We start from the raw sequence: 56,828 nt of genomic DNA on the forward strand, positions 1-56,828 counted from the left end.
TCGGCCGCGATCGCCTCCTCCAGGGTGACCAGGGAGGGCCGCTCGTCGAGTTCCACCTCGACGGCCGCGGCGCCGAGCCGGGCGGCCTCCAGGGTCTCGCCGAGCACCCAGGCCACGGCGTGGCCGTGGAACATGACCTCGTCGGGGAAGAGCGGCTCGTCGTGCTTCATGCCGGCGTCGTTGACGCCGGGCACGTCGGCGCCGGTCAGGACGCGGACCACACCGGGTACGGCGAGCGCGGGCTCGGTGCGCAGCGCGGTGATCCGGCCGTGGGCCTTCATGACCTGTACGGGGTGGGCGTGGAGCACGTCCTTGGTGCGGTGCACCAGGTCGTCGGTGTAGAGCGCCGCGCCGGTGACGTGCAGGTGGGCGCTTTCGTGCGGCATCGAGACGCCGACGAGGGCCTTCTCGGGACGCTCGGAGAGATGACTCATGACGACACCGCCTCGGTGGTGGTCTGGGCGTACAGCTTCGGCAGGCTCTGGCCGAGCATCGCGGAGCGGTAGAGGGCGCTGGCGCGGTGGTCGTCCATCGGCGTGCCTTCACCGCGCAGTGCGCGCGCGGCGGCCTCGACGGTCTCCGCCGTCCACGGCCTGCCCTCCAGGGCGGCCTCGGTGGCGAGGGCGCGGATCGGGGTGGCGGCGACGCCGCCGAGCCCGATCCGGGCCTTCCGGACGACGCCTTCCCCGGCGTCGATGTCGAGCGCGAAGGCGACGGCGACGCTGGAGATGTCGTCGAAGCGGCGCTTGGCGATCTTGTGGAAGGCGGTGACGGGCGCCTGCGGCAGCGGGACGCGTACCGCGCGGATCAGCTCGTCGGGGCGGCGCACGCTCTGCCGGTAGCCGGTGAAGTACTCCGCGAGGGGAACCACGCGCTCCCCGTCGGCGTCGGCGAGCACCAGGGACGCCTCCAGCGCGAGCAGTACCGGCGGGCTGTCGCCGATGGGGGATCCGGTGCCGAGGTTGCCGCCGAGGGTGGCGCTGTTGCGGATCAGGCGGGAGGCGAACTGCGGGAACAGTGCGGCCAGCAGCGGTACTTCACCGTCCAGTCGCCGCTCGATCTCGGTGAGGGTCAGGGCCGCGCCGATCTCGATGTGGTCGGACTCGCGGCGCAGCTCGCGCAGTTCGGGCAGCCGGTCGACGGCGACGACATAACGCTCGCGCCGGGAGCGGATGTTCACCTCGACGCCGTAGTCGGTGCCGCCCGAGACGACCACCGCCTCGGGCCTCTCGCGCAGGACGCGGAGCGCCTCGGGGAGGCTGCCCGGCCGCAGGAACGTACCGCCGTCCCGGGTGTAGTGGGTCGCGGCCGGCTCCGGCGCCGCCTGGTCGCGGCGCCGCGCCAGCGGGTCGTCCGCGGCGGGCTCGCCGACGGCGAACGCGGCGTCCCGGATCGGCCGGTAGCCGGTACAGCGACAGAGGTTGCCGCTCAGCGCGTGCAGGTCGAAGCCGTTGGGGCCGTGCTCGGCGTCGTGCCCGTCGGCGGCGGTGTGCGCGCAGCGGTCGGGCCGGTAGTACTCCGACGCCATGCTGCAGATGAATCCCGGGGTGCAGTAGCCGCACTGCGAGCCGCCGCGCACGGCCATCTCCTCCTGCACGGGGTGCAGGGTGGGGGGCGTGCCGGGCGCGTCGGGGGTGGCGAGCGCGGCGAGTCCTTCGGCGGTGACGACCTCCTGGCCGTCGAGCGCCGCCACCGGCACGAGGCAGGCGTTGACCGCGACCCAGTCGGTGGGCCTGTGCACGCCGGGCCGGGCCACCAGCACCGAGCAGGCACCGCACTCGCCCTCGGCGCAGCCTTCCTTGGTACCGGTGAGGCCGCGCTCGCGCAGGAAGTCCAGCACCGTGGTGTGGGCCGCGGCGGGGGCGATCGGGGCCTCCTGCCCGTTCACGGTGATCCGCGCCTCGGTGGGAGTCGGAACGGGAACTGCAACGGAGCCGGGGCTGGGACTGGGAATGTTCACCATGTCAGGCCTTCTGTGTCGGTGCGTGGTGGGAGCACCGGCCCGGGGCGCGCGCGTCGGACGTCCACACGACGGCGCACGGCAGGGCCGGCACGTACGAGCAAGGAACGAGACCGGCGGCGCCATGACGGGGCCCGCCGGAACAGCGGCCGCTTCAGCAGCCGTGCGCTACACGACCCGGGACCCAGGCAGCACGGTGAGCGAGGCGATTCAGGTCGGAGAAGATCGACATCCGCCCTCGCCCCCTTTCCGTACTCACGAGTCGGTGCGCACGAAACTAGGGCCCTGCGGGTTCATCGGTCAAGAACCGTCCGGGGTGCCCTGCGCGGATCCCGTCGCCCGCATCGACGGCGCATGCCATGCCGTCCCGGCGGTCCGTGGGGCAGGAGCAACGGCCGGGCGGCCGAGGGCATCGCAGACGGGGTTCAGAGGGTGAGCACGGGGCGCGTGGAGAAGTCCTCGTAGAGCCCCTCCCCCTCGGCGCCGTACACGAACTCGGCCGTATACGGATTGCGGTGGGCCGTGGCCAGGGGCAGCCATCCCAGGAGGTGGCCGTAGCCGCCGCAGACCGACTCGCCGGCGTCGCCGCCGTGCACCGCGGTGACGTCGCAGGTCAGTTCCGCACGGTAGGTGTCGTAGGCGATGCGCAGGCCGAAGGCGTTCGGCTGCTGTTGCGGGCCGTCCGCGTCGTCGTCGGGGACGCGGTCGAGCGGGCATTCGTCGCCCCACCGGAAGAGGGTCGTGGCACCGGCCCCGCAGGCGTGCTCCCATTCGTCCGGACTCGGCATGCGCAGGCCGCGCGCGGCGAGCGCGGCAGGCATGTCGGCGGGCGGCTCGGTCAGGGCCTCGTCCTCGACGGCCATGAGCACGGTGGCCAGGACGGCGCTCCGCCGCGGGCTGAGGACCCGTGCGAGATGGGCCCGCAGGTCGGGGCCGTCCCCGAGGCCCTGCTCCAGGCTCTGCGCGTAGTCGGCCTCCTGCCCGGGTGCCGGCCGCCAGGCGTCGAGGTCGAAGCCGAGCGTCACCCGGCCACCGGGTATGAGCGCGAACGCCTGCGCGTCGCGCTCGATCCGGACCCGGTGCAAGGGGGCGCCGAGGTGCTCGACGGTCTCGACGCCGGTCACGCGACCGCCCACCAGCTCCGCGGCTTCGCGGGCGAGGTGACGGGCCGTGGGCAGGTCGAGGGACCGCCACTGGGCGAGGCTGAGCTGGGCGAGTGACATGACGCGCAGTGTGGCACGCGCCTCTGACAGGAGCGGTTCGCCGGCTCAGGCCCTCTCTCGCGCGGACTCCCCGGGCCCCACGACCGAAAGAAGGTCCACGACGAAGACGAGGGTCGAGCCTGCGGGGATCGACGGCGAGGGCGACTGCTTGCCGTAGCCGAGCCGCGGCGGGACGACGATCTCGCGCCGGCCACCCACCTTCATGCCCCTCACACCCCTGTCCCAGCCCTTGATGACCCGGCCGCCGCCCAGAGCGAACTTGAACGGCTCGCCCCGGTCCCAGGAGGCGTCGAACTCCTTCCCGGTCTCGAACGTCACCCCGACGTAGTGGACCCGGACGACCGTGCCCGGCTTGGCCTCCGCGCCGTCTCCGACGACGAGGTCGCGAACGGTCAGCTCCGCGGGAGCGTCACCGTCCGGAACCTGGACCGCGGGCTTCGCCGGTTCACTCATCTCAGCCTCATCCTCGTCACGCGCCGCGAGCGGCCCTTACCGGGCCCGACCGGGTTCAGTCCCTGCCGTACTTGCGGTGGTAGTCGTCGTCGTTGTCGTAGTTGCCGTCGTAGTACTCGTCCGGGTCACCGTACTCGCGGTGCCAGTCGTCGTCGTTGTCGTAGTCGCCGTCGTAGTAGTCGTCGTTCGCGCGTCCGTCGCGCTGCCGGCCACCCGTGGCGTTGGTGCCCCGCTCGGGCACGGGGGCTGGGAGGGTGACGGGCGGTTCGGTGACGGCGGAAGGGGCAGCGGTGGGGGCGGCGGGGGTGGGGGTGGGGACGGCAGGGGCGACGGTGGGGGTGGGGACGGCGGTGCCGGACTCGGCCGGTACGGAGGCGGACTCGGCCGGTACGGAGGCGGACACCCCCGAGGGAGCGCGATCGGACGCCTCTGTCGCGGGGAGGAAACCCAGCGCCACGGCGGCACCCAGACCGACGGTGAGGTAGACGGCGGTGCCGATGAGGAACCGGGTGTTGCTCCCGCCGGTCTTCGTCACGGTTCTCCTTCGGTCGGTCGAGCGCGCACCGGAGCGGGACAAGTATGGCCCCCTCGGAGCCACGCCCCGGCCGTATCCGACGACAAAACCGGAGGGGGTGGCCTCCGGAGCACCGGTACCGTCTTCGTTCATGAGTGCGATCGAATCGACGGAAGCCTTCATCGAGGACGCGGGCAACCTCCTGGTGGCCCCTCGCCCGCTGCACGGGGACGACGCGGTCAGAGGCTTCTTCGGGGCCGTCGTCACGCCGGAGGAGTTCGCCTCCGGTTCGCCCGATCTCGCCGGGAAGACCGTCTACCTCTGTGGGGACGTGTCGGGTCTCCCGGACGACCGGCTGCGCTCGGCCGCACGGGTCTTCGTCGTCCGAGAGCTGTCGCGGGGACACCGCGAGGGCGACGGTCGGCCGTGGAGCGTCGTCGACCGGGGCCGGGTCCCCCTGCGCGTCCACGGCATGGGCGTCTACTACCGGCGTTTCTTCGGGCTCGACGCCGATCACTTCCGACGGATCCGTGCCGAGCACGCGTTCCAGTCGCTGACGGAGTCCACCAAGCCGGGGACGGCCCATCGCAGCGGGATCTACCTGACCCCCGTCACGCGGCGGGGTGACGGGCTGCACTTCCGTCTGCTGCGGTGCTCGACGAACCTCTCGGGGCCGACCGAAGGGTTCCGTCCGACCGACCGGCTCATCGTCGACGCCCTGAATCACGAGGCCGCCACCGTGTTCCGGGACCACGCGCCGCTCAATCACGTCCTCGCGCAGATCTACCACAACACGGCTGCCACGGCCGAGCGCAAGCAGTCCAAGGCCAGGATCTCGTCCCACGCCGACAAGACCAAGGACATGCCGGCCAACGGCATCATGGCCTTCTGCACCTTCTACGAGGAATCTCAGGAACTGCAGCCCCTGGACGGGGACCCGTTCGACCGTGGCGTGAAGGGCGTCAGCGGGCTGACCAGGCTGCATTTCCGCCTCAAGGAGCCGGCCGCCCGACACGAAGGGGCGGAGCCGCCCTCGCAGTTCACCATCACCCTCCATCCGGGCTCGGTGTTCTTCATGCCGCTGTCCACCAACCGCCTGTACACCCACGAGATCCGGCCCTCGGGGCTGGACGCGGCGCTGCTTCCGACCCGGCTGGGATACGTGGTGCGTTGCTCCGGCACCGAAGCCGTACACAGGGACGGCCGGACCTATCTCGAAGTGGCCGGGGATCTCGTGCCGTTGGAGCCGCCGACAGAGGCCGGCATGGACAAGCTCCGCAAGCTGTACGCCGAGGAGAACCGGACCTCCTCGTTCGTCGACTACGGACACGATTTTCTGTTCAGCATGAACACGGGAGACTACGTTGCCCCCCGAGCCTAGGATCTGGGACGAGATCACCTTCCGCACCCTTCCGGTCGAGGAGAACCTCTTCGCGGAGCTGTCCGTCTCCACCTCCTTCGAAGACCTGGGAAAGGGCCGGCGCGGCGCCACGCTCACCAGGGTCGACGCGTCGGGCGGTGTACCTCTGGTACGCACCACCACGCGCTACGACAGGCCTACGCAGCGGTTCCGACCGGTGCACGAGCGGCTTGCGGAGCGGGTTCGGGCGTGCGCGGGGATTCCCGTCGGTTTCAACAACGCGCTCATCGAGACCTATACGGACGCGTACAGAAAGATGGGAAGCCACTCCGACCAGGCCCTGGATCTCGCGGACGGGTCCTCCATCGCCGTCTTCTCCTGCTACCGAAGCCCGGAGGCGAGCCCGCCGAGAAAACTGGTCTTCGAGTCGAAGGCGAAGGAACACACCGGCGAGACGTACGAGATCGCCCTCACCCACAACAGCGTCGTCTCCTTCTCCGTCGCGTCGAATCGCCGCTTCAGGCACAGAATCGTCCTCGACACGCCCTCCGCGACCCGGACCGATGACAACCCGTGGCTGGGTGTCACGTTCCGCACGTCCAAGACGATCCTCCACTTCCGCGACGGCGATCCGTATCTCCCCCAGGGCGCCCGCCTCACCTCCGCCGACGAAGAACAGCGGCGCGAGTTCTACACCCTGCGGCGCCGCGAGAACGAGGAGACCGCTTTCACCTATCCCGGCCTGACGTACACCGTCAGCGAGAGCGACCTGAGGCCGCCCGCGCCCCTGTGAGAGCCGCGGCCACGGTAATTCGTTGGCGTGTGTGAAGCGTTGTGACCACCCTGGCCGAGTGACAGAGCCCCGGCATCGGATCCGAGCCGTCCATACGGACTCCACGATCACCGTCTACCAGGCGTACGCGCCGGAGATCGGTCTCGCGACGGCCCGGGACGGCCGGTTCCCGGCCGCCTGGAGCCGGGACCGCATGACGTGGATCAAACCGTCGTTCCTGTGGATGATGTACCGCTGCGGGTGGGGCGCCAAGGAGGGGCAGGAGACCGTCCTCGCCGTCGAGATCACCCGGGAAGGCTTCGCGTGGGCGCTGCGGCACGCCTGCCTGTCGCACTACGAGCCGGGGCTCCACACGGACCACGGCGCCTGGAGACGCCGGCTGAAGGAGGCCCCTGCCCGCGTGCAGTGGGACCCGGAGCGCGACCTGCGTCTGCGGCCCCTTCCCCACCGATCGCTGCAACTCGGCCTCACCGGTGAAGCAGCACACCTCTACGCCGACGCGTGGATCGTCTCCGTCACCGATGTCACCCCGCTGGCCCACGCTATCCACTCCCGGGTACGGGACGGAGACCTGGACGCCGCCCGGCGACTCCTGCCGCACGAACGCCCCTATCCGGTGAGCACCGAGGCGTTGTCCCACCTCCACCGGTAGACAGGACGACCCGACGCCCCGACGGCTCACGGAGACGGCGACGCGCCACCCGCCCGCCCGCTCACCGCGCGGCGGTCTCGCCCTCCGCCGCTCCGTCCCGTACGCGCTCCTCCGCGGCGGCCAGCCGGAAGAAGACCGGAGGGAGGGCGGGTTCGACGACCGTCAGGGCGATCCGGAAGCCGTGGGGCCGGCCGTGCACGGCGACCGGGAGCAGGCGGCCGACGCCTCCGAGGAGGAAGACCACGGCCAGGAGGCGCACGGCTTGGGCGGGGACGGGGCGCCGGCGGGCGGTCCGGAGCCAGGCGAGGCCGTCGCCGGCGAAGGCGGGTCTGCATCGGCGCGGCGGTCGGCGCCCTCCGGCCGCTCCTCACGGAGGATCCCGCGCCCGGCTGGCCGTCCGGGCAGCCTGGAGGGGGCGCGTGGATCACGGCGGCATGGGGTCCGCACCACCGTGAGCTGGGCAAACGATTCCGCAACACCCGACCGGGTGACATCGGGAGTGGCTCGCCGTCACGAGGGGCAGCGCTCGCAGTGCTACGTCCGCTCATCCGCGAACAAGGAATCCCATGCGCCTTCGCTCCGCCCTGGCCTCCGCCGCCGGTGCCGCCCTTCTCCTGATCACCGCCCCCGGTTCGGCCTCCGCCGCCGAGGGGCAGTTCCGCTACACGTACCGGACGGCCGACGGGTACGAGGCGGTCGGCTTCCTGAACAACCCCGAGAGCGGGACCTGTATCGACATCCAGGGGCCGGGCTCGGAGCCCGGCTCGGCCGCGTACTCGCCGAAGAACCGCACCGACGCGACGGCGGTGGTCTTCCTGGAGGCGAACTGCGAGGGCGACGCGTTCTACAGCCTGCGGCCGGGCGGCGGCGCCTCGGAGCGCCTGCTCGTGCGGTCGGTCGTCTTCTCCTGACCCACGGCGCCGAAGGACCCGGTTCGGTCGCCGCGCGTGCGGCGACCGAGCCGGGTCCTCGGCCGTCCGGGCTCAGGACAGGGCGGCGACGAGCAGGGCGAAGGCGGCGATGATGACCGCGACGCGTACGTAGTGGTACCGGTCCCAGCGGTTCGCCTGCTCCTTCCAGTCGGCGGGCCGCTTCTCGGGGGTCCACGTCTTGCCCCGGTTGTTGATCGGGACGAGCAGGGCGACCGACATGAGGACGCTGACGATCAGCAGCGCGCCGGCGGTGACGACGAGACCCGCGCCGGGGTGCTGCCACCCGGCGACGGCCCAGACCGCGACGAGGGCGAGTGAGCCGAGGTACCAGACCGGCATGACGGCGCCGAGCATCCGGCCCCCGTGGGCCCGGGCGAGGAGAGTGCTGTCCTCGGGGAGCCCGTTGAAGATCGGGTTCATGACGAAGGCGACGGAGAACTCCACCCCCACCATCACGCCGACCACCACCGTGGTGAAGACCTCAAGCGCGTCGAGCATGGCCACCCCTCCAGATTTCTAGCAGTGCTAGCTGATGAGTCAACGCTAGACCTACTGCCGCTTGATTGTCTAGCAGTGCTAGGGTCACATCATGTCGGTACAGGAACGCAAGCAGCGCGAGCGGGCGGACCGCGAGCGCCTCATCGTGGCCACGGCACGCGAACTCGCCGAGCAGCAGGGCTGGGACGCGGTCACCACGCGCCGGCTCGCCGAGCGCATCGAGTACAGCCAGCCCGTCCTCTACAGCCACTTCCGCGGCAAGCGCGAGATCATCGGTGCCGTCGCACTCCAAGGCGCCGCCGAGATGGCCGTGTCGCTGCGGGCGGCGGCCTCCGCCGCGGACGGGCCGCGCGACCGGGCCGCCGCCCTGGCCCGCGCGTATCTCGACTTCGCCACGCGCAACCCGGCGGTCTACGAGGCCATGTTCCACCTCGACGGCGGCCTGGCCTTCGCGCAGGAGTCCACCCCGCAGCCCTTGAAGGACGCCTTCGCCGCCTTGCTGGAGAACCTCGAAGAGGTCGCCGGGGAAGGCGTCCACCCGGGCCTGTTCACCGAGGTGTTCTGGGCGTCCCTGCACGGCCTCGCCACCCTCACCAAGGCGCGGCGCCTGCCGCCGGAGGACGCCGAACGCAGGACGGACCTCCTGGTGGACCGGCTCGTCTCCCTCTGACGCTACGTCGCGGGGTGGAGGACCTGCTTCAGGAGGGACCGCCACAGGCGGGTGCGGCCGCGGCGGTCGAGGGCTTCGTGGGCGGCCAGGAGCCCGCCGGTGGCCGCGCCGAGGAAGCCTCCGGCCAGGACGTCCTGGCCGGAGAGGTACAAGCCCTCGAACTCGGTGCGCGGGCGCAGGCCGTCCGCGAGGCCGGGGCGGGTGCCGTCGCCGAAGGCGGAGACGTCCTTGGCGAGGCCGTAGAGGCTGCCCCCGGGCCAGCGGGTGAAGTGCTCGGCCGTGAGCGGGGTGCCGAGTTCGTGGTACGCCACCCGCCCCCTGGTACGGGGAAGGTGGAGGTACAGCTGGTCGAGGAGCCGTTCGGTGAGTTCGGCCTTCAGGGCGAGGTAGGCGGGGTCGCGGTCGCGCCACTGCGAGCCGTGGAACGGGGCGAACAGGGCCGGGTCGACGTACGCGAGGACCTCGCCCGTGGACCGGCCGGGGTACCGCGCGGCCCAGGTGGGGTCCTTGGCGGAGGAGAAGGAGAGGAACAGGCCGCTGGTGCGCACGCCGGCGCCGTCGAAGAAGGCGTCGCAGTCGCCGTCGGTGACCATCAGGTTGTGCCGGGGCAGGCCCAGTTCCCGCGGGTCGCCGTCGAAGCCGAGGAAGAGGAGCACGAAGGGGAATCCCTCGCGCATGCCCCGCACGGGGTCGGCCGCCCTCACAGCGCGGACCTGCGGGCGCGGCAGCAGGGTGCGGTAGGTGTGGTGGGCACCCGCCGCGCTCACCACGACCGGGGCGCGTACGCGGGTGCCGTCCGCCAGCACCACACCCGTCGCCCTGGTCCCGTCCAGCTCGATCCGGTCGACCGGCGTGCGGACGAAGACCTCTCCCCCGGCCTCGCGGACCGGGTCGACCATCGCCCGGGCGATGGCGGCGCTGCCGCCCACCGGGTACCAGGCACCGGTCCTGAAGTGCTCGAACAGCACGGCGACGAGGAAGAACGGCAGCTTGGAGGAGGAGTCGGCGAGGAGCAGGACGGCGGGCGTGAGCACCGCCTGCCGGAGCCGCTCGTCGCGGACGAGGCCCGCGACCACCTCCCGGGCGGGCCGCAGCGCCTCGGGAGGGACGGCCGCCGGCCGCAGCACGCCGGCCAGGCGCCGGGCCACCGGGCCCGAGAGGCGGCCGAGCGCCAGTGCGGGAAGCGTCGCCCGGCAGCGGGCGACCAGCCGGAACAGCTCCTCGATCCCGGACCGTTCGGCCGGGAAACGCTCGATCAGGCGGGCCCGGTAGGCGGCGAATCCGACGGGCGCCCGGTACACCTCGCCGGCCAGCCGGTACTCGTCGTACGGGTCGCCCAGCGGCGCCCACCGCAGCGCGCCGCCCGTCAGGTAGTCGGACAGCACCCGGACCGGCTCGCGCGGCGCCAGCTGCCCGACGTAGTGGATGCCGACGTCCCACTCCCAGCCGCGCCGCCGGTAGGCGTGGGTGTAGCCGCCGGCGGTGTAGTGCTGCTCGAAGACCGCGACCCTTCGCCCCTGCCGGGCGAGGCAGACGGCGGTCGTCAGCCCGCCGACCCCGGAGCCGACGACGACCGCGTCGTACGCGTCCCCCACCTCGCCCGGCGCGGGCGCCCGCCCCACCAGCACACCGCGCGTCACCTCCGCTTCTCCGCTCCTCCGGGTCGCCGGTTCCGGTCGCGGGGTGGCCAGGGGACACCGGGGTTCGGCATCGGGAGGGCTCCAGGTGGTGGGGAGGGGAGACGCGGGATCACCCGGTGGAACGTTCCGGCAGGGGCGGGGTGACGGTGGAAGGCGCGAACTCACCTGGACGGATGGTGTCGGAAGAAGGAGGGACGGAGCACCCTCGGAACACGCGTGGCCGGAACCCGCGGCCGGTCCGCGTGCCACCGCCGGGGGCCCCGGCGTGCGCGGTCAGTTCAGTCGGGGCGGGGTCCAGGCGTGGTGGCGCAGGATCATGCGCGTCGCGGTGCGGGAGGGGGTGAGGCGCATCGCCGTGTTGCGCAGGGAGACGGCCAGGGGATGGGAGAGCTGCTGGCCCATGCGGCCGGCCTGGCGGGCGGCCCGCGCGACCGCCTGGCTGCGGGGACGCCGTTCGGCGTCGTAGCGGGCGAGCGCGGCCTCCGTGGTGGGCGCGGTGGCGAGCGCCGCGGCCAGGGTGACCGCGTCCTCCAGTGCCTGGCAGGCGCCTTGCCCGAGGTTGGGGGTCATCGCGTGCGCCGCGTCGCCGAGCAGGGCGACGCGGCCGACCGCGTACGAGGGCAGCGGCGTGCGGAGTTCGCCGACGTCGTGGTGGAGCACGGCGTCGGGGCGGGTCGCGTCGAGCAGCGCGGGGATCGGGTCGTGCCAGTCGTGGAACCGTCGGCGCAGTTCGGCCAGGGGGTCGGGGAACCGCGTACCGGCGGGAAGGCTGAGGACGGCGTGCCATTCGGCCCGTCCGTCGTGGAGGGCGATGTGGCCGAACTCGGCTCCGCGCCCCCAGGTCAGTTCGAAGTCGGTGCGGAGGTCGACCGGTTGCGCGGTGAGGGCGCGGAGCACGGTCGAACCGCTGTGGACCGGGCCCGGGTGGGCCGGGAAGAGCCCGCTGCGGATCGTGCTGCCGATGCCGTCGGCGGCCACCACCAGGTCCGCGTCCAGGACCTCGCCCGAACCGCCTTCGACGCGCACCGTGACGGGGCCGGTCTGCCGGACCGCGGCGGCGTCGAAGCCGATCAGCAGGGATTCCGGGGGCAGGGCCTCGCGCAGCAGCCGGTGGAGGGTGGCGCGCGGGATGCCCATGATCGGCGTACCGACCGCCTTCTCCAGGAGCGTGCCGTCCATCCGGGTCAGCCAGCCGCCCGCCGGTGTACGGGTGCCGCCGCTGTACTGACCCCGCGAGGCGCTCCGGACGGCCTCGCCGACGCCGAGTTCGTCCAGCGCCCGGAGGCCGTTGGCGGCCAGGGAGATGCCCGCGCCCGCGTCCTGGAGCACGGGCGCGCGCTCGACGACCCGCGCTTCCCATCCGATGCGGCGCAGGCCGATCGCGGCGGCGAGCCCGCCGATGCCGCCTCCGACCACCACTGCCGTGCCGACCATGCCGCCTCCCCTGGTTTCTACATCTGTAGAAACCGACTCTACCGACTCTCGCTCCGGGCTTCTACGGGTGTAGAAAGGCGGCATGACTCCGGACCGGCGCACCCTCCTCGCGGACGCGGCACTCGACGTACTCGCCGAGGAGGGGATCCGCGGCCTCACCCACCGGGCGGTCGACCGGCGGGCCGCGCTGCCCCCCGGCACCACGTCGGCGTACTTCCGTACCCGCGCGGCCCTGTTCACCGCCCTCGTCACCCGCCTGGTCCGGCTCGACCAGGAGGAGCTCCGGACGACGGCCGAACGACTGCCGCCCCTGCGCACCCCCGAGGAGCTCGTGGACGGCATGGTGGCGCTCACCCGGCAGCGGCTCGGCGGCGAGGGCCGCCGCCGGTCGCTCGCCCGCTACGCCTGCGCCGTCGAGAGCGTGCGCGACCCGGAGCTGCGGGCGATCCTCGTCCCCCGGGAGAACGCCGGCCGCCAGGCCGTCCGGCTGTTCCTCGCCGACCAGGGCGTGAAGGACGTCGAGACCCGTACGCACACTCTGCTGACCTGCGTCGACGGCCTGGTCTTCGACCGCCTGGTGAACGGCGGCGAGGTACCCCGCGAAGCCCTCGAAGGCCTCGTCGCCGCCGCGCTCCGCTAGCCGGCCGCGTTCGGGTCCGGCCCACGTCAGGTGGGGCGCGAGGGTGCCGCTAGGCTGCAGCGGCCGGCCTGTCGAGCCGGTTTCCAGCCCTTCTCGGCTTCCTGGAGGACACCCATGTTCAAGGTCAACGAGTACTTCGACGGGACGGTCAAGTCCATCGCCTTCACGGGCGCCGAGGGGCCCGCGACGGTCGGCGTCATGGCCCCGGGCGACTACGAGTTCGGGACCGGCAAGCGGGAGATCATGCACGTCGTCAGCGGCGCCCTGACGGTGAAACTGCCCGGCTCCGACGACTGGCGGACCTTCGGCGCCGGCGAGAAGTTCGACGTCCCCGCCGACAGCACGTTCCAGCTCAAGGTCGCCGAGGAGACCGCCTACCTCTGCGAGTACCGCGACTAGGCACGCCCGGCGGGGACGCCGGGAGCGGGGACGTAGGCTCCCCTGCATGCACAGCACGCTGACGGGGCACGCGCGGTGCCTGTACGGGGACGAGTACGCCCCCTCTCCGGAGTGCGACCGCGACCACCGGGAGTTCCTCTTCGTCGAACGGCTGACCTTCGCGGACGCGGACGAGATCCACGCCATGATGCGTGAGCTCTGTCCCCACGGCGTCGACGGCCACCTGCCGGTCTGGATCCGGAACCTCGCCTATCGGCTGCTGCTCCTGCAGTGGCCGGACGAGCCGGCGCTGCTGCGGGAGGCCGCCGAGAGCCTGTGGCTGCACGGCCCGGACTGGGACGACATCGCGGCGGACCTCACGGCGCGGGCGGACGCCCTCGAAGCGCAGCGCTCGCGCCCGGCGCCGTAGGCGGGGGCGCCGTCGACACGGCGGCGCGTGGCACGGCGGCGCGTGGCACGGGTGCGGGTGTCGGCGCCCGTGATGGCGCCGGTGCCGTGGAATGCTTCCTTCCCGGGCGGTGCACCGGTTCCAGGAAGGGAAGCGCGGGGATGACCGAGGTCGACGACTACTTCGACGGTCTGGACGCGGCCTCGCGGGACGCCTTCCGGCGGATCCGGGCGATCGCGCTGCGGATCGCGCCGGAGGCGGAGGACGGACGGAGCTACGGCATGGCGGCTCTGCGGCACGGCGGCAAGCCGCTCCTCGGGTTCCGGGCCGCCAAGGAGCACTTGAGCGTCTTCCCGTTCAGCCCGGAGGCGGTCGACGCCGTACGGGAGCGGCTGGACGGCTTCGACCTGTCGAAGGGCACCGTGCGCTTCACGGCCGATCGTCCGCTCCCCGACGACGTCGTCGCCGACCTCGTCCGTCACCGCCTGGCCGAGATCACCGGCTGAGCCGGCGGCCCGCGGGCACGGGTCGAGGCCGGCGGGTCGCCGGCCTCGACGGCTTCGCGTCGCACGTGCGTCGCACGTGCGTCGGGCCCGTGCGCCTCGGGCCCGTGCGCCTCGGGCCGTGTGCCTCAGGCCGTGTGCAGGCGCAGTCCGTAGCGGGCCAGGATCTCGTTGACCGGCTGGAACCACGTCTCGCCGCCGGAGGAGCAGTTGCCCCAGCCGCCGGAGGTGACGCCCTGGGCCTGGTCGCCGCTCAGGAACGAGCCGCCGGAGTCGCCGCCCTCGGCGCAGACGCTGGTCTTCGTCATCTGGTACACCGCGCCCTGGCTGTAGTTGACCGTCTGGTTCTTGGCCAGGACGGTGCCGCAGTGCCAGCGCGTGGTCGACCCCGAGCGGCAGATCGACGCGCCGACCGGCGCCTCGGCGGAGCCGCGTACGAGCTGGTCGGGGACGGTGCCCCAGCCGAGGACGACGGGTACGGTCCACCAGCCGCTGTGGATGGAGACGTACGCGTAGTCGTCGCCGGGGAACGACGAGCCCTGGAACGTGCCCATGGCGGAGCCGTCCCAGCCGCGCACGGCCGCGCCGGCCTGCCCGCAGTGACCGGCCGTCACGAAGCCGCCGTGCACGGAGAAGCCGATCGAGCACCGGACGTTGCCGGTGTAGTACGGGTCGCCGCCCACCGTGCCCGCCGCGTAGGTGCGGGGCGCCTCGGCCGTCTCGGCGACGGTCACGAGGCCGTCGGCGCGGGCCCGGTCGAGGAACGCCCGCACGGCGGGGGTCTCCCGCTCGGCGCGTACGACGTCGACCACGACGCTGTTGGCCTTCGGGTCGACGTGCCAGCCGGCCACTCCGGCGGGGGCGCGGAGGCCGTCGAGGCGCGCCTTGGCGCGGTCGAGGGCGGCGGCGCTGTGGCGGACCAGGCGGGTGTCGGCGCCCAGTGCCCGTACGCCGGGTTCCTTCGCGCGGTCGGTGACGGCGACGACGAGCCGGCCGGCGGCCGGGTCGAACCAGGACCCGGCGTAGGCGGCGCCTGCCCGCTGCCGGGCGGTGCCCTCCGCCTCGGTGGCCGTCTTCTCGGCCCGCAGCCGTTCCTCGGCCTGCGCCGCGGTGAGCCCGAGGTCCTGCCGCATGGCGTCGAGGAGTCCGGCGGACGCCGACGGCGGCGCGGTGGGCTCCGGGAGCGGGGCGGCGGTCGCCGCGGCCGCGCCGAGACCGACGGTCAGGAGCAGGACGCCGACGGCGGCTCCCAGGGAGACGGAGCGCGGGGCGGTGGAGCGCGGTGAGGCAGAGCGCGGGGCGGTGGAGCGCCGGGGGGTGGTGCGTTTCACGGAACCTCCTGGTGTGGGGGAAGCCAAACGCTGAGAGCGCTCTCAGAGCGCTCTCCGACCTACGGTAGCGGGCTTCATTTGTCAGGTCCATACCAGGAACGGCCGGGGGCGCTTCCGGGACGGGGGCCCTCAGGCGCCCTCGTCGGCGGCGGAGCCGGAGGTCCCCCGGGACAGTCGGTGGAGGCGGAGCGCCAGGTGGAGTTCGAGGGCGCTGTCGGGGGTGTTCCAGTCGGGGCCGAGGAGTTGGGCGACGCGGTCGAGACGCTGCACGACGGTGTTGACGTGGACGTGGAGGGCGTCCTTGGCGCGCGCGAGGCTCGCCCCGTGGTCGTAGTACGCGTACAGGGTGCGCACCAGTTCGGTGCCGCGTTCGGCGTCGTAGGCGAGGACGGGGCCGAGGACGCGGTCGACGTACGCGGTGATGTCGGCGCGGTCGCCGAGCAGGACGCCGACGAAGCCGAGGGCCGCGACGTCGGCGCCCTCGCCGGTGCGGCCCAGGGCGTGGAGCGCCGTGAGGCAGCGGACGGCCTCCGCGTGGAGGGCCGCGTGGCGGTCCGGGCCGGTGGCGGGGCCCGCCGTGCCCACGGTGACGGGTGCGCCGAGCCCCCTGGCCAGGCCGGAGGCGAGCGTGTCGGCGAGGGGGCCGGCCTCGTCGCACGGCACGAGCAGGACGGTACGGCCCCGGCGGCTGCCCGCCAGGCCACCGAGCCCGCGCACGACGCGGCCGGCCTCGGCCGCGAGCCGGGAACCCAACGCGGGCGCGCAGTCGACGACCGCGACGGCGTGGGGGCGGGCGAGGTCCACGCCGAGGCGCCGGGCGCGCAGGGCGAGGCTGCCGGGGTCCCAGTGCGCCGAGGAGGCGGGGCCGGCGAGCAGGTCGTCGAGGAGTTCGCCGCGCACCCGGTCCTCGGTCTCGGCGACCGAGCGGCGGATCAGCAGCAGCATCGCCGTGACCAGCGCCGACCGTTCGAACAGGCGCCGGTCCGCCTCGGAGAGTTCGCCGCGTCCGGTCAGCACGATGCTGCCGAGCCGTTCCGCGCCGCCGAGCACGGCGCAGGTCCAGACGCCGTCCGCGCGTACCGCCCGGCCCTCCGTGTGCGAGGCCGCCAGGCTCGCCGCGGCGGGCGTCACCGGCCCGGTGCCGATCCGGGCGAGTTCGGTGCCGTCGGTGTCGTGGACGGCCACTCCCCCGCCGAGCAGCACCGCGATCTCGGCGGCGACCTCGTCGGTGCCGGCGCCCCGCAGCACCAGCTTGGAGAGCCGGTCGTGGGCGTCGGACGCCAGGTGGAGGGCCTCGCTGTGGGCCCGGGCGGTCGCGTTGGCGGCTTCGAGCCGGGCCAGGGCCGTGCGGGTCTCGTCCAGGCGGCGGGCGCTGTCGATGGCGACGGCGGCGTGGTCGGCGAGCGAGGCGAGGAGGGCGATGGCGTCGGGGGTGAACTCGCGCGGGGACCGGTCGGCCGCGAAGAGGACCCCGATGACCTCCTCGCCCAGCCGGAGCGGGACGCCGAGGATGCCTCGGAGCCCTTCCTCGGCGACGCCGTCGTCGATCGTCCCGGTGTGCCGGTAGCGGTGGTCGGTGCGGTAGTCCGTGCTCGCGTACGGTCGGGCGGTCTGCGCCACCAGGCCGCCCAGGCCCTCGCCCATGCCGAGCCGCAGCTGCTGGAAGGCGGCCGAGACGGACCCTTCGGTGACCCGCATGAACGTGTCGCGCGCGGCCGGGTCGTTCAGCGTCAGATAGGCGACGTCCGAGCCGAGCAGCGTACGGGCCCGCCGGACGATGGCCCGCAGCACCGCGTCGAGGTCCCGCAGGCCCGCCAGGTCGCCGGCCGTGTCGTACAGGGCGACCAACTCGGCCTCCCTGCGCCGGTACTGGTCGAGCACCCGCCGCACCGCCAGCGCGGCCCGGGCGGTCTCCTCGATCCACGCCACGTCCTCCGGGGCGGCCCCGTCGGCCCGGGCCCTGGCGGCCTGCGAGGCGAACTCCTCGCCGGGCACGCCGGCCGCCAGCAGGTCGAGGAGGCGGCGCGCGGCGGCCTCGGTCGGGGACGGCGTACGGGACTCGGCTCGTCGGCCGGGGGTCATGGGGCCTCCTCGCGGCCGGGCGGGTGAGTGGGTGGGTGGGTGGGTGGACGGGTGCACGGCGGGACGGGCGGACGGGTGCGTGGCGGGATCGGTGGACGGGTGTGTGGCGGGATCGGTGGACGGGTGTGTGGCGGGATCGGTGGACGGGCGCGTGGACGGGCCCGGCCGCCGTCACCACCCGGTGATGACGGCGGCCGGAGGCCCGGGCGTTACGCCCGGTCGCCGACGGCGCCGGCGGTGGCCGCGGGGGCCGCCGTGGTCCGCTCGTCGCGCTGGTTGCGGGCGAGGTCGCGGCCGAGCGTCTCGCGGGTGACGGCGACGGTGATGGTGGTGATCACGGCCGCCGCGCAGAGGTAGACGCTGATGGGCGTGGAACTGCCGTAGTCCTTGAGGAGTTCGACCGCGATGATGGGGGCGAGGGCACCGGCGAGGATCGACGCCAGCTGGGAGCCCATGGAGGCACCGGAGTAGCGGACCTTGGTGTCGAACATCTCGGAGATGAAGGCGGCCTGCGGTCCGTACATCGCGCCGTGCAGCAGCAGACCGGCCGTGACGGCCAGGGTGATCACGACGAACGACTTGGAGTCGACGAGCCCGAAGAAGACGAACGCCCACACCGCCATGCCCGTCGAACCGATCAGCGTGACCGGGCGCCGGCCGAGGCGGTCGGAGAGCGCGCCCCACAGCGGGATGGTGACGAAGTGGACGGCCGAGCCGATCAGGACGGCGTTCAGGGCGGTGCTCTTCGGCAGCCCCAGGTGGACGGTGACGTACACGAGGAGGAAGGAGGTGAGGATGTAGTACGAGATGTTCTCGCCGAAGCGGGTGCCGATGGCCGACAGGACCTCGCGCCAGCTGCGCCGGAAGACCTCGACGACCGGCGCCTCCTCCTTCACGCCCGCCGCGGCCGCCGCCTCCGCCTTGGCCTGCGCCTCCAGGAACACCGGGGACTCCGAGACCGAGACGCGGATCCACAGGCCGATCATGACGAGCAGTCCGGAGAGCAGGAACGGGATGCGCCAGCCCCAGGACTGGAAGGCGGCGTCCGACTGGACGGCGGCCAGCAGGGACAGGACGCCGGTGGCGAGGAGGTTGCCGCCGGGGGCGCCGGCCTGGGGCCAGGACGCCCAGAAGCCGCGGTGCTTGTCGCCGCCGTGCTCGGAGACGATGAGGACCGCTCCGCCCCACTCGCCGCCGAGGGCGAAGCCCTGGACGAGCCTGAGCAGCGTCAGCAGGATCGGCGCCCACACGCCGATCGACTCGTAGGTGGGCAGCAGGCCCATCGCGAAGGTCGCGCCGCCCATCATCAGGAGGCTGAGCACCAGCAGCTTCTTGCGGCCTATCTTGTCGCCGAAGTGGCCGAAGACGATCCCGCCGAGCGGGCGGGCGGCGAAACCGATGGCGTACGTGATGAAGGCGATCAGGGTGCCCACGAGCGGGTCGGCGCTGGGGAAGAACAGGGTGTTGAAGACGAGGGCGGCGGCCGAGCCGTAGAGGAAGAAGTCGTACCACTCGATGGTGGTGCCGATGAGGCTCGCGGCGACGATACGGCCGATGCGGCCTCTCGGCTGGGTGCTGGTGTCAGACATGGGTTCACCGGTTTCACGTACGGATGGGGACGGGGAGCGGAGCGGAGGGACGGGGGTGGAGGACGGGGGGTGGAGGGACGGGGGGTGGAGGGACGGGGGGTGGAGGGCCGTGTCAGCCGGCCGTCCAGCCGCCGTCGAGCGGCAGGGAGGTACCGGTGAGGTAGCCGGAGTGGGGGCCGCAGAGCCACAGGACCGCGGCGGCGACCTCCTCCGTCTCCAGGAGGCGCTTCACGGGCGAGCGGGCCAGCAGCACGTCGGTCAGCACGTCGCCCTCGCTGATGCCGTGCGCGGCGGCCTGGTCGCGGACCTGGCCCTCGACCAGCGGGGTGCGGACGTAACCGGGGTTGACGCAGTTGCTGGTGACCCCGTGCGGGGCGCCTTCGATGGCGGCGACCTTGCTGAGGCCCTCCAGGGCGTGCTTGGCGGCGACGTAGGCGGCCTTGTACGCGCTGGCGCGCAGCCCGTGGACGCTGGAGACGTTGACGATGCGGCCCCAGCCGTGGGCGTACATGTGCGGCAGCGTCCGGCGCATCAGCAGGAACGGGGCGGTGACCATCACCTTCTGGATCAGGGCGAACCGTTCCGGCGGGAACTCCGTGAGCGGGGCGACGTGCTGGAGGCCGGCGTTGTTGACGAGGATGTCGACCTCGGCGGGCAGGAGGTCGATCGCGTCCGCGTCGGCGAGGTCGGCGACCTGCGCCCGGCCCCCGGCGAGCTCGGCGACGGCCTTGGCCGATTCGGCGTCCCGGTCGACCACGTGGACGAAGGCCCCCGCCTGCGCCAGGGCGAGGGCGCAGGCCCGGCCGATGCCGCTGCCGCCGCCGGTCACCAGCGCGGTGCGCCCGCTCAGATCGAGCGCGCCGGCGGGTGACGGCGGCCGGTCCGGGGAGGGAAATGTGTTCGTCATGGCCCGAAACAGTAGGGAGGGCCCTCCTGTCGGCCCATGTGCGAGTCCTCCATAGTGCAGGGCGATGTCATGGTGCCCTGCCCCATGGATCGCCTGCGTGCGGAGCCCGTACGGCTCAGGACGGGCCGCCGGCCGGCTTCGCGGTGTCGAGCGGGCACACGTTCGCCAGGGTCGCCGCGTCCTGGCCGACGGGCCGCGCGACGGTGCGCGAGGCGGGTGGGCGGTGACCGGCGGCGAGCCAGCCCTCCAGGGCCGTGAAGGCCGTGCGGTGGCAGGGTGCGAGCGGCCGGAGCCCGCCGTCCGGGAAGGCGTCGACGAGCGAGTCGGTGTGGGTGCCGCCCTCGATGCGGTAGTAGCGGTGCAGCGCGCCGCGTCCCGCCTCGCGCACCATGCGGGCGTACACGTCGGAGTCCCGGCCGATCGGCAGGAGGGCGTCCAGGGTGCCGTGCAGGGTGATCAGCGGCTTGCCGATCCGCCCGGTGAGGGCGATCTTCCGCACGGCCTGCCGGACCTCGGCGGGCCGGGCCGCGTAGTCGTAGTCGGCGTCACAGGCGGGCGTGCCCGGCAGGCAGTACGGCGTGCCCGCCTCGGTCGCACCGTCGAAGCCGGGGTCGAGCTCCTCGCGGTAGATGCGCTGGGTCAGGTCCCAGTAGACCTTGTGGTGGTACGGCCACAGGAACTCCGAGCCGGCCGGGAACCCGGCGGCGTGCAGCTCCCGCCTCGCCTCCTCCGCGCCCGCGCCGCCCGCGGCGTACACGGGGTAGGCGCGCATCGCCTTCGGCAGGAAGTCGAGCAGGGTGGGCCCGTCGGCCCGCCAGAGTGTGCCTTCCCAGTCGACGCCGCCGTCGTAGAGCTCGGGATGGTTCTCCAGCTGCCAGCGGACGAGGTACCCGCCGTTGGACATGCCGGTCGCCAGGGTGCGGGCGGGAGGCCGGTGGTAGCGCTGCGCCACCACCGCCCGGGCCGCCCGGGTGAGCTGGGTGACGCGGTCGTTCCACTCGGCGATCGCGTCGCCGGGGGCCTTTCCGTCGCGGTGGAAGGCGAGACCCGTGTTGCCCTTGTCGGTGGCGGCGTACGCGTATCCCCGGGCCAGGACCCAGTCCGCGATGGCGCGGTCGTTGGCGTACTGCTCGCGGTTGCCGGGCGGGCCCGCCACGACGAGACCGCCGTTCCAGCGGTCGGGCAGCCGGATGACGAACTGGGAGTCGTGCTGCCAGCCGTGGTTGGTGTTGGTGGCGGAGGTGTCGGGGAAGTAGCCGTCGATCTGGATGCCGGGCACCCCGCTGGGGACGGCCAGGTCCTTCGGCGTGAGCCCCGCCCAGTCGGCCGGGTCGGTGTGGCCCGAGGCGACGGTGCCGGCCGTCGTCAGCTCGTCGAGGCAGGCGGACCGCTGGTGCTCCGCGCCGGGGACGCGCAGCAGCGCCTGGCGGGCGCAGTGGGATCCGGGGGTGGCCGGGGCGGCCGTCGCCGCGGGGGCGGTGGTGAGGGTGAGGGCGGCCACGGCCAGTGCCGCCTGCGCGCTTCGCCGCCAGGGGCGTGGTGAGGAGCGGAACGTGGGACGACGACGCATGGGTGCGTACCTCCGAGCTCGGGGTGTGCCCGTGCCGCCCGGGCGGGTGTCCGGGACCTCGGTCGGCCGGACGCTCGGGTGGGAAGGGGACGTGTCGGTAGCGGACTCGCGGGAGGTTATGCCGCCGTCCGGCCGCCCGACATGGCTGCGCGGCCCACCGTCCCGAGCCGTGCGGTGGGCGCCGCCACCACCCTGCCGACCGGTCGGCAGGGCGTCCGAGCGCCGTGCGGAGGCATGGATGAGCGACATGCGGGAGGGGGGTGGTGTGTGGAGGGCAGCCATGGTCGCCGTCGGCGCGCGCTGCCTAGGGTCGGTGCCTGTCGCTGGTACCGGCACCGGTTCCGACCTGCGAGGTCGTCCGGCTGCCCCGAGGGAAGGGATCCGCATGGGTCTGGACAAGACGGTCGCGAGCGCGGCGGAGGCGGTGGCCGACATTCCCGACGGGGCCTCGCTCGCCGTGGGCGGATTCGGGCTCTGCGGGATACCCGGCACGCTCATCGACGCGCTGTGGCAGCGGGGCACGGAGGGCCTCCGTGTCGTGTCGAACAACTGCGGGGTGGACGACTGGGGCCTCGGCCTGCTCCTCGCCGCCGGCCAGATCGCCCGCATGACGAGTTCGTACGTCGGCGAGAACAAGGAATTCGCCCGCCAGTACCTGAGCGGGGAGCTGGAGGTCGAGCTCGTCCCCCAGGGCACGCTCGCGGAGCGGCTGCGGGCCGGCGGCGCGGGGATCCCCGCCTTCTACACCCCCGCGGGTACGGGAACCCAGGTCGGCGAGGGCGGACTGCCGTGGAGGTACGCGGCCGGGGGAGGCGCGGTCGCGGTGGCGTCGCCGCCCAAGGAGACGCGGGAGTTCGGCGGACGTCCATACCTGCTGGAGGAGGGGATCACGACGGACTTCGCGCTGGTACGGGCGACCATCGGCGACCGGCACGGCAACCTGGTCTTCCGGTCCTCGGCCCGCAACTTCAACCCTCTGGCCGCCATGGCCGGACGGGTCACCGTCGCCGAGGTCGACCACCTCGTCGAGCCGGGCGAGCTCGACCCCGACGAGGTCCACCTCCCCGGCGTCTTCGTCCAGCGGGTGGTCCGGGTCACGCCCGGCGACCCCGCAGCCGAGCGGCGCGTCGAGCGCCGCACCGTCCGACAGGAAGGCGACGCCTGATGGCGCTCACCCGCGAGCAGATGGCGGCCCGCGCCGCCATGGAACTCACCGACGGCAGTTACGTGAACCTGGGCATCGGACTGCCGACGCTCATCCCCAACCACCTCCCGCCCGGCATCGAGGTCGTGCTCCAGTCCGAGAACGGGATCCTCGGCGTCGGGCCGTACCCCACCGAGGACGAACTCGACGCCGACCTGATCAACGCCGGCAAGGAGACGGTCACGACGCTGCCCGGCGCCTCGTTCTTCGACTCCGCGCTGTCCTTCGGGATGATCCGCGGCGGTCACATCGACACCGCCGTCCTCGGCGCCATGCAGGTCTCCCGCTCGGGCGACCTCGCCAACTGGATGATCCCCGGCAAGATGGTCAAGGGCATGGGCGGTGCGATGGACCTCGTCCACGGCGCCGGGCGGGTCATCGTCCTCATGGAGCACACCGCGAAGGACGGCACGCCCAAGCTCGTCGAGACCTGCGGGCTGCCCCTGACCGGGCGGGGCGTCGTCCAGCGCGTGATCACCGACCTCGCGGTCGTGGACATCACCCCCGACGGCTTCCTCCTGGCCGAACTGGCGCCGGGCGTCACCGCGGACCAGGTCGCGTCGGCCACCGCCGCGCCCCTGCGCGTACCCCCGCACCTCTCTCGGGACGTCGGATCGGGTCACCGGTCGGAGCTCCGGAGCCGGTAGGCCGGATGGTCCCGGCGAGCATCTCGGCGGGCCGGTGCCGCCGCTCCACGAGCGCGCCGCGCCGCGCCAGGCGCCCGTCAGCATGCCGATCGGCGGCCCGCTCTGGTGCGGCATCCTCGGCGTCCTACGCGCAGATCCGGCACAGGGCGTGGTGGAGGGCGCTGTCGGCCCACTCACGCAGCGTCAGCGGGTTGTCGACGTCGAGGTCGACCCCGCGGTGCCGCCGCGACCTTCACCCGGTCCGGCATGCAGGCGGCCTCGGCGACCGACAGGTGGTGGCGGAGGGTGCCCAGCACCCGCCCCACCCTCCCAAGACGCGACACCCAGGGCCCGGCTTCCGACGTCCTCCGCCACGACGAGCCTGCGTGACGTCACGTCACGTCCCCGGCCGAGATCCGCAGCGCGGGCAACCCACTTGACCGTCCTCCGGCCCGTCATGGCACCATCCGTGAGATGCCCCTCTCCCTGCACATCGGCCCCTACACCGTCATCGCCCTCACGGACGGCGCGGGCCCCTTCTTCTCCCCGAGGACGGAGGCGTTCCCCGACGCCACGGCCGAACAGTGGTCGGCGGCCGACCGGTTCGATCCCGGCGCGCTCGACGCCGAAGGACGCTGGTGGCTGCAGTTCCGCGCGTTCGCGATCCGCGGCGACCGGGGTGTGACGCTGGTCGACGCGGGGATCGGGCCGGCCGACAGCCCGGCGGCCGCATGGGCTCCGGTCCCCGGGGCTCTGCCCGCCTCGCTGGCCGAGGCGGGGATCGCACCGTCGGACGTGGAGACCGTGGTGCTCACGCACCTTCACACGGACCACGTGGGATGGGCCGTCGTCGGCGGGAAGGAGTCCCGACCGTACTTCCCGAACGCCCGGTACCTGCTCCAGCGGGCCGAACTCGACGCCCTGGAACAGATCAACCCCCCGTTGCGCTCCAGCGTCATCGACCCGCTGCGGGCGACCGGCCAACTCCGGCTGCTCGACGGCGAGACCGCGCTGCGCGGCGGCGAGCGCGTGATCGCCACGCCCGGCCACACCCCCGGCCACCAGAGTGTCCTCGTCGAGTCCGGCCGCGAACTCCTCGCCGTGACCGGTGACTTGCTCGTCCACGCGATCCAGCTGCTCCACCCGGGACTCGCCTACGCCCACGAGATGGACCCGCAGCAGGCCAGGGCGTCCAGGGCCCGGGTCCTGGACGCCCGGACGACGCACACCCTCCACCTGGCGACACCCCACCTGACGGAGCCGTTCGTCGTAGCGGGTCGGTGAATCCCGGGGTTCGTGAGCCGGCCTCGACCGAGCGTTCCGCGCAGGGTGGTCACCCATCCGCGGATCCGCCCGCCTCCCACCGGACGACCGCGGTGAGGCGATGGTCGTGCCAGTAGGCGGGTTCGTGCGTCTGCCCCACCCGCCCGATCGCGTCCCCGGTCCGAGGGTCGTCCCTCCTGAGCAGCCCGTACGCGGCCGCCAGCCTCATGCCGAAGTCGTCCTCGTCCAGCAGCGCCACGAGGGCGTCGGCGAGCTCCGCCGAGCGGTCCTCGCCGGCCGCGGCGGCGTCCGCGACCCCGGCCCGCACCCGAGCCTCCGGGTCCCGGAGCAGACGCACGACGACCTCCGTTACCTCGGCACTGCCGGCGTGCTCCGCACTCAGGACCGAGCCCGCACCGACACGCACCTCCCCGTCATCGTCCGCCGCGAGGGCAAGCAGAGCAGTGCGAACCTCCGCGTCCAGAGGCGCGGCGGCCATGCTCCCCTTCCGTAGGAGTGCGGGGACCCGAGCACGCACGCGAGCGTCGGGATGTGCCGCGTAGCGCAACCCCGTGGCGTTCTGCTCCTCGTGTTCCGGCTCCTCCAGGACACGGAGAACCTGGACCAGGACTCTGGAGTCCTCGTCCCCCTCGCGGGCTGCGGCGTTCGCTGAGGATCCAGGCGGCGGAATGCTCTCCGGACAGGACCGGAGTCATCGGCCCTGTAGCGGAGTTCCTCCTCGACGTCCCGCGCGCACCAGGACGCGGCGAGGTCGAGCAGCCGCGCCCGCTCGTCCTCCATGAGGCGCAATCGAGGTTCACGGCCGAGCACTTCCGTCACGACCGCCGGGGATCCGCCCTCGACCGCCCGCGTCAGAGGCGTCGTTCCGTCCGGCAGCGTCCTGTCCGGATCCGCGCCTCCCTCCATGAGGGCCTGCGCCACCGCCGCGTCGAACGCCGCTATCGCCGCGCACAGGACGGGAAGGCCGTCCTCCATCACCGTGTCCGGATCCGCTCCGGCCTCCAGCAGCGCGGCCACCGCGGCGGCGTCCCCCTGCCGGACCGCCGCGGCAAGCCTCGTACCGTCGTCCATATCGCGCTGGTCCCGTCTCGTATGCGCACCCCGGCCGATGCGTCCTGCGACATCCCCGCCCGGTGACAGTAGTCCCGGTCCGTCGAGGGAGGCCGGCGGGGGGACGGACGGATTGCCACGTAGGGTGACGGGATGATCGATGTGCCGGAGGAGTTCGTACGCAGCACTGTCGGCCGGGAGGGTGCGGTCGGGTCGGCCTGGCTTGTCGAACTACCGCACATTGTCGAGGAGTTGCTGGAGCAGTGGGGGTGCTCTCCGGACGGCGAGGTGATGCACGGGGGCGTCGGCGTCATCGTTCCGGTGCGGCGGCTGTCCGGGGAGGGCGCGGTGCTGAAGGTGTCATTCCCGCATCCCGGGAACGTCCATGAGCCGGACGCGTTCGTCGCGTGGGGCGGGCACGGGGCCGTACTGCTGCACGAGCGCGACGACGAGCGATTCGCGATGCTGCTGGAGCGGGTCCGGTCTTCGACCCTCGCGGAGGTGGCGGACGGTGACGAGGTCGCGGCGGTCGCCGGGCGGCTCGATCGCCGCCTCGCCGTGCCCGCACCGCCCGGCCTGCCCCGGCTGCGCGAGCAGGCCGGCGCCTGGGAGGCCCAATTCCGCGAGGACGCCGAAGCATTGCCGCACACCATGCCACCGCGCGTGCTGGACGCCGCCGTCGCGACGGTACGGGAGCTGGGCTTGGACCAGCCGGACACCGTCGTCCACGGCGATCTGCACGCGCGGAACATCCTGCGTGCCGACCGGGAGCCGTGGCTGGCCGTCGACCCCAAGGGGTACGCGGGAGATCCCGCCTACGACGCCGGCACGCTGCTGAAGTCGCGGGCGCTGACGCTCCTCGAAGCGGACGACCTGCGCGGGGCCGCCGACCGGGTCCTCGACGTCTTCGCCGAGGCGGCGGAACTCGACCGGGAACGCGTACGCCGATGGGCACAGTTCCACGCGGTGAAGGCCGCTTTCTGGGGCCGTCGGCACGGCTTCCGCGTCGCTCGCGACGGTCCGCGCCTCGCCTGGCTGACCCAGTTCATGGAACGACTGGCCGGGGTGCTCACCGAACGCCCGTAGCGCGCCGGTCGACGCGTACCGTTCCGAGGGGGCGCTCAGGGCCCCGGGTCATGCGTCGGCGACGGTCAGGTCCTCGGCGATCCGGGAGTAGACCAGCATGTCGCGGCGCTCGCCGCCCACCGGCTGCCGGCTGCGGAGATGGCCTTCGTAGGTGAAGCCGGCCTGCACGGCCGTCTTGCGGGAGGCGGTGTTCCAGGGTTCGACGTACAGCTCCAGGCGCGCGAGGGCGAGATCGCGGAGCGCCCAGGAGGCGATCGCGCGCAGGCCCACCGCGGCGACGCCCCTCCCCCGGGCCGAGCCCGCCACCCAGTAGCCCACGGAAGCACGCCCCGCGTCGGCGGCGTCCGGCCACAGGCCGACCGCCCCGAGGCCACGGTCCCCCGCCGCCTCGGCCATGACGAACGGGTATCCCGTGCGGCTGAGCGCCCGGTCCTCCTGGCGGGCGACGAAGGCGATGCCCTCGGCGTGCGTGTAGGGGCTCGGCACGGTGGTGACCAGTGGAATGTAGGCGTCCTCGGCCGCCTCCCGCACCAGCGGCAGGTCGTCGAGGCCCCAGGGCCTCAGCACCAGGCCGTCGCCTGCGTCGATTCGGGGAACGATGAAGGGCGTCCGCATACTCCTCACCATGCCCCGGTCCGGCGCACGTCGGCGCGACGCCACACCGCCCCGTACCGTACGCGGACGGACGGCACCACGCTCGCTCGACGCCGCCCACCCACCCCCGACCGCAGGGAGCTCCACCATGAACCCGCATCCCGATGTCGCCGCGCTGCTCGCACTCGTACCGGCGGACTGCGCGGGCGGTGAGCGGATCGACTGGTCCGCGGCCGAAGGTGCGCTGGGCACCGCGCTGCCGAGCGACTACAAAGCCCTGCTGGACACGTACGGCGTGGGCGACATCGGCGACCTCGTCATACTGCCGCCGCTGCCCAGTGACGTGCGCGGGTGGGCAAGCTGTCACATCGGGGCCAGGACGGACGACCTGCGCGGGCTCTGGGCGGAGGACGCGGGGGTTCCGGGCGTGGCGTCGGGGGCCGACGCCGTCCTGCCGTGGGGCACGGGAATGAACGCGAACGAGATGGCCTGGCTCATGAACGGCCCGGACCCGGACAGGTGGCCCGTGGTGGCCTGGCGTCGGCACCACGCGTGGAGCGAGTCGCCGTGGGCTCTGTTCGACTGCACCATGGTCCAGTTCATCACCCGCATGATGCTGGGCCGGTTCGACGCGTGTCCGCTCGGGGACGTGTCGCTCTGGAAGCGGACCGGGACCTTCGTGAGCCGGCGGGAGCAGGAGCGACGGTTCCAGGCCGGTCTGGATCCGTTCACGGGCGAACCCGATCCCTACGCGGGGATGTTCCCCGCCCCCGTGGACCCGTTCAGGTAGGCGGCGGTCGGCGGATTCACGAGATCCGGCCCCTCTGTGTCGGCGAACGACCCTGGACTCTGCACTCCGTACCGGGTCCCGCACCGGATCCCGTACCGGGTCCCGCACCGGATCCCCTCCCGGGGACGGACGGCGACGGCACCCGGTGCGGCGGGCCTCCGACTGCCTTATGAAACGACGAAGTTGTGGGCCGGGATGATCGTGGGCCGGACGTCGGCGTGGCCGAGCTCGGCCAGGATCGGGCCGAAGGCCTCGGCGTGGGTCTCCAGTGCCTCCTGGCTCTCCCAGACCTCGGTCACACGGAACACCCCGTCGGCCGTGCCGGCCGCGTGCGAGACGAGCCCCACGACCGGCAGGTCCGCGAAGCGGGTGAAGCCTCTGCCGTCCGTCATCCGCTCGATGACCGTGTCGTAGAGCTCCTGCCCGGCGCCGGGGAAGTCGAAGGTGACGATGATGGCCATCGGTGTGCCCCTTTCTCGGTCCGCCGCATGCCTGTGGCGGCGGCAACGCCCGCGATCCTAGCGGTACGTGATCACCCGAACGCGCAGAGCGATCCGCAACGGTGAAGCCTGCCCCCGGCGTTGACGGTCGATTGTCAGTGCCTGCTGAGATGCTGTTCCAAGAGTCGCCCCCGCGCCCTGGCGGGTTCGGAACGGGGCGGGGTGGCGTCGGCCGTCGTGGAGAGGGGCCCATTTGAAGATCATCCTGGACAACAACATCTGGTCGTACCTGGGGGACGAGCGGGCGGGCGACCGGTTCAAGGCGCTCGTCCGCTCCCTGGGTCACCGCGTGGTGACCCCGCCCGGTGTCCTGCTGGAGGTGCTCCAGCACCCCCGCTCCGACAAGCGGGAGGCCATCGTGCGGGCCCTCCTGACCGGCACCGACGAGCGGTTGCGGAGCGAGGCCGACCTGGAGGCCGCGGAGGTCGTCGCGGAGGTGCGCCGCCTGCGCCCGCAGTGGGTGCGCGCGGTACCCGACACCGGTCGCGAGGCGAGCTGGCGCACCTTCTGGACCAAGACGTTCTGGCGGCGCGCCCTGGACTCCCACGAGCTCTTCCGCGAGATCGCTCCGGCCAGGCACGCGGACCGTACGGCGCAGCACCTGGTGGACGTCCAGAAGACGCAGCAGAAGGAGTGGCGTGCGGGGAGGTTCGACGTCGGCGACCTGTCCCGCATCACCGCGTTCCCGTCCGAGGAGACCGGGCCCGGGCCGCAGCTCGGGTGGGAGCCCGGCGACCGGATCGCGGCGTGGCGACCGCTGACGCAGGAGGTGTACTGGCGTTCGTTCGCCGTGGGCCGCCGTTCGGTGCTGACGCACGAGGACACCACCGGCGCCGACTGGGTCGGCGCCCGTGTCGACCTGGGCGCCATGTGCGCCTCCCGCGAGGAGTTCAACCGTTTCTGGCTGTACGAGGTGGACGCCGCGCACATGCCTCGCAACTGGCTCCGGTGGGCGGCCCAGACCGTCCAGGCGGACATGAAGGTCACCGGCGGCAACCCCCGTGACGTGCAGCACGCCTCCCACCTGCCGGACTGCGACGTGTTCCTGACGGCCGACAAGAACTTCGTGCGGGTCCTGGACCGGATCGGGCAGCAGTCACCCGTGCCGGTGGGTCGTGGCCTCCGGGTGGCCCCGGCCGCTCACGGCGGCGTGGTCGAGGCGATCGAGGCGGCGCTCCGCACCGCGTGAGGCCGGCGCCTCCATCACCCCCCCATGACGATGGTCCTCACGACGCGTCGACGTCACCGCCGTCGTGGGGAGCGGAGCGCGCCGCGAAGGACTCCGCCTCCGCGGCGGTGTAGGCGGAGGCGAAGGTGAAGGCGCGGGGGGACGGGCCGTGGGCGCGTAGGTCCGCCAGGCGTTCCACGGCCTCCTCCGCGGTCGGGCGGTGCCCGGCGGGGACCCACCAGAGGACCAGGTGCGCCTCGACGTGCCGCTCGAACCACGCGCGGCGCTGCCGCATCACTTCCAGGTGCCCACTGCGGTAGGTGAAGTCCCACAGGGCTTCCTGGTTCTCCCAGACGCTGAGGTTCACGATGACGTCCTCGCCCGCGGGGCGCGCGCCGGTGGCGTCGGACGTCCCTTCCTCCACGAACCGCCACACGAAACCGGGAGTGCCGTCGGCGGCGGTGTTGATCGGGTCGAGCATCTCGACGAACGGCGCCATGCGGGGGTCGTCGAGGGGGTGGAGAAGTGTGGCCACATTGAGCTGGGCGAGGTGGTGGGCGCCGACGGGCGTGTGCGGGGAGGCGGTCATGGCCTCATCCCAGCATGCCGCCCGTTTCTATGTCAATGAATATTGTTTTTAGAAGGCTCGACCACCACGCAGCACTCCCCCGGCCTCGCGTCCATCCGGGCGCGGACGGCGTCCGACTCGCCCAACAACCCCTCCAGCAGTGCCAGGTTCATGCCGCAGACAAGCGGCGGGAAGCGCTCGGCGACGGCATGGAAGGGACAGTTGCGCAGACGGATGACGGCGGCTTCGGCGGGTTCAGCGGCTTCGGCGGCGTGATCCCCATCGGCGGCTTCAGCCGCTTCGAGGTGCGGCTCGTACCCCCGGGCCGCCAGCAGTTCCATGGCTTCCTCAAGGCTTCCGCACGGCTCGGTCGCCCCACGCAGGGCCTCACCCCTGCGGCGTGCGGCCGCGCAGAGCCCGGCGTCCAGGCCGGCCAGTTCGGCGGCCTCCGCGAGCAGTTCGGCGGCGGTGCGGTAGTCGCGGGCGGGCAGCGACACCGACCGCTCGCCCGGCGCCCTCCGGTAGACCTTGGCGGGGCGGCCCGCCCCCGGGCCCGAACGGCCCGTGAGGCGGCGGCTGCCGCTTTCCAGCAGCCCCGCCTCCGTCAGGCGGTCCAGATGGTGCGCGGCGAGGGTGCGCGCCACGCCCGCCACCTCCGCCGCCTCGTTGCGCCCGACGTCACGGCCCTGCGCCACCACGTACTCGTACAGGCGGCGGCGTACCGGATCCTGCAAGGCGGCGATCGCTTCGATGTGCTCCATCCGGCCATTCTAAAGACAATGGATATGGGATATAGAAAGGCCGGAGGGGCGCGGCTCGGTCAGGCGATCGTCGCCATGCGGTCCTTCTCGCCGACGGCGCTGGGCCGGTGCGTGGCGGCCAGGGACCGTTCGAGGAGGTCGAGGCTCTGCCGCATGTCGGCGATGCGCTCCGCGAGGTCCGCGTCCTCCGCCTTCCCCGCGCCGCCGCGGGAGGCACGGCCCTCGGCGTCGAGGGCGGCGTTGTCGAGTTCGCGCGCCTCGTCGAGGCTGTTCAGGACGACCCCGATGAGGACGTTGACCAGGACGAAGGAGGCGAGCAGGACGTAGGAGCCGTAGTAGAAGAGGCTCAGGCGCGAGATGGCCAGGCCGTTGTAGATGGCGTCCTGGAGCCCCTCCAGGGTCATCAGGAGGAAGAGCGTGAGCAGGGCGCGGCCGAGGGAGCCGAAGTGGGCGGGGTCGTGGGAGCCGAAGCAGACCCAGCCGATCATGGCGTAGACGTAGAGGATGACGGCGCCGACGAAGAGGAAGCTGACGGTGCCGGGCAGGCTGCGCGAGACCGCGATGAAGAGGATGCGCAGCTGGGGCAGGAAGCGGGCGGTGCGGAGCACGCGTACCAGCCGGAGCAGCCGCAGGACGGTGGAGTTCTCGCGTACGAAGGGGATGTAGGCGCACGCGACGACGAGCAGGTCGAAGATGTTCCAGCCGTCCCGCCAGAACTCCTTGGGCCGGTCGGCGTGGGCGCCGACGCGCAGCAGCATCTCCAGCGTGAAGAAGGCGAGGCAGACGAGCTCGGCCCCGTGCAGTTCGGCCGCGTGGTCGCCGGCGAAGCCGCGGTAGGTCTCGGCGCCGAGGAGGACGGCGTTGAAGAGGATCACCGTCAGGACGGCGAAGGAGAAGGCGGGGGCCTCGGTCACGGCGCGGCAGGCTGCCGCGATCCGGACCCGGGTGGGAGCCGGGGCGGTGGTCATGAAGGTCTCCGGAGGCGCTTGCGCCGGGCACGGGCTGCGGTGCGGGCGCGCGACGAGATACGGGGGCGGGCGGGGAGGGAGTGGGTTTCCTGCTGTCCTAACGGGCCGGGAAGACGTCGGGCTGCGGGGTGGGCGCGAAAAGGCTGAACGATTCATCCGCTGCGGGGAAAGACCGCGCATTGGGTCCCCTCCGGACTGCCGGGTCCGTGACCGCCCCCGCCCAAGATCGTTATCTCCGGTCCTCCCGACGGCCGCCGCCGCTGCTCCCGGCCGATGGGCCCGGCCCTCCGGTCGGATGGGTCCGGTTCCTCCCGGCCGATGCGTCCGGGACGGCATCGGCGACGGGCCCTGCGGTGCTCACCCCTGGGGGTGGAGCCGGTCCGTCCAGTAGGCGCAGTTCGGCCCGTCGCGCCGGGGCCGGTCACCGGCGGCGAGAAGGGTGGGGGCCTCAGGATCGACGGACGGAGTGATCACGCATGTCCTTGAGGAGCTCATGGCCGCGGACCGGTCGCACGAGGACGGTGAGGGCGAGGGCGGCGAGGGCGAGGAGGACCAGGGGGGCGGTGGGCGCCGCCGTCGTGGCGCTCGTCCTGGGGCTGCCGGCGGTCGCGGTGGCCGCACCGGGGGATCTGGACCCTTCCTTCGACGGCGACGGCAGGGTCGTGACCGACCTGGGCGGCTTCGCCGGGGCCGAGGGCATGGTCGTACAACCGGACGGGAGGATCGTCACCATCGGGTACGGGTACTCCGACGAGACCTCCGGCGACTTCACCCTCACCCGGTACAACGCCGACGGCAGCCTGGACCCGACCTTCGGTGGTGACGGCATCGTCACCACCGACTTCGTGGGGGCCAACAACGACGAGGGCCGCGGCGTCGCGCTGCAGCCCGACGGCAGGATCGTGGCGGTCGGCGGGTCCACCGACTGGGGCGGCAACGGCCAGTGGGCCGCGGCCCGTTACCTCCCTGACGGCAGCCTCGACGCGAGTTTCGGCGAGGGCGGCAAGGTGCTCACCGAGATCGACGTCGACGCGATCGAGACCGCGCAGGCGGTGCTGGTCCAGCCCGACGGCAGGATCCTCGCCGGCGGGTCCAGCGGCGGTGTGTGGTCGCTGGTGCGCTGGGACTCCGCCGGCGTTCCGGACCCCGGCTTCGGCGGTGACGGGCGGGTCACCACCACCTTCGGTCCCACGTGCTGTCACGGCGTCGCCGACATCGCCCTGCAGGGCGACGGCAGGATCGTCGCCGCCGGGAGTGCCGACGGTCTCGCCGTGACCCGCTACCTCGCCGACGGCACCCTCGACACGACCTTCGACGGCGACGGGCGGGTCACCACCGGCACCGGCGCCGGGGCGGCCGTCGCGCTGCAGGCAGACGGGCGGATCGTCGTCGCGGGCAGCGAGGGCAACGCCTTCCTCGTGTCCCGGTTCACCACCGCCGGCGCGCCGGACCCGGGCTTCGACGGGGACGGGCGGGTCACCACCTCCTTCGGCCCCGAGGAGGGCGGCGGCGCCGACCTGGCCGTGCAGTCCGACGGCCGGCTCGTCGTGGCGGGCCGCTACGCCGGTGACTTCGCGCTCGCCCGGTACAACACCGGTGGCTCACTGGACCCCGGCTTCAGCGGAGACGGACGGGTGACCACCGACTTCGGCGGCACCGGGGACGCGGCCGCGAGCGTGGCGCTGCAGGCCGACGGCAGGATCGTCGCCGCCGGGCTCGCCGGTACGGCCTTCAGTTTCGAGGCGCACCGGGGGCTGGCCCGCTACCTCGGCGGTGGCGGCGTCGAGCCGCCCGCCGGCGTGGACGTGTCGGTGACCGGCACCGGGGCCGCCACGGTCGCCATCGGCGACACCGTCACCTACACCGTGCGCGCGGCGAACAACAGCACCACGACCGCGGCGACGAACGTCCAGCTCACCGACACCCTGACGGGTACGGCCACCATCCTGTCGGCCACGACCGACCGGGGCACCTGCACGACGGTGCCCGGCCGTGTCACCTGCGCCCTCGGCACGCTCGACCCGGCCGGGAGCCCGTCCGGCGCCTCGGCCACGGTGACGATCGTCGTCGAGCCCTCGCGGACCGGCACACTGACGAACACGGCGACCGTCACCGCCGCCCAGGCCGACCCGACGCCGGGCAACAACACCGCGTCCCGCACCACGACCGTGAACAACAGCCGCGGCTGCACGATCATCGGAACCAGCGGCGCCGACACCCTCAACGGTACGTACCAGGGCGACGTGATCTGCGCCCTCAGCGGCAACGACACCGTCAACGCGAGCTTCGGCAACGACACGGTCCACGCGGGTCCCGGCAACGACCGCGTCGACGGCAGCTACCACAACGACACCCTGATCGGCGGCACGGGAGCCGACACGCTCCTCGGCAACTACGGCAACGACACGCTGAACTCGGTCGACGGGGTCGGCGGCAACGACACCGCCAACGGCGGTCTCAACACCGACACCTGCACCACCGATCCCGGCGACGCGCGGGTCGGCTGCCCCTGATCCGCCGTCCCTGATCTCCCTCCCTGATCCCGCGATCCCTCCGTCCGCGATGTCGACCGGCGTGCGTCAGTAGACGTCGCGGACGTAACGCTTCTCCGTCGCCAGCTGCTTCACGTACGCGGCCGCCTCCTCCTCGGTCATCCGGCCGTGGCGGGCGACGACGTCCCGGAGGGCGCGGTCGACGTCCTTCGCCATGCGGGCGGCGTCGCCACAGACGGCGAGGTGGGCGCCGTCCTGGAGCCAGGACCACAGGGCGGCGCCGTGCTCGCGCATGCGGTCCTGGACGTAGACCTTGGCGCGCTGGTCGCGGGAGAAGGCGGTGTCGAGGCGGTCCAGGTGGCCCGTCGCCAGGTGGGCTTCGAGGTCCTCCCGGTAATAGAAGTCGGTGGCCTGGCGCTGCTCGCCGAAGAAGAGCCAGTTGCGGCCCGTGTGGCCGCGGGCCAGGCGGTCCTCCAGGAAGCCGGCGAAGGGCGCCACGCCCGTGCCCGGGCCCACCATGATCAGCGGCGCGGCCGGGTCGGCGGGCGGCCGGAAGTGCGGGGTGCGCTGGACGAAGACCTGCACCGGGCCGTCGTCGGCGTGATCGGCGAGATAGGCGGAGCAGACTCCCGTACGCTCCCGGCCCCGGTCGTTGGCGTAGCGGACGACCGAGACGGTGAGGCTGACCTCGCCCGGCTGCGCGAGGGGGCTGGAGGAGATCGAGTACAGGCGCGGCTGGAGCCGCTTGAGCACCCCCGCCCACTCGGCGGCCGAGGCCCGGACCGGGTGGGAGGCCATGAGGTCGGGTGCCTGAAGTCCCCAGCTCCACTTGGCCAGTTCGTCCCGGTGACCGGGGCGGAGCAGCCGCTTGAGCTCCTGGCTCCCGGTGCGCTCGGCGACGAACCTCAGCAGGTCCGGGGTGATGCGGGTGATGTCGAAGCGGGTGCGCAGCGCTTCGACGAGGGGCAGAGTCTCCGCTCCCCTGCCCGATCCCCTGCCCACTCCCGTGCCCGCTCCCGTTCCCGTGCCCGTTGTCACGGGTTCGGCCGGGTCGAGGCCTGTCAGGGCGAGCCACTCCGCGACCAGCTCCCCGCTGTTGACCGGCCAGACGCCGAGGGCGTCGCCCGCCTCGTACGCGAGCTCGCCGCCCCGGGTGTCGAAGGTGAAGCGGCGCACCTCCTTCTGCGAACCGGGCAGGCTCAGAAGCCGGTTGCCGACGAGGAGCGTCGCGAACGGCGAGGACTTCGAGTACGCCGGCGGGCGCGCGCTCCCGCCCGGGGACGGCACGGGGGCGGTGCGGGACGGCTCGGTGCGAACGGCCGGTACGGCGGGTTCCGCGGCCTCCGGGGGCAGCAGCGGCAGGAGGGCCGTGAGCCAGGCCATCGAGGTCTCCTCGTGGTCGGGTTCGCAGTCGGTACGCGGCAGGAGGCGGCCGGCGCCGAGTTCGGCGAGGCGCTCGTCCATCCGGCGGCCGTGGCCGCAGAAGTCGTCGTACGCCGGGTCCCCGAAGGCGAGGACGGAGTAGCGCAGGCCGTCGAGGCGCGGGGCCTCGGGCGCGTTCAGGGCCGTCCAGAAGGCGGCGCCGTTGTCGGGGGCGTCGCCGTCCCCGAACGTACTGGTCACCACCAGCAGGTCCGTGTCGGAGCCGAACGCGGAGAGGTCGGCGCGCTCCATCGGGAGGAGCACCGGCCGGTGTCCGGCCTCGGCGAGCCGGCCGGCGGCCGTCGCGGCGAACTCCTCGGCGGTGCCCGTCTGCGACGCCCAGAGGATCAGGAGCCGGCGCGCGGCGGACGGCGCCGACCGCCGGGTGCGGTCCTCCCCCGCCGCCGGTGCGGGGGAAGCCTGCGCCGGGAGCGGCGGGGGCGCGTCCGCCCGGGTCCGGGAGAACGTTCCGGCGAGGGCCCCGTCGACCCAGACCCCGTGGTCGGGGCTGAAGGGGGCGGTGGCCGGCAGGACCGGGATCCGGCCGTCGGCAGGGGCGGCGGCGAGCCCGGAGAGGAACCCCGCGAGATAGCGGCGCTCGGGTTCGGTGAACGGCGGCGGTACGAGCTCCGCGACGCCGAACAGGGCGGCGAGGGCCGTCGCCGCGGACCCGGTCGCCGCATCGGCCTGCGGGACCGCCTCCGCGGCGGTCCCGGAGACGGTCTCGGAAGCGGTCCCGCAGGCGGTCTCGGAAACGGAAGCCTCGGTCGGCACCGGCACCGGCACCGCATGCGGCACCCGTACCGGAACCGGTGCCGTCGTCCTCGCCAGGCTCACGGCGCACACCTTCAGCTCGGGCTGGAAGGAGAGGGGGTCGACGGCGTCGTGGGTGACGGCGTTGACGCTCAGGTACTCGCCGAAGAGGTCGTTCCAGTGGAAGGGGGCGAAGCAGCTGCCGGGCAGGACCCGGTCGGTCACCACGGCGGGCAGGACGGCGCGGCCGCGCCGGGAGGCGATCTCCAGGTGGTCGCCCTCCCGGACGCCGAGGGCCGTCGCGTCGTCGGGGTGGACCTCGACGAACGGGCCGGGGTTCAGCTTGGTCAGCTTGGCGACCTTGCCGGTCTTGGTGAGGGTGTGCCACTGGTGCTGGAGCCGACCGGTGTTGAGGACGAACGGGTAGTCGTCGTCCGGGAGTTCGGCGGCCGGCAGGTGAGGGCGCGGGAAGAAGCGGGCCCGCCCGTCGGGTGTCGGGAAGGCGAGGCGGGGGCGCGTGCCGTCCGGGCGCTCCAGCAAGGTCTGGCTGACGCCGTCGTTGAGGTAGCGGATCGGGTTGCGGTCGGGGCCGTCGGCGGTGGGGGCGGGCCACTGCACGGGGGTGGCGCGCAGGCGCTCGTACGAGACGCCTCGCAGGTCCCAGCCGGTCTGCGGGTTCCAGGCCTGCTTGAGCTCCTCGAAGACCTCCTCGGCGGAGGCGTACGTGAACGCCTCGGCGTATCCCATGGCGCAGGCGACGCGGGCGATGAGCTGCCAGTCGGGGAGGGCCTGGCCCGGGGGGTCGACGACGCCCTGGACGAGGGTGAGGTTCCGCTCGGAGTTGACCATGACGCCGTCGGACTCGGCCCACAGGGCGGCGGGGAGGACGACGTCGGCGTACGCGTTCGTCTCCGTGTCCGCGAACACGTCCTGGGTGACGACGAGTTCGGCCGATTCGAGAGCGGCGATGACGGTCTTGCGGTTGGCGACGGAGGCCACCGGGTTGGTGCAGATGATCCAGCACGCCTTGATGTCGCCGGCCGCCATCCGTTCGAACATCTCGACGGTGCCGCGCCCGGCCTCCTCGCGGAGGGAGCCCGCCGGAATGCCCCACAGGTCCTCGGTGAAGGCGCGGTCGGCGGGGACGAGGACCGATCGCTGCCCGGGCAGGCCGGGTCCCATGTAGCCCATCTCCCGTCCGCCCATGGCGTTGGGCTGGCCGGTGAGGGAGAAGGGGCCCGCGCCGGGCCGGCAGATGGCACCGGTGGCCAGGTGCAGGTTGACGAGCGCGTTGGTGTTCCAGGTGCCGTGCGTGGACTGGTTGAGTCCCATGGTCCAGCAGCTGGTCCAGGCACCGGCCTCGCCGATCCACCGGGCGGCGCGCCGGATGTCGCCCTCCGGGATGCCGGTGAGTTCGGCGACCCGCGACGGCGGGTAGTCGGCGAGGAAGGCGGGCATGGCGTCCCAGCCCTCGGTGTGCGCGGCGATGAACTCCTCGTCGAGCCGTCCGTCCTCGGCGAGGAGGTGCAACAGGCCGTTGAGCAGGGCGAGATCGGTGCCGGGTCTGATCTGGAGGAAGAGGTCGGCCTTGTCGGCGGTGGCGTTGCGGCGCGGGTCGACGACGATCAGCTTGGCGCCGGCGGTCTTGATCCGGTCCATCATCCGGAGGAAGAGGATCGGATGGCAGTCCGCCATGTTGGAGCCGATGACGAGGAAGACGTCGGCGTGGTCGAAGTCCTCGTACGAGCCGGGCGGGCCGTCCGCCCCGAGCGACAGTTTGTAGCCGGTTCCGGCGGAGGCCATGCAGAGGCGGGAGTTCGACTCGATCTGCTGGGTCCTCACGAAGCCCTTGGCGAGCTTGTTGGCCAAATACTGTGCCTCCAGGGACATCTGGCCGGAGACGTAGAACGCGAGGGCGTCGGGGCCGTGTGCGTCCAGGACGGCGCGGAGGCGTCGGGCCACGTCGGCGACCGCCGTGTCGACGTCGGTCGCGACCGGCGCCTCCTCGCGCTCCGCCCGCACGAGCGCCGTGGTGGCCCGCCCGGGGGCGGCCAGCATGTCGGCGCTCGTGGCCCCCTTCGTACAGAGCCGCCCGGCGTTCGCGGGGTGGGCCTTGTCGCCCGAGGCCTTCACGGCCCTGCGGCGCCCCGTCTCGGGGTCCGTCGCGATGTCGAGGACGATGCCGCAGCCGACCCCACAGTACGAGCAGGCCGTACGCACGGCCCTGTCCTCCGCTTCCGGCGACCCCACGGGTACCCCTCCCCACGACACCGACACCGCCTCCTACGTGGGAACTCTCCCACGGAGAAGACGTTAGGAAGATCCGGTTTCCGGTCGATCACACCCTCCGGGCGGGACGGGTTACGCGGCCCGCACGCCGGCCTCCGGCCCGCCGTGAGGCACCGGCTCCGCTTCCGGAACTCCTGCGGTCCGGTGCTCACGCGGCTCGTTTCGGGTGCTTGTCGGCGGTCGGCGCGGGCACGACGATGTGCGCCGGGAGCGAGCAGTACGTCCTCGATGGGGAGGCCGACTTGAGCGAGGCGACGACACGGTGGAGCGGGCGGTCCGGCACGGAGCCCCGGGCGCTGGTGGCGGAGTCGTGGCGGCGGTCCGAACGGGCGCGGGTCAGCCGGGAGGGCGCGGCGCCGACGGAGCTGGACGAGGAGGAGCTGGCCGCGTACCGGGCGGGGCATCCGCTGGCGGCGGCGATGCCGGTGATCAGGGAGCTGCTGGGCGCGGACGCCAGGGACGGCGGGCATCTGCTCGCGGTGTGCGACGCGGGCGGGCGGCTGCTGTGGGTGGAGGGGGATCCGGCGGCGCTGCGGCAGGCGCGGCGGATGAACTTCACGGCCGGTGCGGGCTGGGCGGAGACGGCGGCGGGGACGAACGCGCCGGGGACGGCGCTCGCCGTCGGCCGCCCGGTGCAGGTGGTGGCGGCGGAACACTTCCGGCCGCCGGTGCGGGCGTGGACGTGCGCGGCGGCGCCGCTGCACGATCCTCGCACCGGGCGGCTGCTGGGCGCCGTCGACCTGACCGGCGGCGCGGGGCTCGCCCATCCGCACAGTCTCGGGCTCGTCCGGGCGGTGGCGCGGGCGGCCGAGGCGCAGCTGGCGCTGCTCGCACCGGAGCCGGCGCCGGGCCGGCCCCGGCTGACCGCGCTGGGCCGGGACGAGGCGCTGCTCGTGGTGGACGGGCGGCGGCTGCGGCTGAGCCGTCGGCACAGCGAGATCGCGGTGGTCCTGGCACACCGGCCGGAGGGGGTGGGCGGCGAGGAGCTGCTGTCCCTGTTGTACGAGGACGGGTCGGTCACGCCGGTGACGCTGCGGGCCGAGCTGTCCCGGCTGCGGTCGCTGCTCGGGCCGGAGGTGCTGGCCTCGCGTCCGTACCGGCTCGCCGGACCGGTGGAGGCCGACTTCACGGTGGTGGACCGGCGGCTCGCCTCGGGGGCGGTCGCGGCGGCCGCCGGGGAGTACGCGGGCCCCCTGCTGCCGGGGTCGGCCGCGCCCGGGGTCGTACGGCTGCGGGAGCGGCTGGCGGGCCGGCTGCGGGCGGCGCTGGTGGCGCGGGCGGATCCGCTGCTGCTCGCGGACTGGGCGTACAGCGCGTGGGGCGAGGAGGACCTGGAGGTGTGGCGGGCGCTGTGCGCGGCGGTGCCGGCGGCACAGGCCGCGCCCGTACGGGCGCGGCTCGACGCGCTGGAGGCGGAACTGTCGTCCGGTGCAACGGGGTTGCAACGTCCCCTCCCCCACACTCGGCGGTGAGGGCGCCGGTCGGGACGACGGGCGCCCCGCCGTCCGCGGCCGCCCCGCGCCCGCCGTCCGGTGGGTCCCGGCGGTCGGGATCCGTACGACCTTCAGGGAGGTCTGCCGATGACCCGCTACGCCGCACCCGGTACCGAGGGCGCGCTCATGGCGTACCAGCCGCGCTACGACCACTGGATCGGCGGCGCGTACGTCGCCCCGGCCCGCGGCCGGTACTTCGAGAACCCGAGCCCGGTCGACGGCCGGCCGTTCACCGAGATCGCCCGGGGCACCGAGGAGGACGTGGAGCGCGCCCTGGACGCGGCGCACGCCGCCGCGCCGGCGTGGGGGCGGACCCCGGCGGCCGACCGGTCGGCGGTGCTGCTGCGGATCGCCGACCGGATGGAGGCGAACCTGGAGGCGCTCGCGGTCGCGGAGACCTGGGACAACGGCAAGCCGGTGCGGGAGACCCTCGCGGCCGACATCCCGCTGGCCATCGACCACTTCCGCTACTTCGCGGGGGCGCTGCGGGCGCAGGAGGGGTCGCTCAGCGAGATCGACGAGGACACGGTGGCGTACCACTTCCACGAGCCGCTGGGGGTCGTGGCGCAGATCATCCCGTGGAACTTCCCGATCCTGATGGCGGTGTGGAAGCTGGCTCCGGCGCTGGCGGCGGGCAACGCGGTCGTGCTGAAGCCGGCGGAGCAGACGCCGGCGTCGGTGCACTACTGGCTGAGCCTGGTCGCGGACCTGCTGCCGCCGGGCGTGCTGAACATCGTCAACGGCTTCGGCGAGGAGGCCGGCAAGCCGCTGGCCTCCTCCCCTCGGGTCGCGAAGATCGCCTTCACCGGCGAGACGGCGACCGGCCGCCTGATCATGGAGTACGCCTCCGCGAACCTGAAGCCGGTGACGTTGGAGCTGGGCGGCAAGTCGCCGAACATCTTCTTCGACGACGTGTGGGCGGCGGACGACGACTTCCGCGACAAGGCGCTGGAGGGCTTCACGATGTTCGCCCTCAACCAGGGCGAGGTGTGCACCTGCCCGTCGCGCGCGCTGGTGCAGCGGGGCTGCTACGGCGAGTTCATGGAGGCGGCCGTCGCCCGCACGGAGGCGATCGTCGCGGGCCACCCGCTGGACCCGGCGACGATGATCGGCGCGCAGGCGTCGGCGGAGCAGCTGAAGAAGATCCTCTCCTACCTGGAGATCGGCCAGCAGGAGGGCGCCAAGATCCTGACGGGTGGTCAGCAGGTCGGCCACGGCGGCGACCTGGAGGGCGGCTACTACATCCAGCCGACCGTCTTCGAAGGCGACAACCGCATGCGGATCTTCCAGGAGGAGATCTTCGGCCCGGTCGTCGCGGTCACCTCCTTCACCGACTTCGACGACGCCGTCCGCACGGCCAACGACACCCTCTACGGCCTCGGTGCCGGCGTCTGGACCCGCGACACGAACACCGCCTACCGCGCCGGCCGCGCCATCCAGGCGGGCCGCGTCTGGACCAACTGCTACCACGCCTACCCGGCCCACGCCGCCTTCGGCGGCTACAAGCAGTCGGGCATCGGCCGGGAGAACCACAAGATGATGCTGGAGCACTACCAGCAGACGAAGAACATCCTCCAGAGCTACTCCCCGAAGAAGCTCGGCTTCTTCTAGAGGCACGAAGAAGGGCGCCTGACCTGGTCTTTCACCCAGGCAGGCGCCCACCAGTCGCATCAGCCAGCGCGAGATGGATTATGCGGCGCAACCACCAGTCTCTCCCACCGCCATCCCAGTCCTGACCAGCTCTTCCGGTCCATTTCCGCTCCAAGTCCGGCCTAGCCGAGGGGGGCCGCCCTGGCTGATACGGTCCCGTTCCTCCACGGACTGCTCGATGAGGCGGTTCGCCTGCTCTCGCACGCCGTCCAGGAACTTGGCGTAGAAGCGGAAGAGGACCTCGATGCTCTGACCGGCTCTGCGAGCACATTCGGCCGGGTCCACGCCGGAGTAGAGCCAGAAGGAGATGCCGGGATGCCGGAGGTCATACGGCCGCTTGACAAGCCCTGCCGCAAACCCCATTCGCGCCAAGGCATGCCTCCTGGCCGGCACCCACGTCAGGCCGTAGGCCGATGCCTCCACATAGTTCCCCTCCCGGTTCCGTTTCGCCTGGTCGTGGCGATTTCTCAGGTGTTGACGGTGCCGTCGGAGACGAGGCCGGCGATGGCCCGGCAGGTGGCGGGCGGAGTCTCGCGCCGGTGGGTCCAGCGAGCCAGCTGCTTCCAACGTTTGTGATCGGCGAGCGCGTGCTCGACAGTGATGCGCTTCGACGAGTGTGGGTGCCGGGCCTCTTCTCTGGCGGCGTGCACATGCGGCAGAGCGATCTTGTTCGGCTTTCTGGGCGGCGTGATCGCCTGGCCAGGGTGGTCGCGACGGAGCCCGAGGCAGCCGTCGTCCACAAGCACCTCCACCTCCGGGAAGTGCTGGAAGCAGACGGCGATGCCCTCATTGCGCGCGGCCGTCGCATCGTGCATCCGCCCTGGTCGCAGGGCGTCGGTCCACAATGTGCGGCCCTGGTGGTCGGCGCTCACGGTGGCCTTCATCGTGTTCTGCTTCATCTTGCCCGAGACGAATGCCCGGCGTCCGCCGCGACCGGCTGCGGGACGTCTGACCTGGACCTCGGTGGCATCCAGCCTCAGCTCGTTTCCTGGCCCGCCGCGTGTCTGGTGACGTCGTCCCTCGACAGCGGCCTGCCATGGGCCGGCCAACTCCTCGATCAGGCGGGCGAGATGGAGCCGGGAGATGCCGGTGCACACCTGATCCGCGAGAACCGTCCGGTTGACCATGATCGGATCATGCCATCCACCAGCGCGGATGCCTCACCCGCCATCACGCGCCAGCTCGCAAGTGGGCCGCCAGCACCTCCGGCGCGTCCAGCCGGGCGCCGCCGTAGCCCTTCACCTCGCCGAAGCGGGCGCTCTTCGTCCAGTCCTCACGAGCCTTGCGGATCTCGTCGTCGGTGCGGCCCACGGAGTTCCACCGAACGATTTGCAGTCCCCGGCGCGGGAGGATGAGCGGATCAGCGGATCGCGTGGCGGCGCGGGGCGAAGGTTTCGGGCATATCCGCCGGGCCCGGGACCCGCGGCAACCGCTCTCCGGGCGGGTGGCGACCGACATGGCCGGCGCCGCCCGCACGAGTGCGGAATCGTTGCTTCCGAGCACCGGTGCCCCGCGCCCCCCAGCCCGCCCCGCGGACACCGGAGAACGAAAAGAACTTCTTCTTATGAATACCCCTCGCGCGCCCCCTTTCCGCGCTGTCCAAAAAACGCCGTCCACTCATTCACGGCCCCTCACATCCGCTGCTACTCTGCGAACTCCCCATTCGGATGTGATGGAGATTCTCCGCATGGAAGATCGACCCGGTAAGGGGTCGCTGCCGGCGAATTCGTGGACCATCGGCGCGTCCGCCCGCGAGTGCCTCCGCTATGCCGCGTACCCGATTCTGCTCCTGTCCGCAGTCTGGCTCTTCACCTCGGTCCTGTACTTCGGCTGGGACCGCGGCCGGGCCGTCCAGTTCTTCCTGATCGGCACCATCGTCTATCTCGCGGCACTGGAGCGGCTGATCCCGCACCGGACCGACTGGCATCCGAGCGTCCCGGAACTGTGCTGGTACACAGCGTATTTCGGGTTCACCATGGCCGGCGCCGTGCTCGGCAAGTCGGTCGTCACGGCCGTTCAGGCCGCGACCCCCGTCACGGCGCCGGGGCTCACGCTCGGGGCCGAGGTGCCCCTCGCCCTGCTGGCCTCCTCACTGGCCGGCTACCTCGCCCACCGCTGGGCGCATTCCCATCGGTGGCTGTGGAAGGTACACGGAATCCATCACGTCCCGGGAAAAGTGAACGTCGCCAACAACGGCGTCAACCACCTACTGGATGTCGCCTTCAAGCAAGGCGCCGTCCAATTGACACTGGGATTTCTCGGATTCTCCACCGACTGCCTTTTCGCGGTGGCGCTCTTCACCCTTGTGCAGGGATATTTCGTGCACGCGAACGTGGACGTCCGGCTCGGTCCGCTCCACCACGTCCTGGCCACTCCCGAGCAACACCGGCTGCACCACAGCGCCGACCTGGCCGAGGCCGGTCACTTCGGCGTGGACCTCTCGGTCTGGGACCGTCTCTTCGGCAGCTTCACCTGGCGACCGGACCGCCGCCCGGCGACCGTCGGCGTCAAGGACCCCGCCACGTTCCCGGAGACCGGCTCGATCCTCGCCAGCCTGCTCCACCCCGTGCGCCGCCCGCCCCGCACCGCGTAGTCCCCCGTACCGCGCGCACCCGCTCGGTACCGCGCACCTCCCCGTACCGCGCCGTACCGGCGTCGTGCCCCCACACGCCCCGCCCGGCCCGTACCGAGGCGTCGTCCCTACCGGATTGGACCATGACGGACTCACCCAGCTCCGCCCACCACGACAAGGTCGCCATCATCGGCATCGGCTGCCGGCTCCCCGGACACGCGGGTGACCACCGGACCTTCTGGCGCAATCTGATCGAAGGCCGGGACTGTCTCGTCCCCACCCCGGCGGACCGGTACGACACCACGACCCTCGGCAGCCGCGACCGGGCCAAGCCGGGCCGGCTGACCGGCGGGCGGGGCGGCTACATCGACGGCTTCGACGAGTTCGACCCCCACTTCTTCGGGATCAGTCCGCGCGAGGCCGAGCACATGGACCCGCAGCAGCGCAAGCTCCTGGAGGTGTCCTGGGAGGCGCTGGAGGACGGCGGGCAGCGGCCCGCCGAACTGGCCGGGCGGGACGTCGGCGTCTTCATCGGCGCCTTCACCCTGGACTACAAGATCCTGCAGTTCGCCGACCTCGGCTTCGAGACGCTGGCCGCGCACACCGCGACCGGCACGATGATGACGATGGTCTCGAACCGCATCTCGCACTGCCTCGACCTCCGCGGCCCCAGCGTCTCGATCGACACGGCGTGCAGCTCCTCCCTGGTCGCGGTCCACCTGGCCTGCCAGAGCCTGCGGCGCGGCGAGAGCGAACTCGCCCTGGCCGGAGGCACCCTGCTGCACCTCGCGCCGCAATACACCATCGCCGAGACCAAGGGCGGCTTCCTCTCCCCGGACGGACGCTCCCGCGCCTTCGACGCCTCCGCCGACGGTTACGTACGCGCCGAGGGCGTCGGCGTCGTGGCGCTCAAGCGCCTCTCGGACGCGCTGCGCGACGGCGACCCGGTGCACGCCGTGGTGATCGGCAGCGGGGTGAACCAGGACGGACGGACCAACGGCATCACCGTGCCCAGCGCCGACGCCCAGGCCACGCTGATCGAGCGGGTCTGCGCCGAGGCCGGGGTGTCACCGGGCAGCCTCCAGTACGTCGAGGCGCACGGCACCTCCACCCCCGTCGGCGACCCGATCGAAGCGCGGGCGCTGGGCCGGGTGCTGGCGCAGGGCCGGGCGCCCGGCGCGCGGTGCTACGTCGGCTCGGTCAAGACCAACATCGGGCACACGGAGGCCGCCGCCGGCGTCGCGGGCCTGATCAAGACGGCGCTGGCCCTCCGGCACCGCCGCATCCCACCGCACCTGAACCTCGAAGAGCCCAACCCCGCCATCGACTTCGCCGCGCTGCCCTTCGAGATCCCGACCGCACCGGTCGACTGGCCGGAGCACGAGGGACCCGCGCGGGCGGGCGTCAACTCCTTCGGCTTCGGCGGCACCAACGCCCACGTCCTGCTGGAGGAGGCGCCGCCGCTCCCGCCGGAGGAGCCGCACGCGCCGGCCCGGACGCCCGCCCGCTCGGTCCTCCCGCTGAGCGCCCGGCACGCGTCGGGCCCGGCCGAACTGGCCGCGGGCGTCCGCCGCGAACTCGCCGCCGGAGTGTCCCTCGCGGACGTCGGGCACACCCTGGCCCACCGCCGCCAGCACTTCGAGGAGCGCCTCGCCGTCGTCCACTCCCCCCTCGACCCGCCCGGCTCCCTCGACGAGGTGCTGGCCGCCTGCGAGCGCGGGGAGCAGCACCCCCGGGCCGTGCGGAGCCGCCTCCGGGAGGCCGGGGCGCGGCGGCTGGTGTGGGTGTTCACCGGCATGGGGCCGCAGTGGTGGGGCATGGGGCGCGAGCTCCTCGACTCCGAGCCCGTGTTCCGGAAGGCGGTCGAGCGCTGCGACGGGGAGGTCCGGCGCCAGGCGGGCTGGTCGCTGCTCGACGAGCTGACCCGGCCCGAGGCGGAGTCCCGGATGGCCGAGACCTGGCTCGCCCAGCCCGCCAACTTCGCCGTCCAGGCGGGGCTCGCGGCGCTGTGGGAGCACTACGGGGTGCGGCCGGACGCCGTCGTCGGGCACAGCACCGGCGAGATCGCGGCCTTCCACCGGGCCGGGGTGTACGGCCTGGAGGACGCCGTCCGGATCGCGCTGGCGCGCAGCGCCCTCCAGCACCGGCTCGCGGGCACCGGCGCGATGCTGGCGGCGAACCTGTCCGAGGAGGAGGCCGAGCGGCTGGTCCGCCCGTACCGGGACCGGGTGTCGGTCGCCGCCGTGAACAGCCCGGCGTCGGTGACGCTGTCCGGGGACCGGGACACCCTCGGGGAGCTCGCCGGGCGGCTGGAGCGGGAGCAGGTCTTCGCCCGGTTCCTCGACGTCGAAGTGCCTTATCACAGCGTGCGGATGGACCCGATCGAGGCCGAGCTGCACGAGGCGCTGGCCGGGATCGCGCCGCGCGCCGCCGGTCTCCCGCTGTACCTCACCGCCCGCGAGGGGCGTGCGCGGGGGCCGGAGCTGGACGCCGCGTACTGGTGGGAGAACGTCCGGCGGCCCGTCCGGTTCCGTGCCGCGGTCGACCGGCTCGTCGACGACGGGTACACGCTGTTCCTGGAGATCGGTCCGCACCCGGTGCTCGGCCACTCGATCCGGGAGTGCCTGGAGGGCCGGGCCGTCGAGGGGGTGACGCTGCCCTCGATCCGGCGCCGTGAGGACGAGCCCGAGCGGTTCGCCCGTTCCCTCGCGGAGCTGTACACGCTGGGTGTCGACGTGGACTGGTCGGTGCTCCAGCCCGTGGGGCGGCCGGTGCCGCTGCCGGGCTATCCGTGGCAGCGGGAGCGGTACTGGGTGGAGCCCGCGCCGGTGGAGCAGATCCGGCTCGGCCGACTGGACCACCCGCTGCTCGGCCGGCGGACCTCCGCGCTGCAGCCGACCTGGGAGAGCCGCCTGGACACCGAGCGGCTGGCGTACCTGGCCGACCACCGGATCGAGGACAGCACGGTCTTCCCGGCCTCCGGGTACCTGGAGATGGCCGCGCAGGCGGTCCGGGCGCTGACCGGCGGCGACACGGCCACCCTGGCCGACGTCGAGTTCTCCCGGGCCCTGTTCCTGCCCGACGGCGAGGCGACGACCGTCCAGCTGGCCTTCGCGCCGGAGGAGTCCGGGTTCACCATCGCCTCCCTCGCCGGTTCCGGGACCGGCGCTCCGGACCGTACGGTCCACGCGAGCGGGGTCGTCCGCACCGGGCAGCCGTGCCGGCTCGCGGAACCGCTGGACACGGACGCGGTACGGGCGCGAGCGGAGCGCCGGCTCGACCGGGAGGCGTGCTACGGCGAGCTGGCGGCGCTCGGCTACCACTACGGCCCGGCGTTCCGGGCGATCGACGAGGTGTGGACGGCCCCTGGCGAGGCACTGTCGCTGATCCGGCCCACCCCGGGCATGGGCGACGGGGCCGCGGACAGCCACGTGCACCCCGTGCTCCTGGACGCCTGCTTCCAGACCGTGCTCACCGCGATGACGCCGGACGACGACCGGTCCGCCGGGATCCGGCTGCCCGTCGGCATCGCGGAGCTGCGGCTGGACGCGGTCGGCGACCGGGCCCTGTGGGCGCACGCGACGGTGACCGCGGAGAGCGCCGGGGAACTGGTCGGCGACCTCGCCCTGTACGCCGAGGACGGGACGGCGCTCGGCCGGATCAGCGGCTTTCGCGCGGCGGCGGTGGACCGGGGGGCCTCCTCGGTGAAGCTCGGCACCATCGACGGCTGGCTGGCCGAGGTGGTCTGGGAGGAGGCGCCCGTCGAGGCGCCGGAGGACCGCGGGAGTACCGAGGGCACCGGGGACGGTCCCGGCGGCTCCCCCGTGCCCGACCTCGTGGTCTTCGCCGACGAGGGCGGGCTCGGCGCGCGGCTGGCGGAGGCGGTCGTGGCGCGCGGCGGGCGGTGCCGACTGGTCCGCCCGGGGAACCGTTACCGGAGCGGGGCCCGGCACGTGACCGTACGGCCCGATTCGGCGGCCGATCTGCGCAGGCTGTTCGACGAACTCGGGCCGGGGTTCGGAGCCGTGGTGCATCTGTGGAACCTCGATCTGCCGCCGCTGGACACGGTCGGCGCGGCGGACCTCGACGGGATCGGCACGCTCGGCGGCTACTCGCTCGTCCCGCTCGCCCGGGTGCTGCCCGAGGCGTGCCCGGAGGGGCGCCTGCACATCGTCACCCGTGGCGCCCAGGCGGTGGTGCCGGGCGAGCCGGTGGAGCCGTTCGGCGCGCCCGCCTGGGGCATCGGCCGGGTGCTGTGGCAGCAGGAGCTCACCGGCCACAGCGGCAAGCTGATCGATCTCGACCCGGCCGGTGGCCCAGGCGAGGCCGAGGCACTGCTGCGCGCGCTCACCGCGGACGACGGCGAGGGCGAGATCGCGCTGCGGTCCGGGCGGCGGCACCTCAGCCGGCTGCGTCCGCCCGTGGGGCTGACCCGCCCCCTGCCGCTGCGACTGCGCGCGGACGGCGCCTATCTGGTCACGGGCGCGTTCGGGGCGCTGGGGCGGCTGCTCTGCCGCACCCTGGTACGGCGCGGGGCCCGGCGCCTGGTCCTGCTCGGCCGCACCGGCGTGCCGGAGCGCGGCGCGTGGCGGGGGCTCGATCCGGGCGGCCCCGAGGGGCGGCGGGTCGCGTTCCTGCGCGAGCTCGAAGCGCTCGGCGCGGAGGTGGTGGTCGCCGCGGTCGACGTGACCGACACGGCGGCCATGGAGGGCTGGCTGGCCGGGCGTCGGGCCGCCGGTCTGCCGCCGGTGCGGGGCGTGTTCCATCTCGCGGGGCAGGTGCGGGACGTCCTGCTGCCGTCGTTGGACCGTGAAGCCTTCGACGCGGGCTACGGGCCGAAGGTGCACGGCGGGTACCTGCTGCACCGGCTGCTGCGCGAGGAGCCGGTCGAGCACTTCGTGCTGTTCGCGTCGGTCGCCTCGCTGTTGACCACGGCCGGTCAGGTCAACTACGCGGCCGGGAACGCGTTCCTGGACGCGCTCGCCCATCACCGCCGGGCACTCGGTCTGCCGGCGCTCAGCCTGGACTGGGGGCCGTGGGCCACCGGCATGATCGAGGAGCTCGGGCTGGTCGCCCACTACCGGGACGCGCGCGGGATGAGCTCGCTGGCGCCGGAGGCGGGCATGGCGGTCCTGGAGCGGGTGATCGGGCAGGACCGGGCCCAGTTGCTGGTGGCCACGGTGGTGGACTGGCCGGTGTTCCTGTCCTGGTACCCCACCCCGCCGCCGCTGGTGTCGGCGCTCGCCGCCGCGGCGGCCCGGGAGGTCCCGGCGGGGCAGGGCGGCAGTCCGCTCGACGCGTTCCGCGCCGCCGACGAGCCGGCGCGTACGGCGCTGGTGACCGAGCGGTTCGCGGCCCTCGCGGCGGGTGTGCTGCGGGTGCGGCCGGAGCTGGTCGACGCGGACGCCCGGCTCGGCTCGCTCGGTCTGGACTCGCTGCTCGCGATGGAGCTGCGGGCCCGGGTCCACGCCGAGCTGGGCGTCTCGCTGCCGGTGGTGGCACTGCTCAGCAACGGGCCGGTGAGCGAGCTGACCGAGCGGCTGCACGCGGGGCTGACCGAGCTCGCGGCGGCCGGGGGTCCGGTGGCGGAGACGGCGGTGGAGCCGTTCACCGACGAGGCGTGCCACCCGCTCACCCACAATCAGCAGGCCCTGTGGTTCCTCCGGCAGCTCAACCCGGACGGCTTCGCGTACAACATCGGCGGCGCGGTGGAGGTGCGTGCGGAGCTCGACCCGGAGCTGCTGTTCGAGGCCTTCCGGACGCTGATCGCCCGGCATCCGAGCCTGCGCGTCACCATCACCGCCGAGGACGGGCGTCCGGTCCAGCGGGTGCGGCCCGAGGTCGTCGCCGACACCGGTCTTCTCGATGTGTCCGGGCTGCCCTGGGACGAGGTCCGCTCCCGGCTGGTGGCGGAGTACCGCAGGCCGTACGACCTGGAGCGGGACCCCCTGGTGCGGCTGCGGCTGTTCCGGCGGGCCCCGGACCGCTGGGTGCTGATGAAGGCCGTCCACCACATCGTCTCGGACGCGATCTCCACCTTCACCTTCATCGAGGAGCTGTTCGAGGTCTACCACGGGCTGCGCACCGGCCGGCCGGCGGAGCTGGCCCCGGTCCCGGCCCGCTACCTGGACTTCCTCAACCGGCAGAACCGCTTCCTGGCCGGGCCCGAGGCGCGGCGGATGCTGGAGTACTGGCGGGAGCACCTGCCGCGGGAGGTCCCGGCGCTCGAACTGCCCACCGACCGGCCGCGCCCACCGGTGCAGACCGACAACGGCGCCTCCGAGTTCTTCCAGCTCGACGACGAGCTCAGCGCCCGGGTGCACGCGCTGGCCCGGGAGCACAACGTCACCGTGTACACGGTGCTGCTCACCGCGTACTACCTGCTGCTGCACCGCTGGTCGGGGCAGGACGAGATCGTGGTCGGCAGCCCCGTCACCGGGCGCACCGAGGAGGAGTTCGCCTCCGTCTACGGCTACTTCGTCAATCCGCTGCCCCTGCACGTGAGCCTGGCCGGGGAGCCGTCGGTGGCCGAACTGCTGGGCCGGGTGCGGGACACGGTCCTCGGCGGCCTCGACAACCAGGAGTACCCGTTCGTGCTGCTCGTGGAGCAGTTGGGCCTCCAGCGCGACCCGAGCCGCTCGGCGGTCTTCCAGGCGATGTTCATCCTGCTCACCCACAAGGTGGCCGTGGAGCGATTCGGCTACGCGCTGGAGTACATCGAACTCCCTGAGGAAGAGGGGCAGTTCGACGTCACACTGTCCGCGTACGAGGACCGTTCCGACGGGCGCTTCCACTGCGTGCTGAAGTACAACACCGACCTGTTCGACGCGGCGACGGTGCGCCGGATGGCCGCGCACTACCGGACCCTCCTCGACGGCCTGACCCGCGCGGAGGGCGGGCGTCCGGCGGGACGGCTGCCGATGCTGGAGGCCGGCGAACGGGAGCGGATCGTCAACGGGTTCGGCGGCGTCGGCCGGCGGATCGACCACGACGTGCCGGTGCACGAGCTGATCGGGAAGATCGCCGCGCAGTTCCCCGAGGCGGTCGCGGTCTCCGTACCGGGCGGGCGGCGGCTCGGTTACCGGGAGCTGGACCAGCGCTCGCGGCGCGTGGCGGCCTCGCTGCGCGAACACGGCGTCGGCGTCGGGACGGTCGTGGCGGTGCGTCTCGCGAAGTCTCCGGAGCTGGTGATCGCGCTGCTCGCGGTGTTGCGGGCCGGGGGCGCGTACCTGCCGCTGGACCCGGACCACCCGGCGGAACGGCTGGCCGAGCTGATGGAGAACGCCGGGGCCACGCTGGTCCTGACCGACGGGCGGCCGGGCGGGGCGGCCCGGCTGCCGGGACGGCCGGTCACCCTCGACGAGCTGGACCGGCCGGGGGCCGAGGAGCGGCCGGAGCCGGCCGTGGGCCTCGACCGGACGGCCTACGTGATCCACACCTCGGGTTCCACCGGCCGCCCCAAGGCGGTGCGGGTCAGCCACCGCAACCTGGCCTCGGTGTTCGTCGCCTGGCAGCAGGAGTACCGACTGGACACCGACGTCCGGGTGCACCTGCAGATGGCGGGCGTCTCCTTCGACGTGTTCACCGGGGACCTGGTCCGGGCGCTGTGCTCGGGCGGGACGCTGGTCCTCGTCGACCGGGACCTCCTCTTCGACACCGCGCGGCTCTACCGGACCATGCGCGCGGAGGGCGTGGACTGCGGCGAGTTCGTGCCGTCGGTGGCGCGCGGGCTGCTGGCGCACTGCGAGCGGGAGGGGCTGGGCCTGGAGTTCATGCGCCTGGTGATCATCGGCTCGGACGCCTGGCGGGTGGGCGAGCACCGGAGGCTCGTCGCGCTGTGCGGGCCGGGCACCCGGGTGGTCAACTCGTACGGGCTCACCGAGGCCACCATCGACAGCGCCTACTACGAGGGGCAGGCCGAGGGGCTGGAGCCGGGCCGGATGGTGCCGATCGGCCGGCCGCTGCCCAACAGCGAGCTGTACGTCCTCGACCGGCACGGCGAACCGGTGCCGCCGGGGGTGGCCGGTGAACTGTGGATCGGCGGCGCCGGCGTCGCCGACCACCACCTGAACGATCCGGAGCGGACGGCCGAACGGTTCGTGGCCCTCGAACCGGGCGGCGAACCCGTACGGCTGTACCGGACGGGGGACCTCGGGCACTGGGACGCCGAGGGGGTGCTGCACCTCCTAGGGCGGGCCGACGGGCAGGTGAAGGTGCGCGGCCACCGGGTGGAGACCGGTGAGGTCGAGGCGCGGCTGGCCGCCCGGCCCGAGCTGGCGCAGGTGTGCGTGACGGTACGGCGGGACGAGTCGGGCGAGAACGTGCTGTGCGCCTACTGCGTGCCCGCGCCGGGTGCGGTGGCCGACGCCCGGGAGCTGCGCCGCCACCTCGCGGAGCAGTTGCCGACGTATCTGATCCCGGCGCACTTCACGGAGCTGTCCGCGCTGCCGCTGACCGCGAACGGCAAGGTCGATCCGGGCGCGCTGCCGGAGCCGCGCGCGGAGGCGGGACCGGAGCGGTACGAGCCGCCGGTGACGCTGTACGAGACGCGGATGGCGGCGCACTGGCGGTCGCTGCTCGGGCTGGAGCGGCCGGGGCTGCGGGACGACTTCTTCGAGGCGGGCGGCAGTTCGATCAAGCTGATCGAACTGATCCACCACCTGCGGACCGAGTTCAACGCGTCCGTGCCGGTCGGGCGGCTGTTCCAGACCAGCACCCTGCACGGCATGGCCCGCACCCTGGAGGACGTCGTCACCGGGCGGCTGCCCGGCGCCGAGCCGTACCTGTGGTTCAACCCGGGTGCGGACCCGGCGGCGACGGTGTTCTGCCTGCCGCCCGCGGGCGGGCACGGGCTGGTGTACCGGCAGCTCGCGGCGCGGCTGCCCGAGCACCGCTTCGCGGCGTTCAACTACCTGTCGGGTCCGGACAAGGCGGCCCGGTACGCGGATCTGGCCGAGGAGCTGCACCCGGGCGGGCCGTACACGCTGTTCGGCTACTCCCTCGGCGGCAACCTCGCGTTCGAGATCGCCGGGGAGCTGGAGCGGCGGGGCCGCGTGGTGGACCTCGTGCTGATCATGGACTCGTACCGGATCGCCGAGGCCGTCGCCCTCGGCGAGGAGCACCTGGCCGAGTTCGAGGCGGAGCTCGCGGAACACCTGCGGCGGCACACCGGTTCCGAGATCGTCGCCCGGGAGACCGTGGAGCAGGCCCGCGAGTACCTGGCGCACTGCGGTGCCCACCCGTCGCTCGGTGTGCTCGGCGCGCCGATCGCGGTGATCTCCGACCAGGACAAGCTGCTCCGCTTCGCGGCGGACGAGCCCGGCGGCTGGCACGGCGTCACCGCCGCCGGGTGCACCGTGCTCGAGGGGCACGGCCGGCACGCCGAGATGCTCGACGGCTCGTTCCTCGACGGGAACGTGGAGCTGGTCCGGACGCTGCTGGCGGGAGGTGCCGCGGATGGGCGTGCGTGACGGCGGGCCCCACTGGGAGGCCCGGCCTCCCGGCGGGCGGCCCCGGGTGATCATCATCGGCGCGGGCATGTCGGGTCTGGCCGCCGGCTGCTACGCGCAGATGAGCGGACTGGAGAGCCGGATCTTCGAGAAGCACGTGCTGCCGGGGGGCTGCTGCACCGCCTGGGCCCGGCAGGGCTACCTCTTCGACTACTGCATCGACTGGCTGATCGGCACGGCACCCGGGACCGGGGCGAACGAGGTGTGGCGCGAGCTCGGGGCGCTGGACGGGAAGCGGATCACCCTGTTCGACCAGTTCAACCGGGTGGTGGCCGAGGACGGCCGGTCCGTCACCTTCTACAACGACCCGGACCGGCTCCGGAAGCACCTGCTGGAACTCTCGCCCGGCGACGCGCGCCTGATCCGGGCGTTCTGCCGGGACCTCAGGCGCTTCGCGGAGCTCGACCCGCACTGGGAGCTGAAGCCGCCGCCGCTGAAGTCCCCGGCGGAGAAGGTGCGGACGCTGCTCGCGATCCTGCCGGCGTTCCGGCTGTACTGGCGCACCGCCGCCACGCCCATGCGCCGGTTCGCGGACCGCTTCGAGGACCCGCTGCTGCGCCGGGCGTTCCCGAACGTGTTCCTCCAGGAGCTGACCGGCTTCCCGCTGCTCCCCTTCCTCTTCACGATGTCCTGCGCCTCCAACGGCAACGCGGGCTTCCCGGAGGGCGGTTCGCTGGGTCTGGCCCGGTCGGTGGAGGAGCGGTACACGGGGCTCGGCGGGCACATCGGCTACCGCGCCCGGGTGGAGCGGATCCTCGTCGAGGACGGGCGGGCGGTCGGCGTACGCCTGCGGGACGGGCAGGAGCACTTCGCCGACCACGTGATCGCCGCCTGCGACGGGCCGACGGTGCTGGACCGGCTGCTGGAGGGGCGGTGGAGCAGCCCGCGCACCGAGCGGCTGTACAAGGAGCTGCTGGACCGGCCGGACAACCTGTACCCGGCGGTGGTCTCCGCGTTCGTCGGGATCGACGGCCCGCTGCCCGCCGGTGAGCCGCACAGCACCACGTACCTCCTCGGGCCGGAGCGGGGCGCGGCGCTGCCGGGGAGCCTCCAGCACAGTCTGGTGGTGCAGCGGCGGTCCGACTACGCCGACGGCTTCGCGCCGGCCGGGAAGTCGGTGCTGCACTGCACGTACTTCACCGACCACCGGTCCTGGCAGGAGCTGCGGAAGGCGGACCGGCGGGCGTACCGGGAGCGCAAGCAGGAGGTCGTCGACTTCCTGCGGGGCTTCCTGGCCGAGCGTCATCCGGGCATCGAGGAGCGGATCGAGCTGGTGGACGTGGCGACACCGGCGACGACGGAGCGGTACACCGGCAACACCTACGGCAGCATCCTGGCCTGGAAGGCGTTCTCCGAGGCCGACGACGTGTCGACCGCGCTGGTGGACCGGGACCGGATGCGGCTGCCGGGTCTGAGCGGCTTCTCGATGGCCGGTCAGTGGACCGGGATGGGCGGCCTGATCCGGGCCGCGACCAGCGGCCGGTACGCGATCCAGTTCCTGTGCGACGAGCTGGGCCGGGAGTTCCGGGCCTGGCCGAGCGAGGGTGCCGGGCCGTGGCATCCCGGGAAGCTGGGCCGGCTGCCACGACTCGAACAGCGGGGCGACACCCGGAAGGCGGCGGTGGCCGAATGACCAGAAGGACCATGCTGATCGTCGGCGGAGGGCTCGGCGGGCTCTCGACCGGCTGCTACGCCCAGATGAACGGCTACCGCAGCCGGGTGCTGGAGATGCACGAGATCCCGGGCGGCTCCTGCACGGCCTGGGACCGGGGCGACTTCACCCTCGACTGCTGCGTGAGCTGGCTGCTCGGCAGCGGGCCGGGCAACGAGATGCACCAGATCTGGCTGGAGCTCGGCGCGCTCCAGGGCAAGCGGATGCGCAACTTCGACGTGTTCAACACGGTGCGCGGCCGGGACGGGCGGGCGGTCCACTTCTACTCCGACCCGGACCGCCTCGAAGCGCACCTGCTCGCCCTCTCCCCCGGGGACGCCCGGGTGATCCGCGACTTCTGCGCCGGACTGCGGACCTTCCGCAAGGCGCTGGCCCGCTACCCCTTCCTCACCCCGGTCGGGCTCATGGGCCGCCTGGAGCGCTGGCGGATGCTGGCGTCCTTCGTCCCCTACTTCAACGTGATCCGGCGCTCCATCGGCACGCTGATGCGGGACTACTCGGAGCGCTTCCGGGACCCGCTGCTGCGCGAGGCGTTCAACTTCATCCTGTACGAGAAGCATCCCAACTTCCCCGTGCTGCCGTTCTACTTCCAGCTCGCGGCGCACGCCGACGCCTCGGCCGGTGTCCCCGAGGGCGGCTCGCTGGGCCTGGCCCGCTCGGTCGAGGAGCGCTACCGGGGGCTCGGCGGCGAGGTCACGTACAACGCCAGGGTCGTGGAGATCCTGGTGGAGAACGACCGGGCGGCCGGGGTCCGGCTGAGCGACGGCACGGAGCTGCGGGCGGACATCGTGGTCTCCGCCTGCGACGGGCGCACCACGCTCCTCGACCTGCTGAAGGGC

At 73.1% G+C, this 56,828-nt stretch carries 44 protein-coding genes and 2 pseudogenes (2 of these 46 cut by a window edge); 22 read left to right on the forward strand and 24 right to left on the reverse strand.

Translation table 11 applies throughout. The annotated features are described in order from the left end of the window. The 5 genes from xdhB to AB0E19_RS01045 form a co-directional block, all read right to left on the reverse strand. Positions 1-434: the 5' portion of a xanthine dehydrogenase molybdopterin binding subunit gene (gene xdhB / locus AB0E19_RS01025; protein WP_362171108.1), read on the reverse strand. Its footprint begins 1,954 nt before the window's first position; the window shows 434 of its 2,388 coding nt (coding positions 1-434); it begins with the start codon at positions 432-434; its stop codon lies off the left edge, out of view. Then, the gene (locus tag AB0E19_RS01030) at positions 431-1,888 is read right to left on the reverse strand and encodes an FAD binding domain-containing protein (RefSeq protein ID WP_362171111.1); all 1,458 of its coding nucleotides are present in this window, start codon (positions 1,886-1,888) and stop codon (positions 431-433) included. The genes xdhB and AB0E19_RS01030 overlap by 4 nt, the downstream gene beginning before the upstream one ends. Positions 1,889-2,385: 497 nt before the next feature. After that, positions 2,386-3,183: a hypothetical protein gene (locus AB0E19_RS01035; RefSeq protein ID WP_362171114.1), complete on the reverse strand. Its 798-nt coding sequence runs from the start codon at positions 3,181-3,183 to the stop codon at positions 2,386-2,388. Between the two features lie 45 nt (positions 3,184-3,228). Continuing rightward, entirely contained in the window at positions 3,229-3,636 is a 408-nt protein-coding gene (locus AB0E19_RS01040) for an FKBP-type peptidyl-prolyl cis-trans isomerase (RefSeq protein WP_362171117.1), read from the reverse strand. A 55-nt stretch (positions 3,637-3,691) separates the two neighbouring features. Beyond that, complete coding sequence (locus AB0E19_RS01045; protein ID WP_362171120.1) at positions 3,692-4,171, reverse strand: hypothetical protein; 480 nt, start codon at positions 4,169-4,171, stop codon at positions 3,692-3,694. A gap of 130 nt (positions 4,172-4,301) precedes the next feature. Here AB0E19_RS01045 and AB0E19_RS01050 point away from each other — a divergent pair, with 130 nt between their 5' ends. The 3 genes from AB0E19_RS01050 to AB0E19_RS01060 are packed head-to-tail and all read left to right on the forward strand — an operon-like array spanning position 4,302 to position 6,955. Beyond that, complete coding sequence (locus AB0E19_RS01050; protein WP_362171123.1) at positions 4,302-5,531, forward strand: hypothetical protein; 1,230 nt, start codon at positions 4,302-4,304, stop codon at positions 5,529-5,531. After that, positions 5,515-6,303, forward strand: coding sequence for an alpha-ketoglutarate-dependent dioxygenase AlkB (locus AB0E19_RS01055; protein ID WP_362171126.1), 789 nt, complete (start codon positions 5,515-5,517; stop codon positions 6,301-6,303). Before AB0E19_RS01050 ends, AB0E19_RS01055 begins: the two co-directional genes overlap by 17 nt. 58 nt (positions 6,304-6,361) lie before the next feature. After that, complete coding sequence (locus tag AB0E19_RS01060) at positions 6,362-6,955, forward strand: DUF4291 domain-containing protein (protein WP_362171128.1); 594 nt, start codon at positions 6,362-6,364, stop codon at positions 6,953-6,955. A gap of 61 nt (positions 6,956-7,016) precedes the next feature. Here the strand turns inward: AB0E19_RS01060 and AB0E19_RS01065 are convergent. After that, positions 7,017-7,277 (reverse strand): annotated as a pseudogene (locus AB0E19_RS01065) (DUF4345 domain-containing protein); the annotation flags it as partial. 244 nt (positions 7,278-7,521) lie between these two features. Here AB0E19_RS01065 and AB0E19_RS01070 point away from each other — a divergent pair. Continuing rightward, positions 7,522-7,866 (forward strand): hypothetical protein, encoded by a 345-nt coding sequence (locus tag AB0E19_RS01070; RefSeq protein WP_362171130.1) that lies wholly within the window; start codon positions 7,522-7,524, stop codon positions 7,864-7,866. Between the two features lie 72 nt (positions 7,867-7,938). Here the strand turns inward: AB0E19_RS01070 and AB0E19_RS01075 are convergent, their stop codons facing one another. After that, complete coding sequence (locus tag AB0E19_RS01075) at positions 7,939-8,385, reverse strand: DUF1772 domain-containing protein (RefSeq protein WP_362171133.1); 447 nt, start codon at positions 8,383-8,385, stop codon at positions 7,939-7,941. A 91-nt stretch (positions 8,386-8,476) separates the two neighbouring features. On the opposite strand from AB0E19_RS01075, the gene AB0E19_RS01080 reads away from it, so the two are divergent. Beyond that, a complete protein-coding gene (locus tag AB0E19_RS01080) occupies positions 8,477-9,055 on the forward strand; it encodes a TetR/AcrR family transcriptional regulator (RefSeq protein ID WP_362171136.1) in 579 nt (192 codons plus the stop codon). 2 nt (positions 9,056-9,057) lie between these two features. On the opposite strand, the gene AB0E19_RS01085 is transcribed toward AB0E19_RS01080, so the two are convergent. Beyond that, complete coding sequence (locus AB0E19_RS01085) at positions 9,058-10,695, reverse strand: NAD(P)/FAD-dependent oxidoreductase (protein WP_362171139.1); 1,638 nt, start codon at positions 10,693-10,695, stop codon at positions 9,058-9,060. Between the two features lie 273 nt (positions 10,696-10,968). After that, positions 10,969-12,129 (reverse strand): FAD-dependent monooxygenase, encoded by a 1,161-nt coding sequence (locus AB0E19_RS01090; protein ID WP_362171142.1) that lies wholly within the window; start codon positions 12,127-12,129, stop codon positions 10,969-10,971. An 82-nt stretch (positions 12,130-12,211) separates the two neighbouring features. Here AB0E19_RS01090 and AB0E19_RS01095 point away from each other — a divergent pair, with 82 nt between their 5' ends. The 4 genes from AB0E19_RS01095 (at position 12,212) to AB0E19_RS01110 (ending at position 14,062) form a co-directional block, all read left to right on the forward strand. Beyond that, entirely contained in the window at positions 12,212-12,769 is a 558-nt protein-coding gene (locus tag AB0E19_RS01095) for a TetR family transcriptional regulator C-terminal domain-containing protein (protein WP_362171145.1), read from the forward strand. Positions 12,770-12,883: 114 nt separating this feature from the next. Next, positions 12,884-13,168 carry a pyrimidine/purine nucleoside phosphorylase gene (locus tag AB0E19_RS01100; protein ID WP_362171148.1) on the forward strand — a complete coding sequence of 95 codons (285 nt, stop codon included), beginning with the start codon at positions 12,884-12,886 and terminating at the stop codon, positions 13,166-13,168. Positions 13,169-13,214: 46 nt separating this feature from the next. Continuing rightward, positions 13,215-13,577 carry a hypothetical protein gene (locus AB0E19_RS01105; protein ID WP_362171151.1) on the forward strand — a complete coding sequence of 121 codons (363 nt, stop codon included), beginning with the start codon at positions 13,215-13,217 and terminating at the stop codon, positions 13,575-13,577. A gap of 140 nt (positions 13,578-13,717) precedes the next feature. After that, positions 13,718-14,062 carry a DUF1801 domain-containing protein gene (locus AB0E19_RS01110; protein WP_362171154.1) on the forward strand — a complete coding sequence of 115 codons (345 nt, stop codon included), beginning with the start codon at positions 13,718-13,720 and terminating at the stop codon, positions 14,060-14,062. Between the two features lie 125 nt (positions 14,063-14,187). Here AB0E19_RS01110 and AB0E19_RS01115 read toward each other — a convergent pair whose 3' ends face one another. The 5 genes from AB0E19_RS01115 to AB0E19_RS01135 form a co-directional block, all read right to left on the reverse strand. Then, on the reverse strand, positions 14,188-15,291 hold the full coding sequence (locus AB0E19_RS01115; protein ID WP_362172283.1) for a S1 family peptidase: 1,104 nt from the start codon (positions 15,289-15,291) through the stop codon (positions 14,188-14,190). A 228-nt stretch (positions 15,292-15,519) separates the two neighbouring features. Further along, the gene (locus AB0E19_RS01120; protein ID WP_362171157.1) at positions 15,520-17,472 is read right to left on the reverse strand and encodes a GAF domain-containing protein; all 1,953 of its coding nucleotides are present in this window, start codon (positions 17,470-17,472) and stop codon (positions 15,520-15,522) included. 209 nt (positions 17,473-17,681) lie between these two features. Beyond that, the gene (locus AB0E19_RS01125; RefSeq protein ID WP_362171160.1) at positions 17,682-19,061 is read right to left on the reverse strand and encodes an MFS transporter; all 1,380 of its coding nucleotides are present in this window, start codon (positions 19,059-19,061) and stop codon (positions 17,682-17,684) included. 112 nt (positions 19,062-19,173) lie between these two features. Further along, positions 19,174-19,968, reverse strand: a complete 795-nt coding sequence (locus tag AB0E19_RS01130) for a 3-hydroxybutyrate dehydrogenase (RefSeq protein WP_362171163.1) — start codon at positions 19,966-19,968, stop codon at positions 19,174-19,176. 115 nt (positions 19,969-20,083) lie between these two features. Beyond that, positions 20,084-21,538 (reverse strand): tannase/feruloyl esterase family alpha/beta hydrolase, encoded by a 1,455-nt coding sequence (locus AB0E19_RS01135; protein ID WP_362171166.1) that lies wholly within the window; start codon positions 21,536-21,538, stop codon positions 20,084-20,086. Positions 21,539-21,923: 385 nt separating this feature from the next. Here AB0E19_RS01135 and AB0E19_RS01140 point away from each other — a divergent pair, with 385 nt between their 5' ends. The 3 genes from AB0E19_RS01140 to AB0E19_RS01150 all read left to right on the forward strand — a co-directional run bounded on the left by AB0E19_RS01140 (position 21,924) and on the right by AB0E19_RS01150 (position 24,652). Further along, positions 21,924-22,703, forward strand: a complete 780-nt coding sequence (locus AB0E19_RS01140; protein WP_362171169.1) for a CoA transferase subunit A — start codon at positions 21,924-21,926, stop codon at positions 22,701-22,703. Further along, positions 22,703-23,389 carry a CoA transferase subunit B gene (locus AB0E19_RS01145; RefSeq protein ID WP_362171172.1) on the forward strand — a complete coding sequence of 229 codons (687 nt, stop codon included), beginning with the start codon at positions 22,703-22,705 and terminating at the stop codon, positions 23,387-23,389. Before AB0E19_RS01140 ends, AB0E19_RS01145 begins: the two co-directional genes overlap by 1 nt. Before the next feature lie 453 nt (positions 23,390-23,842). Continuing rightward, a complete protein-coding gene (locus tag AB0E19_RS01150; protein WP_362171175.1) occupies positions 23,843-24,652 on the forward strand; it encodes an MBL fold metallo-hydrolase in 810 nt (269 codons plus the stop codon). Positions 24,653-24,701: 49 nt separating this feature from the next. On the opposite strand, the gene AB0E19_RS01155 is transcribed toward AB0E19_RS01150, so the two are convergent. Both AB0E19_RS01155 and AB0E19_RS01160 read right to left on the reverse strand, forming a co-directional pair. Then, positions 24,702-25,130, reverse strand: a complete 429-nt coding sequence (locus AB0E19_RS01155; protein ID WP_362171178.1) for a HEAT repeat domain-containing protein — start codon at positions 25,128-25,130, stop codon at positions 24,702-24,704. After that, positions 25,031-25,723, reverse strand: coding sequence for an ankyrin repeat domain-containing protein (locus AB0E19_RS01160; protein ID WP_362171181.1), 693 nt, complete (start codon positions 25,721-25,723; stop codon positions 25,031-25,033). The genes AB0E19_RS01155 and AB0E19_RS01160 overlap by 100 nt, the downstream gene beginning before the upstream one ends. A 132-nt stretch (positions 25,724-25,855) precedes the next feature. On the opposite strand from AB0E19_RS01160, the gene AB0E19_RS01165 reads away from it, so the two are divergent. Further along, positions 25,856-26,788: an aminoglycoside phosphotransferase family protein gene (locus AB0E19_RS01165; protein WP_362171184.1), complete on the forward strand. Its 933-nt coding sequence runs from the start codon at positions 25,856-25,858 to the stop codon at positions 26,786-26,788. A gap of 48 nt (positions 26,789-26,836) precedes the next feature. Here the strand turns inward: AB0E19_RS01165 and AB0E19_RS01170 are convergent, their stop codons facing one another. Further along, positions 26,837-27,403, reverse strand: a complete 567-nt coding sequence (locus tag AB0E19_RS01170; protein WP_362171188.1) for a GNAT family protein — start codon at positions 27,401-27,403, stop codon at positions 26,837-26,839. 127 nt (positions 27,404-27,530) lie between these two features. Here AB0E19_RS01170 and AB0E19_RS01175 point away from each other — a divergent pair, with 127 nt between their 5' ends. Continuing rightward, complete coding sequence (locus AB0E19_RS01175) at positions 27,531-28,172, forward strand: hypothetical protein (RefSeq protein ID WP_362171191.1); 642 nt, start codon at positions 27,531-27,533, stop codon at positions 28,170-28,172. A gap of 167 nt (positions 28,173-28,339) precedes the next feature. Here AB0E19_RS01175 and AB0E19_RS01180 read toward each other — a convergent pair whose 3' ends face one another. Continuing rightward, on the reverse strand, positions 28,340-28,633 hold the full coding sequence (locus AB0E19_RS01180; RefSeq protein ID WP_362171193.1) for a hypothetical protein: 294 nt from the start codon (positions 28,631-28,633) through the stop codon (positions 28,340-28,342). Between the two features lie 232 nt (positions 28,634-28,865). Between AB0E19_RS01180 and AB0E19_RS01185 the strand changes: the two genes are divergently transcribed. Next, positions 28,866-29,861, forward strand: a complete 996-nt coding sequence (locus AB0E19_RS01185) for a hypothetical protein (RefSeq protein WP_362171196.1) — start codon at positions 28,866-28,868, stop codon at positions 29,859-29,861. A 37-nt stretch (positions 29,862-29,898) separates the two neighbouring features. Here AB0E19_RS01185 and AB0E19_RS01190 read toward each other — a convergent pair whose 3' ends face one another. From AB0E19_RS01190 to AB0E19_RS01200, 3 genes are read right to left on the reverse strand one after another with little or no spacing between them, the layout of a single operon-like run. Further along, positions 29,899-30,429 (reverse strand): DUF3291 domain-containing protein, encoded by a 531-nt coding sequence (locus AB0E19_RS01190; RefSeq protein WP_362171199.1) that lies wholly within the window; start codon positions 30,427-30,429, stop codon positions 29,899-29,901. Positions 30,430-30,461: 32 nt separating this feature from the next. Further along, complete coding sequence (locus tag AB0E19_RS01195; protein ID WP_362171202.1) at positions 30,462-31,169, reverse strand: transcriptional regulator; 708 nt, start codon at positions 31,167-31,169, stop codon at positions 30,462-30,464. A gap of 59 nt (positions 31,170-31,228) precedes the next feature. Continuing rightward, entirely contained in the window at positions 31,229-32,137 is a 909-nt protein-coding gene (locus AB0E19_RS01200) for an ion transporter (protein WP_362171205.1), read from the reverse strand. A gap of 563 nt (positions 32,138-32,700) precedes the next feature. On the opposite strand from AB0E19_RS01200, the gene AB0E19_RS01205 reads away from it, so the two are divergent. After that, entirely contained in the window at positions 32,701-34,650 is a 1,950-nt protein-coding gene (locus tag AB0E19_RS01205) for a calcium-binding protein (protein ID WP_362171208.1), read from the forward strand. A 66-nt stretch (positions 34,651-34,716) separates the two neighbouring features. Here AB0E19_RS01205 and AB0E19_RS01210 read toward each other — a convergent pair whose 3' ends face one another. Continuing rightward, the gene (locus AB0E19_RS01210; protein WP_362171211.1) at positions 34,717-39,024 is read right to left on the reverse strand and encodes a bifunctional nitrate reductase/sulfite reductase flavoprotein subunit alpha; all 4,308 of its coding nucleotides are present in this window, start codon (positions 39,022-39,024) and stop codon (positions 34,717-34,719) included. 266 nt (positions 39,025-39,290) lie between these two features. Between AB0E19_RS01210 and AB0E19_RS01215 the strand changes: the two genes are divergently transcribed. Together AB0E19_RS01215 and AB0E19_RS01220 are read left to right on the forward strand one after the other, a co-directional pair. Continuing rightward, positions 39,291-40,565 (forward strand): GAF domain-containing protein, encoded by a 1,275-nt coding sequence (locus AB0E19_RS01215; protein WP_362172286.1) that lies wholly within the window; start codon positions 39,291-39,293, stop codon positions 40,563-40,565. A 108-nt stretch (positions 40,566-40,673) separates the two neighbouring features. After that, positions 40,674-42,197 carry an aldehyde dehydrogenase family protein gene (locus AB0E19_RS01220; RefSeq protein WP_362171214.1) on the forward strand — a complete coding sequence of 508 codons (1,524 nt, stop codon included), beginning with the start codon at positions 40,674-40,676 and terminating at the stop codon, positions 42,195-42,197. Between the two features lie 506 nt (positions 42,198-42,703). Here AB0E19_RS01220 and AB0E19_RS01225 read toward each other — a convergent pair. Next, positions 42,704-43,363: a transposase family protein gene (locus AB0E19_RS01225; protein WP_362171217.1), complete on the reverse strand. Its 660-nt coding sequence runs from the start codon at positions 43,361-43,363 to the stop codon at positions 42,704-42,706. 43 nt (positions 43,364-43,406) lie between these two features. Further along, positions 43,407-43,565: pseudogene (locus AB0E19_RS01230) on the reverse strand (pirin); the annotation flags it as partial. 358 nt (positions 43,566-43,923) lie between these two features. On the opposite strand from AB0E19_RS01230, the gene AB0E19_RS01235 reads away from it, so the two are divergent. The 4 genes from AB0E19_RS01235 to AB0E19_RS01250 form a co-directional block, all read left to right on the forward strand. Next, the gene (locus tag AB0E19_RS01235) at positions 43,924-44,829 is read left to right on the forward strand and encodes a sterol desaturase family protein (RefSeq protein ID WP_362171220.1); all 906 of its coding nucleotides are present in this window, start codon (positions 43,924-43,926) and stop codon (positions 44,827-44,829) included. A gap of 122 nt (positions 44,830-44,951) precedes the next feature. Next, a complete protein-coding gene (locus tag AB0E19_RS01240) occupies positions 44,952-54,278 on the forward strand; it encodes an amino acid adenylation domain-containing protein (RefSeq protein ID WP_362171222.1) in 9,327 nt (3,108 codons plus the stop codon). Continuing rightward, a complete protein-coding gene (locus tag AB0E19_RS01245; RefSeq protein ID WP_362171224.1) occupies positions 54,265-55,950 on the forward strand; it encodes an NAD(P)/FAD-dependent oxidoreductase in 1,686 nt (561 codons plus the stop codon). Before AB0E19_RS01240 ends, AB0E19_RS01245 begins: the two co-directional genes overlap by 14 nt. A gap of 11 nt (positions 55,951-55,961) precedes the next feature. Then, positions 55,962-56,828: the 5' portion of an NAD(P)/FAD-dependent oxidoreductase gene (locus AB0E19_RS01250; protein ID WP_362172289.1), read on the forward strand. 777 nt of this gene lie beyond the right edge of the window; only the first 867 of its 1,644 coding nucleotides appear in the window; the start codon lies at positions 55,962-55,964; its stop codon lies beyond the right edge, outside the window.

Source organism: Streptomyces sp. NPDC047974 (assembly GCF_040653375.1).
Lineage (GTDB): Bacteria > Actinomycetota > Actinomycetes > Streptomycetales > Streptomycetaceae > Streptomyces.

Excerpts from the sequence above, each read along its gene's own strand:
- AB0E19_RS01035 (WP_362171114.1), bottom strand. The coding sequence starts at position 3,183 with ATGTCACTCGCCCAGCTCAGCCTCGCCCAGTGGCGGTCCCTCGACCTG.
- AB0E19_RS01040 (WP_362171117.1), bottom strand. The coding sequence starts at position 3,636 with ATGAGTGAACCGGCGAAGCCCGCGGTCCAGGTTCCGGACGGTGACGCT.
- AB0E19_RS01050 (WP_362171123.1), top strand. The coding sequence starts at position 4,302 with ATGAGTGCGATCGAATCGACGGAAGCCTTCATCGAGGACGCGGGCAAC.
- AB0E19_RS01070 (WP_362171130.1), top strand. The coding sequence starts at position 7,522 with ATGCGCCTTCGCTCCGCCCTGGCCTCCGCCGCCGGTGCCGCCCTTCTC.
- AB0E19_RS01075 (WP_362171133.1), bottom strand. The coding sequence starts at position 8,385 with ATGCTCGACGCGCTTGAGGTCTTCACCACGGTGGTGGTCGGCGTGATG.
- AB0E19_RS01080 (WP_362171136.1), top strand. The coding sequence starts at position 8,477 with ATGTCGGTACAGGAACGCAAGCAGCGCGAGCGGGCGGACCGCGAGCGC.
- AB0E19_RS01090 (WP_362171142.1), bottom strand. The coding sequence starts at position 12,129 with ATGGTCGGCACGGCAGTGGTGGTCGGAGGCGGCATCGGCGGGCTCGCC.
- AB0E19_RS01095 (WP_362171145.1), top strand. The coding sequence starts at position 12,212 with ATGACTCCGGACCGGCGCACCCTCCTCGCGGACGCGGCACTCGACGTA.
- AB0E19_RS01100 (WP_362171148.1), top strand. The coding sequence starts at position 12,884 with ATGTTCAAGGTCAACGAGTACTTCGACGGGACGGTCAAGTCCATCGCC.
- AB0E19_RS01105 (WP_362171151.1), top strand. The coding sequence starts at position 13,215 with ATGCACAGCACGCTGACGGGGCACGCGCGGTGCCTGTACGGGGACGAG.
- AB0E19_RS01110 (WP_362171154.1), top strand. The coding sequence starts at position 13,718 with ATGACCGAGGTCGACGACTACTTCGACGGTCTGGACGCGGCCTCGCGG.
- AB0E19_RS01120 (WP_362171157.1), bottom strand. The coding sequence starts at position 17,472 with ATGACCCCCGGCCGACGAGCCGAGTCCCGTACGCCGTCCCCGACCGAG.
- AB0E19_RS01125 (WP_362171160.1), bottom strand. The coding sequence starts at position 19,061 with ATGTCTGACACCAGCACCCAGCCGAGAGGCCGCATCGGCCGTATCGTC.
- AB0E19_RS01130 (WP_362171163.1), bottom strand. The coding sequence starts at position 19,968 with ATGACGAACACATTTCCCTCCCCGGACCGGCCGCCGTCACCCGCCGGC.
- AB0E19_RS01135 (WP_362171166.1), bottom strand. The coding sequence starts at position 21,538 with ATGCGTCGTCGTCCCACGTTCCGCTCCTCACCACGCCCCTGGCGGCGA.
- AB0E19_RS01140 (WP_362171169.1), top strand. The coding sequence starts at position 21,924 with ATGGGTCTGGACAAGACGGTCGCGAGCGCGGCGGAGGCGGTGGCCGAC.
- AB0E19_RS01145 (WP_362171172.1), top strand. The coding sequence starts at position 22,703 with ATGGCGCTCACCCGCGAGCAGATGGCGGCCCGCGCCGCCATGGAACTC.
- AB0E19_RS01150 (WP_362171175.1), top strand. The coding sequence starts at position 23,843 with ATGCCCCTCTCCCTGCACATCGGCCCCTACACCGTCATCGCCCTCACG.
- AB0E19_RS01155 (WP_362171178.1), bottom strand. The coding sequence starts at position 25,130 with ATGGCCGCCGCGCCTCTGGACGCGGAGGTTCGCACTGCTCTGCTTGCC.
- AB0E19_RS01160 (WP_362171181.1), bottom strand. The coding sequence starts at position 25,723 with ATGGACGACGGTACGAGGCTTGCCGCGGCGGTCCGGCAGGGGGACGCC.
- AB0E19_RS01165 (WP_362171184.1), top strand. The coding sequence starts at position 25,856 with ATGATCGATGTGCCGGAGGAGTTCGTACGCAGCACTGTCGGCCGGGAG.
- AB0E19_RS01170 (WP_362171188.1), bottom strand. The coding sequence starts at position 27,403 with ATGCGGACGCCCTTCATCGTTCCCCGAATCGACGCAGGCGACGGCCTG.
- AB0E19_RS01175 (WP_362171191.1), top strand. The coding sequence starts at position 27,531 with ATGAACCCGCATCCCGATGTCGCCGCGCTGCTCGCACTCGTACCGGCG.
- AB0E19_RS01180 (WP_362171193.1), bottom strand. The coding sequence starts at position 28,633 with ATGGCCATCATCGTCACCTTCGACTTCCCCGGCGCCGGGCAGGAGCTC.
- AB0E19_RS01190 (WP_362171199.1), bottom strand. The coding sequence starts at position 30,429 with ATGACCGCCTCCCCGCACACGCCCGTCGGCGCCCACCACCTCGCCCAG.
- AB0E19_RS01195 (WP_362171202.1), bottom strand. The coding sequence starts at position 31,169 with ATGGAGCACATCGAAGCGATCGCCGCCTTGCAGGATCCGGTACGCCGC.
- AB0E19_RS01200 (WP_362171205.1), bottom strand. The coding sequence starts at position 32,137 with ATGACCACCGCCCCGGCTCCCACCCGGGTCCGGATCGCGGCAGCCTGC.
- AB0E19_RS01215 (WP_362172286.1), top strand. The coding sequence starts at position 39,291 with ATGTGCGCCGGGAGCGAGCAGTACGTCCTCGATGGGGAGGCCGACTTG.
- AB0E19_RS01220 (WP_362171214.1), top strand. The coding sequence starts at position 40,674 with ATGACCCGCTACGCCGCACCCGGTACCGAGGGCGCGCTCATGGCGTAC.
- AB0E19_RS01225 (WP_362171217.1), bottom strand. The coding sequence starts at position 43,363 with ATGGTCAACCGGACGGTTCTCGCGGATCAGGTGTGCACCGGCATCTCC.
- AB0E19_RS01235 (WP_362171220.1), top strand. The coding sequence starts at position 43,924 with ATGGAAGATCGACCCGGTAAGGGGTCGCTGCCGGCGAATTCGTGGACC.
- AB0E19_RS01240 (WP_362171222.1), top strand. The coding sequence starts at position 44,952 with ATGACGGACTCACCCAGCTCCGCCCACCACGACAAGGTCGCCATCATC.
- AB0E19_RS01245 (WP_362171224.1), top strand. The coding sequence starts at position 54,265 with ATGGGCGTGCGTGACGGCGGGCCCCACTGGGAGGCCCGGCCTCCCGGC.